The 54,427-nt window shown below is 68.9% G+C and carries 37 protein-coding genes and 2 rRNA genes; 14 read left to right on the top strand and 25 right to left on the bottom strand.

Annotation, left to right across the window (positions count from 1 at the left end):
• Positions 1-22 precede the first annotated feature (22 nt).
• The 5 genes from B9S57_RS17895 to thyX form a co-directional block, all read right to left on the bottom strand.
• Positions 23-3,148: ribosomal RNA gene (locus B9S57_RS17895) — 23S ribosomal RNA — on the bottom strand.
• 303 nt (positions 3,149-3,451) lie between these two features.
• Positions 3,452-4,977 (bottom strand): 16S ribosomal RNA (locus B9S57_RS17890).
• The 16S and 23S rRNA genes sit together here, the layout of an rRNA operon.
• 634 nt (positions 4,978-5,611) lie before the next feature.
• A complete protein-coding gene (locus B9S57_RS17880) occupies positions 5,612-7,297 on the bottom strand; it encodes a ribonuclease J (protein ID WP_103516571.1) in 1,686 nt (561 codons plus the stop codon).
• A 130-nt stretch (positions 7,298-7,427) separates the two neighbouring features.
• Complete coding sequence (dapA, locus tag B9S57_RS17875; protein WP_103516570.1) at positions 7,428-8,327, bottom strand: 4-hydroxy-tetrahydrodipicolinate synthase; 900 nt, start codon at positions 8,325-8,327, stop codon at positions 7,428-7,430.
• A gap of 152 nt (positions 8,328-8,479) precedes the next feature.
• A complete protein-coding gene (gene thyX / locus B9S57_RS17870; protein ID WP_103516569.1) occupies positions 8,480-9,217 on the bottom strand; it encodes an FAD-dependent thymidylate synthase in 738 nt (245 codons plus the stop codon).
• 174 nt (positions 9,218-9,391) lie between these two features.
• Here thyX and B9S57_RS17865 point away from each other — a divergent pair, with 174 nt between their 5' ends.
• A complete protein-coding gene (locus B9S57_RS17865; RefSeq protein WP_065847239.1) occupies positions 9,392-9,631 on the top strand; it encodes a hypothetical protein in 240 nt (79 codons plus the stop codon).
• A gap of 93 nt (positions 9,632-9,724) precedes the next feature.
• The gene (locus B9S57_RS17860; RefSeq protein ID WP_103516568.1) at positions 9,725-10,276 is read left to right on the top strand and encodes a hypothetical protein; all 552 of its coding nucleotides are present in this window, start codon (positions 9,725-9,727) and stop codon (positions 10,274-10,276) included.
• A gap of 54 nt (positions 10,277-10,330) precedes the next feature.
• Here the strand turns inward: B9S57_RS17860 and B9S57_RS17855 are convergent, their stop codons facing one another.
• The 6 genes from B9S57_RS17855 to eccD form a co-directional block, all read right to left on the bottom strand.
• Positions 10,331-10,783: a tetratricopeptide repeat protein gene (locus B9S57_RS17855; protein WP_103516567.1), complete on the bottom strand. Its 453-nt coding sequence runs from the start codon at positions 10,781-10,783 to the stop codon at positions 10,331-10,333.
• Positions 10,784-10,796: 13 nt separating this feature from the next.
• The gene (gene dapB, locus B9S57_RS17850; RefSeq protein ID WP_103516566.1) at positions 10,797-11,549 is read right to left on the bottom strand and encodes a 4-hydroxy-tetrahydrodipicolinate reductase; all 753 of its coding nucleotides are present in this window, start codon (positions 11,547-11,549) and stop codon (positions 10,797-10,799) included.
• A 22-nt stretch (positions 11,550-11,571) separates the two neighbouring features.
• Positions 11,572-12,951: a pitrilysin family protein gene (locus tag B9S57_RS17845; protein WP_103516565.1), complete on the bottom strand. Its 1,380-nt coding sequence runs from the start codon at positions 12,949-12,951 to the stop codon at positions 11,572-11,574.
• On the bottom strand, positions 12,948-15,161 hold the full coding sequence (locus tag B9S57_RS17840; RefSeq protein WP_103516564.1) for a polyribonucleotide nucleotidyltransferase: 2,214 nt from the start codon (positions 15,159-15,161) through the stop codon (positions 12,948-12,950). Before B9S57_RS17840 ends, B9S57_RS17845 begins: the two co-directional genes overlap by 4 nt.
• A gap of 269 nt (positions 15,162-15,430) precedes the next feature.
• The gene (gene rpsO, locus B9S57_RS17835; protein ID WP_003965855.1) at positions 15,431-15,721 is read right to left on the bottom strand and encodes a 30S ribosomal protein S15; all 291 of its coding nucleotides are present in this window, start codon (positions 15,719-15,721) and stop codon (positions 15,431-15,433) included.
• Between the two features lie 188 nt (positions 15,722-15,909).
• Positions 15,910-17,412: a type VII secretion integral membrane protein EccD gene (gene eccD / locus B9S57_RS17830; protein WP_103516563.1), complete on the bottom strand. Its 1,503-nt coding sequence runs from the start codon at positions 17,410-17,412 to the stop codon at positions 15,910-15,912.
• 243 nt (positions 17,413-17,655) lie between these two features.
• Here eccD and eccCa point away from each other — a divergent pair, with 243 nt between their 5' ends.
• The gene (eccCa, locus tag B9S57_RS17825) at positions 17,656-21,624 is read left to right on the top strand and encodes a type VII secretion protein EccCa (protein ID WP_103516562.1); all 3,969 of its coding nucleotides are present in this window, start codon (positions 17,656-17,658) and stop codon (positions 21,622-21,624) included.
• A 983-nt stretch (positions 21,625-22,607) separates the two neighbouring features.
• Positions 22,608-23,687, top strand: coding sequence for a (+)-(1(10)E,4E,6S,7R)-germacradien-6-ol synthase (locus tag B9S57_RS17820; RefSeq protein ID WP_103516561.1), 1,080 nt, complete (start codon positions 22,608-22,610; stop codon positions 23,685-23,687).
• A gap of 829 nt (positions 23,688-24,516) precedes the next feature.
• On the opposite strand, the gene B9S57_RS17815 is transcribed toward B9S57_RS17820, so the two are convergent.
• The 4 genes from B9S57_RS17815 to B9S57_RS17800 all read right to left on the bottom strand — a co-directional run bounded on the left by B9S57_RS17815 (position 24,517) and on the right by B9S57_RS17800 (position 27,260).
• Positions 24,517-24,891: a hypothetical protein gene (locus tag B9S57_RS17815; protein ID WP_146057766.1), complete on the bottom strand. Its 375-nt coding sequence runs from the start codon at positions 24,889-24,891 to the stop codon at positions 24,517-24,519.
• A 298-nt stretch (positions 24,892-25,189) separates the two neighbouring features.
• Complete coding sequence (locus B9S57_RS17810) at positions 25,190-25,489, bottom strand: WXG100 family type VII secretion target (protein ID WP_103516559.1); 300 nt, start codon at positions 25,487-25,489, stop codon at positions 25,190-25,192.
• A 63-nt stretch (positions 25,490-25,552) separates the two neighbouring features.
• The gene (locus B9S57_RS17805) at positions 25,553-25,927 is read right to left on the bottom strand and encodes a WXG100 family type VII secretion target (protein WP_103516558.1); all 375 of its coding nucleotides are present in this window, start codon (positions 25,925-25,927) and stop codon (positions 25,553-25,555) included.
• 76 nt (positions 25,928-26,003) lie between these two features.
• Positions 26,004-27,260 carry a S8 family serine peptidase gene (locus B9S57_RS17800; RefSeq protein WP_103516557.1) on the bottom strand — a complete coding sequence of 419 codons (1,257 nt, stop codon included), beginning with the start codon at positions 27,258-27,260 and terminating at the stop codon, positions 26,004-26,006.
• Between the two features lie 1,553 nt (positions 27,261-28,813).
• Between B9S57_RS17800 and B9S57_RS36250 the strand changes: the two genes are divergently transcribed.
• A complete protein-coding gene (locus B9S57_RS36250) occupies positions 28,814-28,960 on the top strand; it encodes a hypothetical protein (protein ID WP_181011382.1) in 147 nt (48 codons plus the stop codon).
• A gap of 85 nt (positions 28,961-29,045) precedes the next feature.
• Here the strand turns inward: B9S57_RS36250 and B9S57_RS17790 are convergent, their stop codons facing one another.
• The 3 genes from B9S57_RS17790 to eccB form a co-directional block, all read right to left on the bottom strand.
• Positions 29,046-29,486, bottom strand: coding sequence for a hypothetical protein (locus B9S57_RS17790; RefSeq protein WP_103516556.1), 441 nt, complete (start codon positions 29,484-29,486; stop codon positions 29,046-29,048).
• A gap of 161 nt (positions 29,487-29,647) precedes the next feature.
• A complete protein-coding gene (gene mycP / locus B9S57_RS17785) occupies positions 29,648-30,898 on the bottom strand; it encodes a type VII secretion-associated serine protease mycosin (protein ID WP_103516555.1) in 1,251 nt (416 codons plus the stop codon).
• An 11-nt stretch (positions 30,899-30,909) separates the two neighbouring features.
• A complete protein-coding gene (gene eccB / locus B9S57_RS17780) occupies positions 30,910-32,439 on the bottom strand; it encodes a type VII secretion protein EccB (protein ID WP_103516554.1) in 1,530 nt (509 codons plus the stop codon).
• A 183-nt stretch (positions 32,440-32,622) separates the two neighbouring features.
• On the opposite strand from eccB, the gene eccE reads away from it, so the two are divergent.
• The 9 genes from eccE to B9S57_RS17735 all read left to right on the top strand — a co-directional run bounded on the left by eccE (position 32,623) and on the right by B9S57_RS17735 (position 44,420).
• A complete protein-coding gene (eccE, locus tag B9S57_RS17775) occupies positions 32,623-33,963 on the top strand; it encodes a type VII secretion protein EccE (RefSeq protein WP_103516553.1) in 1,341 nt (446 codons plus the stop codon).
• A complete protein-coding gene (locus tag B9S57_RS17770; protein WP_103516552.1) occupies positions 33,960-34,670 on the top strand; it encodes a hypothetical protein in 711 nt (236 codons plus the stop codon). Before eccE ends, B9S57_RS17770 begins: the two co-directional genes overlap by 4 nt.
• Positions 34,671-34,754: 84 nt before the next feature.
• The gene (locus B9S57_RS17765) at positions 34,755-34,988 is read left to right on the top strand and encodes a DUF397 domain-containing protein (RefSeq protein WP_103516551.1); all 234 of its coding nucleotides are present in this window, start codon (positions 34,755-34,757) and stop codon (positions 34,986-34,988) included.
• A gap of 328 nt (positions 34,989-35,316) precedes the next feature.
• Positions 35,317-38,268: an SCO5717 family growth-regulating ATPase gene (locus tag B9S57_RS17760; protein ID WP_103516550.1), complete on the top strand. Its 2,952-nt coding sequence runs from the start codon at positions 35,317-35,319 to the stop codon at positions 38,266-38,268.
• Between the two features lie 197 nt (positions 38,269-38,465).
• Positions 38,466-40,337, top strand: coding sequence for an ABC transporter substrate-binding protein (locus B9S57_RS17755; RefSeq protein ID WP_103516549.1), 1,872 nt, complete (start codon positions 38,466-38,468; stop codon positions 40,335-40,337).
• Positions 40,338-40,340: 3 nt separating this feature from the next.
• Positions 40,341-41,432 carry an ABC transporter permease gene (locus B9S57_RS17750; RefSeq protein WP_103516548.1) on the top strand — a complete coding sequence of 364 codons (1,092 nt, stop codon included), beginning with the start codon at positions 40,341-40,343 and terminating at the stop codon, positions 41,430-41,432.
• Positions 41,429-42,349 (top strand): ABC transporter permease, encoded by a 921-nt coding sequence (locus B9S57_RS17745; RefSeq protein ID WP_103516547.1) that lies wholly within the window; start codon positions 41,429-41,431, stop codon positions 42,347-42,349. Before B9S57_RS17750 ends, B9S57_RS17745 begins: the two co-directional genes overlap by 4 nt.
• Complete coding sequence (locus tag B9S57_RS17740) at positions 42,346-43,407, top strand: ABC transporter ATP-binding protein (protein WP_103516546.1); 1,062 nt, start codon at positions 42,346-42,348, stop codon at positions 43,405-43,407. Before B9S57_RS17745 ends, B9S57_RS17740 begins: the two co-directional genes overlap by 4 nt.
• The gene (locus B9S57_RS17735) at positions 43,404-44,420 is read left to right on the top strand and encodes an ABC transporter ATP-binding protein (protein WP_103516545.1); all 1,017 of its coding nucleotides are present in this window, start codon (positions 43,404-43,406) and stop codon (positions 44,418-44,420) included. The genes B9S57_RS17740 and B9S57_RS17735 overlap by 4 nt, the downstream gene beginning before the upstream one ends.
• Positions 44,421-44,502: 82 nt before the next feature.
• Here the strand turns inward: B9S57_RS17735 and B9S57_RS17730 are convergent, their stop codons facing one another.
• From B9S57_RS17730 to infB, 7 genes are all read right to left on the bottom strand, one after another.
• Positions 44,503-45,657 (bottom strand): XdhC family protein, encoded by a 1,155-nt coding sequence (locus B9S57_RS17730; protein ID WP_103516544.1) that lies wholly within the window; start codon positions 45,655-45,657, stop codon positions 44,503-44,505.
• Positions 45,658-45,734: 77 nt separating this feature from the next.
• Positions 45,735-46,688 carry a bifunctional riboflavin kinase/FAD synthetase gene (locus tag B9S57_RS17725; protein WP_103516543.1) on the bottom strand — a complete coding sequence of 318 codons (954 nt, stop codon included), beginning with the start codon at positions 46,686-46,688 and terminating at the stop codon, positions 45,735-45,737.
• Positions 46,689-46,731: 43 nt separating this feature from the next.
• Positions 46,732-50,280, bottom strand: a complete 3,549-nt coding sequence (locus B9S57_RS17720) for a serine protease (RefSeq protein ID WP_103516542.1) — start codon at positions 50,278-50,280, stop codon at positions 46,732-46,734.
• A 211-nt stretch (positions 50,281-50,491) separates the two neighbouring features.
• Positions 50,492-51,397, bottom strand: a complete 906-nt coding sequence (gene truB, locus B9S57_RS17715; protein WP_103516541.1) for a tRNA pseudouridine(55) synthase TruB — start codon at positions 51,395-51,397, stop codon at positions 50,492-50,494.
• On the bottom strand, positions 51,394-51,858 hold the full coding sequence (gene rbfA / locus B9S57_RS17710; RefSeq protein WP_103516540.1) for a 30S ribosome-binding factor RbfA: 465 nt from the start codon (positions 51,856-51,858) through the stop codon (positions 51,394-51,396). The genes truB and rbfA overlap by 4 nt, the downstream gene beginning before the upstream one ends.
• 26 nt (positions 51,859-51,884) lie before the next feature.
• On the bottom strand, positions 51,885-52,181 hold the full coding sequence (locus B9S57_RS17705) for a DUF503 domain-containing protein (RefSeq protein WP_103516539.1): 297 nt from the start codon (positions 52,179-52,181) through the stop codon (positions 51,885-51,887).
• A gap of 167 nt (positions 52,182-52,348) precedes the next feature.
• Positions 52,349-54,427 (bottom strand): translation initiation factor IF-2 (gene infB, locus B9S57_RS17700; RefSeq protein ID WP_103516572.1); only part of this gene is annotated, 2,079 nt, incomplete at its 5' end.

The raw sequence follows: 54,427 nt of genomic DNA, 5'->3' as shown, positions 1-54,427 counted from the left end.
AACACAGTGGACGCGAGCAACTGAGGACAAGCCCTCGGCCTATTAGTACCAGTCAGCTCCACCCGTTACCGGGCTTCCACATCTGGCCTATCAACCCAGTCGTCTACTGGGAGCCTTAACCACTCAAGGTGGTGGGAATACTCATCTCGAAGCAGGCTTCCCGCTTAGATGCTTTCAGCGGTTATCCTTTCCGAACGTAGCCAACCAGCCATGCCCTTGGCAGGACAACTGGCACACCAGAGGTTCGTCCGTCCCGGTCCTCTCGTACTAGGGACAGCCCTTCTCAATATTCCTACGCGCACAGCGGATAGGGACCGAACTGTCTCACGACGTTCTAAACCCAGCTCGCGTACCGCTTTAATGGGCGAACAGCCCAACCCTTGGGACCGACTCCAGCCCCAGGATGCGACGAGCCGACATCGAGGTGCCAAACCATCCCGTCGATATGGACTCTTGGGGAAGATCAGCCTGTTATCCCCGGGGTACCTTTTATCCGTTGAGCGACAGCGCTTCCACAAGCCACTGCCGGATCACTAGTCCCGACTTTCGTCCCTGCTCGACCCGTCGGTCTCACAGTCAAGCTCCCTTGTGCACTTACACTCAACACCTGATTGCCAACCAGGCTGAGGGAACCTTTGGGCGCCTCCGTTACTCTTTAGGAGGCAACCGCCCCAGTTAAACTACCCATCAGACACTGTCCCTGATCCGGATCACGGACCCAGGTTAGACATCCAGCACGACCAGAGTGGTATTTCAACGACGACTCCACAACCACTGGCGTGGCCGCTTCAAAGTCTCCCACCTATCCTACACAAGCCGAACCGAACACCAATATCAAACTATAGTAAAGGTCCCGGGGTCTTTCCGTCCTGCTGCGCGAAACGAGCATCTTTACTCGTAGTGCAATTTCACCGGGCCTATGGTTGAGACAGTCGAGAAGTCGTTACGCCATTCGTGCAGGTCGGAACTTACCCGACAAGGAATTTCGCTACCTTAGGATGGTTATAGTTACCACCGCCGTTTACTGGCGCTTAAGTTCTCAGCTTCGCACACCCGAAAGTGCACTAACCGGTCCCCTTAACGTTCCAGCACCGGGCAGGCGTCAGTCCGTATACATCGCCTTACGGCTTCGCACGGACCTGTGTTTTTAGTAAACAGTCGCTTCTCGCTGGTCTCTGCGGCCACCCCCAGCTCACCGAGTAAATCGGATCACCAGTGATGGCCCCCCTTCTCCCGAAGTTACGGGGGCATTTTGCCGAGTTCCTTAACCATAGTTCACCCGAACGCCTCGGTATTCTCTACCTGACTACCTGAGTCGGTTTAGGGTACGGGCCGCCATGAAACTCGCTAGAGGCTTTTCTCGACAGCATAGGATCATCCACTTCACCACAATCGGCTCGGCATCAGGTCTCAGCCTTAATGTGTGACGGATTTACCTACCACACGGCCTACACCCTTACCCCGGGAACAACCATCGCCCGGGTTGGACTACCTTCCTGCGTCACCCCATCGCTTACCTAGTACAAGTCTGGTTCGTCGGCTCCACCACTACCCTCAACTCCGAAGAGATCGGGCCGGCTTCACGGACTTAGCATCGCCTGATTCAGTATTGGGCGTTTCAAAGCGGGTACCGGAATATCAACCGGTTGTCCATCGACTACGCCTGTCGGCCTCGCCTTAGGTCCCGACTTACCCTGGGCAGATCAGCTTGACCCAGGAACCCTTAGTCAATCGGCGCACACGTTTCTCACGTGTGTATCGCTACTCATGCCTGCATTCTCACTCGTGAACCGTCCACAACTCGCTTCCGCGGCTGCTTCACCCGGCACACGACGCTCCCCTACCCATCCATACTCCCGTTGAGGATATGTGTATGAATGACACGACTTCGGCGGTACGCTTGAGCCCCGCTACATTGTCGGCGCGGAATCACTTGACCAGTGAGCTATTACGCACTCTTTCAAGGGTGGCTGCTTCTAAGCCAACCTCCTGGTTGTCTCTGCGACTCCACATCCTTTCCCACTTAGCGTACGCTTAGGGGCCTTAGTCGATGCTCTGGGCTGTTTCCCTCTCGACCATGGAGCTTATCCCCCACAGTCTCACTGCCGTGCTCTCACTTACCGGCATTCGGAGTTTGGCTAAGGTCAGTAACCCGGTAGGGCCCATCGCCTATCCAGTGCTCTACCTCCGGCAAGAAACACACGACGCTGCACCTAAATGCATTTCGGGGAGAACCAGCTATCACGGAGTTTGATTGGCCTTTCACCCCTAACCACAGGTCATCCCCCAGGTTTTCAACCCTGGTGGGTTCGGTCCTCCACGAAGTCTTACCTCCGCTTCAACCTGCCCATGGCTAGATCACTCCGCTTCGGGTCTAGAGCGTGCAACTCAATCGCCCTATTCGGACTCGCTTTCGCTACGGCTTCCCCACACGGGTTAACCTCGCTACACACCGCTAACTCGCAGGCTCATTCTTCAAAAGGCACGCAGTCACGACTGCATGTGCAAGCACATACAGCGACGCTCCCACGGCTTGTAGGCACACGGTTTCAGGTACTATTTCACTCCGCTCCCGCGGTACTTTTCACCATTCCCTCACGGTACTATCCGCTATCGGTCACCAGGGAATATTTAGGCTTAGCGGGTGGTCCCGCCAGATTCACACGGGATTTCTCGGGCCCCGTGCTACTTGGGTGGTTCTCAAGCAAGCCGTTGATGTTTCAGCTACGGGGGTCTTACCCTCTACGCCGGACCTTTCGCATGTCCTTCGCCTACACCAACGGTTTCTGACTTGCCGACCAATCGGCAGATTGATCAAGAGAACTCCCACAACCCCGCATGCGCAACCCCTGCCGGGTATCACACGCATACGGTTTGGCCTCATCCAGTTTCGCTCGCCACTACTCCCGGAATCACGGTTGTTTTCTCTTCCTGCGGGTACTGAGATGTTTCACTTCCCCGCGTTCCCTCCACACTGCCTATGTGTTCAGCAGCGGGTGACAGCCCATGACGACTGCCGGGTTTCCCCATTCGGAAACCCCCGGATCAAAGCTTGGTTGACAGCTCCCCGGGGACTATCGTGGCCTCCCACGTCCTTCATCGGTTCCTGGTGCCAAGGCATCCACCGTGCGCCCTTAAAAACTTGGCCACAGATGCTCGCGTCCACTGTGCAGTTCTCAAACAACGACCAGCCACCCATCACCCCACCCTTACAGGCGAGTTCACTGGGGCCGGCAACCAAAGGGACAGACTCAAACGAGCCCGTACCTTCAGATACCCAACAGCGTGCCCGACCCGACCGATCCATTCTCACTTTCCACGCCGAAGCAGTACTCGCAAAAACAACCTGTCGTGCCGAATAGTCAACGTTCCACCCATGAGCAACCACCGTCGAACATTTGCCGACGAAATGGCCTCTGGATTCCCCGAAGAGAATCTAGATGCTCCTTAGAAAGGAGGTGATCCAGCCGCACCTTCCGGTACGGCTACCTTGTTACGACTTCGTCCCAATCGCCAGTCCCACCTTCGACAGCTCCCTCCCACAAGGGGTTGGGCCACCGGCTTCGGGTGTTACCGACTTTCGTGACGTGACGGGCGGTGTGTACAAGGCCCGGGAACGTATTCACCGCAGCAATGCTGATCTGCGATTACTAGCAACTCCGACTTCATGGGGTCGAGTTGCAGACCCCAATCCGAACTGAGACCGGCTTTTTGAGATTCGCTCCGCCTCGCGGCATCGCAGCTCATTGTACCGGCCATTGTAGCACGTGTGCAGCCCAAGACATAAGGGGCATGATGACTTGACGTCGTCCCCACCTTCCTCCGAGTTGACCCCGGCAGTCTCCTGTGAGTCCCCATCACCCCGAAGGGCATGCTGGCAACACAGAACAAGGGTTGCGCTCGTTGCGGGACTTAACCCAACATCTCACGACACGAGCTGACGACAGCCATGCACCACCTGTATACCGACCACAAGGGGGGCACCATCTCTGATGCTTTCCGGTATATGTCAAGCCTTGGTAAGGTTCTTCGCGTTGCGTCGAATTAAGCCACATGCTCCGCTGCTTGTGCGGGCCCCCGTCAATTCCTTTGAGTTTTAGCCTTGCGGCCGTACTCCCCAGGCGGGGAACTTAATGCGTTAGCTGCGGCACCGACGACGTGGAATGTCGCCAACACCTAGTTCCCAACGTTTACGGCGTGGACTACCAGGGTATCTAATCCTGTTCGCTCCCCACGCTTTCGCTCCTCAGCGTCAGTAATGGCCCAGAGATCCGCCTTCGCCACCGGTGTTCCTCCTGATATCTGCGCATTTCACCGCTACACCAGGAATTCCGATCTCCCCTACCACACTCTAGCTAGCCCGTATCGAATGCAGACTCGGGGTTAAGCCCCGAGCTTTCACATCCGACGTGACAAGCCGCCTACGAGCTCTTTACGCCCAATAATTCCGGACAACGCTTGCGCCCTACGTATTACCGCGGCTGCTGGCACGTAGTTAGCCGGCGCTTCTTCTGCAGGTACCGTCACTTTCGCTTCTTCCCTGCTGAAAGAGGTTTACAACCCGAAGGCCGTCATCCCTCACGCGGCGTCGCTGCATCAGGCTTTCGCCCATTGTGCAATATTCCCCACTGCTGCCTCCCGTAGGAGTCTGGGCCGTGTCTCAGTCCCAGTGTGGCCGGTCGCCCTCTCAGGCCGGCTACCCGTCGTCGCCTTGGTAGGCCATTACCCCACCAACAAGCTGATAGGCCGCGGGCTCATCCTTCACCGCCGGAGCTTTTAACCCCGCCCCATGAGGGACAGAGTGTTATCCGGTATTAGACCCCGTTTCCAGGGCTTGTCCCAGAGTGAAGGGCAGATTGCCCACGTGTTACTCACCCGTTCGCCACTAATCCACCCCGAAGGGCTTCATCGTTCGACTTGCATGTGTTAAGCACGCCGCCAGCGTTCGTCCTGAGCCAGGATCAAACTCTCCGTGAATGTTTTCCCGTAATCGGGATCACAACACGAGAGCGGAACGACCAGGTCGGAATATGACCGGTCGTTCACAGCGTCCTCGCTGTTGTTGCCTACCGGACCGTGAAGGGCCGGCAGGACTTTTCAAAGGAACCACCAACCTGCCGAAGCAGGCCGGGGTATCAACATATCTGGCGTTGACTTTTGGCACGCTGTTGAGTTCTCAAGGAACGGACGCTTCCTTCGGTCCCGTTTCACCGGGCCCCTCCGGGCGCTTCCCTTCGTTCTTGCGTTTCCGACTCTATCAGACTCTTTCGTGTCCGATTCCCGGCCAAAGCGGGATCCTGCTGATTCGCTTTCCAGTTCTTCGCTTTCGCGTTTCCCTTTCCGGCGGCTCCAACTTTACCAGACTCTCTTCCGTTCCGTTTCCGATCCGAATTTGATTCCGGCGGCCTGTGGAGTGGCCTTTGCCTTTCGGCTGACCCGACTTTATCAGAGATTCTGAGCCGGATTTCCCGCCCCTTCCGAGGGCTCCCTGCGCACAGGTGCGCGGGCTGCTTCCCGTTCAGGCGGAATGGCAAACCTACTGGAGCGGGGCGCCCCGATGCAAATCGGGGCGCCCCGCTCCTGGTTGGCCGCCTGTCGGTGGCCGTCGGGGTCAGACCTCGACCACGACCGGAAGGATCATCGGGCGCCGACGGTAGGTGTCCGACACCCACTTGCCCACCGTGCGTCGGACCAGCTGCTGGAGCTGGTGGGGCTCCATCACGCCATCCTGGGCGGACTTGTTGAGGGCGTCCTCGACCTTCGGCACGACGGCGCTGAACGCGGAGTCGTCGATGCCGGAGCCGCGGGCCTGGATGTGCGGCCCGCCCACGATCTTCCCCGAGGAACTGTCGACCACGATGAAGACCGAGATGATCCCCTCGTCGCCGAGGATGCGACGGTCCTTGAGGGAGGTCTCCGTGACATCGCCGACCGAGAGGCCGTCGACGTACACATAGCCCGCCTGGACCTTGCCGACGATCTTCGCCTTGCCGTCGACGAGGTCGACGACGACGCCGTCCTCCGCGATGACGATGTGGTCCTTGGGCACACCCGTCAGCGCGCCCAGTTCGGCGTTGGCCCTGAGGTGGCGCCACTCGCCGTGCACGGGCATCAGGTTCTTCGGCTTGCAGATGTTGTAGAAGTACAGCAGCTCGCCGGCCGAGGCGTGGCCCGAGACGTGAACCTTGGCATTCCCCTTGTGGACGACGTTCGCGCCCCAGCGGGTCAGGCCGTTGATCACGCGGTAGACCGCGTTCTCGTTGCCCGGGATCAGGGACGACGCCAGGATCACGGTGTCGCCCGGGACGATCCGGATCTGGTGGTCGCGGTTGGCCATGCGGGACAGCGCCGCCATGGGCTCGCCCTGGGAGCCCGTGCAGACGAGCACGACCTCGTCGTCGGGCAGGTCGTCGAGGCTCTTGACGTCCACGACCAGGCCCGCGGGCACCTTGAGATAGCCCAGGTCACGGGCGATGCCCATGTTGCGGACCATGGAGCGTCCGACGAAGGCGACCCTGCGGCCGTACTCGTGGGCGGCGTCCAGGATCTGCTGGATGCGGTGCACGTGGCTCGCGAAGCTCGCCACGATGATGCGCTTCTGGGCGTTTGCGAACACCGTGCGCAGGACGTTGGAGATGTCCCGCTCCGGCGGAACGAATCCGGGGACCTCCGCGTTCGTCGAGTCGGAGAGAAGAAGGTCGATGCCTTCCTCGCTCAGCCTCGCGAAGGCGTGCAGGTCGGTGAGACGGCCGTCCAGCGGGAGCTGGTCCATCTTGAAGTCACCGGTCACGACGGCCATGCCCGCGGGGGTGCGGATGGCGACCGCGAGGGCGTCCGGGATGGAGTGGTTGACCGCGACGAACTCGCAGTCGAAGATCCCGATGCGCTCACGCTGTCCCTCGGTCACCTCGAGCGTGTAGGGACGGATCCGGTGCTCCTGAAGCTTGGCCTCGATGAGCGCGAGGGTCAGCTTGGAGCCGATGAGGGGGATGTCCGGCTTCAGCCGGAGCAGATACGGGACGGCACCGATGTGGTCCTCATGGCCGTGCGTGAGGACGATGCCCTCGACGTCGTCCAGGCGGTCCCGGATGGTGGTGAAGTCCGGAAGGATCAGGTCGATGCCGGGCTGCTCCTCCTCCGGGAAGAGCACGCCGCAGTCGACGATGAGCAGACGGCCGCCGTACTCGAAGACCGTCATGTTGCGGCCGATCTCGCCCAGGCCGCCCAGCGGGGTGACCCGAAGGCCACCCTTGGGGAGCTTCGGCGGGGTACCGAGTTCAGGATGCGGATGACTCAAAAGACTCTCCTTACCACGCGCGCCACGTCCCGCTGAGGGCACGTGGCGCGCATGTCATTCGTGCACTTGCTGTTGTCAGGTGGTGTTTCCGCCGCGAGTGTCCTCGCGTATTCAGTTGTGAAGTCCGTGGTTAGAGCTGTACCCCACCGGCAGCCAGATCGATCTTGAGCTGGGCCGTCTCCTGTGCGGTGAGTTCCACCAGAGGGAGGCGCAGCGGGCCGGCGGGCAGGCCCTGCAGGGTGAGCGCGGCCTTGGTGGTGATCACGCCCTGGGTGCGGAACATCCCGGTGAAGACCGGGAGCAGCTTCTGGTGGATCTCCGTGGCCTTCTGCACGTCACCGCCGAGGTGGGCCTCGATGAGGGCGCGCAGTTCGGGGGTGACGACATGGCCGACGACGGAGACGAAGCCGACGGCTCCGACCGAGAGCAGCGGGAGGTTGAGCATGTCGTCACCGGAGTACCAGGCGAGGCCGGACTGGGCGATGGCCCAGCTGGCACGGCCCAGGTCGCCCTTGGCGTCCTTGTTGGCGACGATCCTGGGGTGCTCGGCGAGCCGTACGAGCGTCTCTGTGTCGATCGGCACACCGCTGCGGCCGGGAATGTCGTACAGCATCACCGGGAGCTCCGTGGAGTCCGCGATGGCGCCGAAGTGCCGGAGGAGGCCCTCCTGCGGTGGCTTGTTGTAGTACGGCGTGACCGCGAGGAGGCCGTGGGCGCCGGTGCGCTCGGCGGTCCGGGCCAGCTCGATGCTGTGCCGTGTGTCGTTGGTGCCGACGCCCGCGATGACGTGGGCACGGTCTCCTACCGCTTCCAGCACAGCCCGCACGAGCTGGTCTTTCTCCGCGTTGCTGGTGGTCGGTGACTCGCCCGTGGTGCCGTTGACGATCAGGCCGTCATTGCCTGCGTCCACCAGGTGGACGGCGAGCCGCTGGGCGCCGTCGAGGTCGAGTGCGCCGTCCGCCGTGAACGGCGTGACCATAGCGGTGAGGACCCTCCCGAAGGGGGTCTGCGGAGTGGAGATCGGAGCCATGGGTAACACGCTACTCGTTGCTCGGAGCGCCGTGCCCCCTCGGGGGGACGAGGAAGAGGAGCCCGGCACTGCCTGCTCGGGGGTTCAAGCAGTGCCGGGTCCGTTTGATCAGCCTAGATGAACTTCTCGAAACGCCGCAATACGGACACCGCCTACGGGGCGACCCGTCCGTTTTTGTTGAAGGCAGCATGAGTGAGCGGCATCAGGCTCTGCCAGTGCTGTTCCATCTGCTCACCGACCATCTCGATCTCGCGCTGCGGGAACGAAGGCACCTTGGCCAGCTCGTGCTGGGTGCGCAGCCCGAGGAAGTGCATCAGCGACCGGGCGTTGCAGGTGGCGTACATCGTGGAGAAGAGACCGACGGGCAGCACTGCGCGGGCGACCTCACGGGCGACCCCGGCGGCGAGCATCTCCTGGTAGGCGTCGTACGCCTGGCGGTAGGAGTCCTCCATCGCGCGGCTGGTGAGCTCGTGCTGCTCCGGGGTCCCCTCGACGAATTCGTACTTTCCGGGGCGGCCCTGCTGGATGAGCTTGCGGGACTCCCCCGGGACGTAGAAGACCGGCTCGAGCTCCCTGTAGCGGCCCGATTCCTCGTTGTACGACCAGCCCACGCGGTGCCGCATGAACTCGCGGAACACGAAGATGGGGGCGCTGATGAAGAAGGTCATCGAGTTGTGCTCGAACGGGCTGCCGTGCCGGTCCCGCATCAGGTAGTTGATGAGCCCCTTGGAGCGCTCGGGGTCCTTCGTGACCTCTTCCAGGGACTGCTCCCCGGCCGTGGACACGCGGGCTGCGAACAGCACGTCGGAGTCACCGGCCGCTGATTTCACCAGGTCAACGGTGACGTCGCTGCGGAAATGGGCCTTCGTGGGCTCGGGGGTGTCGCTCACCGGCGGGGGTCCTTCCAATTGCGTCGCTCGGGCGGCGTCCACTCTACGGGCCGTGGGGAAGCGATCCGTCAGCAGGAAATTTGGACCGGTTCGGCGATTCGGGGCACCGATCGGGCCACTCGTACGTCTGACTCATTAGCAGCACCCGTCACAGAGTTCAAGGAGAGCTTCCTCATGTTCCGCCGGCGTGAATCCGTCCCGTTCTCGTTCGTTGCCGAGGCAGACCGGTTCCGCAGTAATGTCACTCCGCCTCCCCGCCAGCGCGCCAGCCGTTCCCAGCTGGCCGCTCGTTCCCTCGTAGGGCTCACGCTGATCGCCGGCTTCGCCGGATCGCTGCTCTTCGGCCTGCCCGCACTCGACACCGACCGGACTCCGTCGCACGGCCAGACGTCCGAGGCTTCCCAGCACCGCTGACCCGTACGGGCCCCCTGGGGTGGTCGGCCGGGGGGCTGCTCGGTAGCCTCACCGGGCACAGCAATCGAGCGTGCTTGTGAGTGAGGATCAGTCGTGCCCCTGCCCTTTCTGACGGCCGACCGCGTATTCGACGCGGACGCAGAGGACATCGCGCTGCCGTTCGACGACCACGACAGCTGGCGTCGGCCCTACCGCCCCGGCCCGTGGCGGGTCGCGGCGGCGGCCACCTCGCTACTGCTGGCGTCCTTCGTGCTGCTCGCCGCGATGATCATCACGTTCGCCGGATCGCTGTCCGGCGCCACCCTGTGCTTCGCACTCGCCGGCGCGGTGATCGTCTGCGCACTGCGGCTGCTGCGGGTCGGCGCCTGGGTCAGCCGGCACGGCGTGCGCCGGGTGGGCTTCCTCCGTACGACGACCGTGCGGTGGGAGGACACCGCGGCGGTCCGCACGGTGCAGCAGCCCGTGAAGTGGCTCGGTTTCCCGCGCACCGTCCAGGGACAGGCCCTGGTCGTGGTGCGCAAGGGGGGCCAGCCGTTGGCGCCGCTGGTCACCGACCACAACGCGGACTTCCTGGCCCGGGCCGAGGCGTTCGAGCGTGCCACGGACTCCGTCGAGGCCTGGGGCGACGAATACCGCACCCGCTGACGTCCGGGACCGCCCGGGGCCGCAGAGACACCACACAAGCCGGTACGGCGCCGCTCAGGCGCGTACCGGCTTGTCCATGTGCAGGGCGATGGCGCGCTGCATCGCCTTACGGGCACGGGGGGTGTCCCTGGCGTCCTGGTAGGCGACCGCGAGCCGGAACCAGCAGCGCCAGTCGTCCGGGCTGTCCTCGGTCTCCTCACGGCGCCGCGCGAACACGGCGTCGGCCGATTCGCGGTCGATGCGCCCCGACGGGGTGCGCACCAGTTCGTCGACGGGGAGACCGTCCTCCGCGTCCAGTTCGGAGGCCAGCGCGTTGGCCCTGCGGACGAACTGCGTGTTCTTCCAGAGGAACCAGACGCCGATCACCGGCAGGATCAGCACGGCCACGCCGAAGGTGACCGTGAGCAGTGTGCCGTGCCGGATGAGCAGCACGCCCCGGCTGCCGGCCAGGACGAAGTAGAAGACCAGGACGGCAGCGGTGACGACGTAGGTGAGCTTTGCGCGCATGGGGTGGGCCCAGTCAGTTCAGGTCGAGGAAGTGTTCCAGGCCGAAGGTGAGGCCGGGAGCGGTCACCACGCGGCGGGTGCCGAGCAGGATGCCCGGCATGAAGCTGCTGTGGTGCAGCGAGTCGTGGCGCAGGGTGAGCGTCTCGCCCTCGCTTCCCAGCAGGACCTCCTGGTGGGCGAGGAGGCCGCGGAGCCGTACCGAGTGGACGGGGACGCCGTCGACGTCGGCGCCGCGGGCCCCGTCCAGCGCGGTGGCGGTGGCGTCGGGCTGAGGTGCCGCCCCGGCCTTCTCCCGCGCCGCGGCGATCAGCTGGGCGGTGCGGGTGGCCGTGCCGGAGGGAGCGTCCGCCTTGTTCGGGTGGTGGAGCTCGATGACCTCGACGGATTCGAAGTAGCGGGCGGCCTGCTCCGCGAACTTCATCGTGAGGACCGCGCCGATGGAGAAGTTCGGCGCGATGAGCACACCGGTCCCCGGGGAGCCGGAGAGCCAGGTGTCGAGCTGCGCGAGCCGTTCGTCGGTCCAGCCCGTGGTGCCTACGACGGCGTGGATCCCGTGCCGGACGCAGAATTCGAGGTTGTCCATCACCGACGAGGGTGTGGTCAGCTCGACGACCGCCTGGGCCCCGCTGTCCGTGAGGACGTCCAGCTCGTCCCCGCGGCCGAGCGCGGCCACCAGCTCCATGTCGTCCGCGGCCTCCACGGCTCGTACCGCCTCGGACCCGATGCGTCCCCTGGCGCCGAGAACGGCCACGCGCAACTTGCTCATGTGCTCATTTCCTTACGGGTGGTTAGGAGACCGCTTCCTGGAGGCGGTCCGCCTGCTTGTCCTTCAGCGGGCCGATGACCGAGAGCGAGGGCCGCTGTCCGAGGACGTCGGCCGCGACGGCCCGGACCTCGTCGGGGGTGACCGCCGCGATCTTGGCCAGCATGTCATCCACGGACATCTGTTCGCCCCAGCAGAGCTCGCTCTTGCCGATGCGGTTCATGAGCGCGCCGGTGTCCTCCAGGCCGAGGACGGTGGAACCGGCGAGCTGGCCGACGGCCCGGCCGATCTCCTCGTCGCCGAGGCCGTCCGTCGCCACGCGGTCGAGCTCGTCGCGGCAGATCTTGAGGACGTCGTGCACCTGGCTGGGCCGGCATCCGGCGTAGACGCCGAAGAGCCCGCAGTCGGCGAAGCCGGAGGTGTACGAGTACACGCTGTAGGCGAGGCCTCGTTTCTCCCGGACCTCCTGGAAGAGGCGGGAGCTCATGCCGCCGCCGAGCGCGGTGTTCAGGACGCCGAGCGCCCAGCGGCGCTCGTCGGTCCTGGCCAGGCCGGGCATGCCGAGGACGACGTGCGCCTGCTCGGTCTTGCGGTTGAGGAGCTCGACCTTGCCGGCGGCGCGCAGGGTGCGGGCGCCGTCGCGCGGCACCGTGGGGACGGCGTCGGTACGGCTCAGCGCCCCGGCGCGCTCGAACGCCTTGCGGACCTGGCGTACGACCGTGGCGTGGTCGACGTTGCCCGCGGCGGCGACGACCAGGTGCGTGGGGTCGTAGTGCTTCTTGTAGAAGCGGGTGATCTGGCCTCGGTTCAGCGCGTTGATCGTGTCGACGGTCCCGAGGACCGGACGGCCGAGCGGGGTGTCGCCGAGCATGGTGTGCGCGAACAGGTCGTGCACGCAGTCGCCCGGGTCGTCCTCCGTCATGGCGATCTCCTCGAGGATGACGCCGCGCTCGGCGTCGACGTCCTCGGGGGCGATCAGGGAGCCGGTCAGCATGTCGCAGACGACATCGATGGCCAGCGGCAGGTCGGTGTCCAGGACCCGCGCGTAGTAGCAGGTGTACTCCTTCGCCGTGAAGGCGTTCATCTCGCCGCCGACCGCGTCGATCGCGGACGAGATGTCGAGAGCGCTGCGCTTGGCCGTGCCCTTGAAGAGAAGGTGCTCGAGGTAGTGCGTCGCGCCGTTCAGGGTGGGCGTCTCGTCGCGCGAACCGACGTTGGCCCAGATCCCGAAGGTCGCGGAGCGGACGGAGGGCAGCGTCTCGGTGACGACCCGGAGACCGCCCGGGAGGACGGTGCGGCGGACGGTGCCGATCCCGTTGCTGCCCTTGAGAAGGGTTTGGGTACGGGCGACGGCCCGCCCCTCGGAGGAGGGGCGGGCCGTCGTCACGGAACTACGGGACGTCACTTGTCGGTGTCGTCCTTCTTCTCGTCCTCTTCGCCCTCGATGACGGGGATGAGGGAGAGCTTGCCGCGGGAGTCGATCTCCGCGATCTCGACCTGGACCTTGGCGCCGACGCCGAGCACGTCCTCGACGTTCTCCACGCGCTTGCCACCGGCGAGCTTGCGGATCTGCGAGATGTGCAGCAGACCGTCCTTGCCGGGCATCAGGGAGACGAAGGCACCGAAGGTGGTGGTCTTGACGACCGTACCCAGGTAGCGCTCGCCGACCTCCGGCATGGTCGGGTTGGCGATGGCGTTGATCGTGGCGCGGGCGGCCTCGGCCTGCGAGCCCTGCTGGGCACCGATGTAGATGGTGCCGTCGTCCTCGATCGTGATGTCGGCGCCGGTGTCCTCCTGGATCTGGTTGATCATCTTGCCCTTGGGGCCGATGACCTCACCGATCTTGTCCACCGGGATCTTGACGGTGATGATCCGCGGGGCGTTCGGGGACATCTCGTCCGGGACGTCGATGGCCTCGTTCATGACGTCCAGGATGTGCAGACGCGCGTCACGGGCCTGCTTCAGCGCGGCGGCCAGGACCGAGGCGGGGATGCCGTCGAGCTTGGTGTCGAGCTGGAGCGCGGTCACGAACTGCTTCGTGCCGGCGACCTTGAAGTCCATGTCGCCGAAGGCGTCCTCCGCACCGAGGATGTCGGTGAGGGCGACGTAGTGGGTCTTGCCGTCGATCTCCTGCGAGATCAGACCCATGGCGATACCGGCGACGGCGGCCTTGAGGGGCACACCGGCGTTCAGCAGGGACATGGTGGAGGCGCAGACCGAGCCCATGGACGTCGAGCCGTTGGAGCCCAGCGCCTCGGAGACCTGGCGGATCGCGTAGGGGAACTCCTCGCGCGACGGCAGCACCGGCACGATGGCGCGCTCGGCGAGCGCGCCGTGGCCGATCTCGCGGCGCTTGGGCGAGCCCACGCGGCCGGTCTCACCGACGGAGTACGGCGGGAAGTTGTAGTTGTGCATGTAGCGCTTGCGGGTCACCGGGGAGAGGGTGTCCAGCTGCTGCTCCATGCGGAGCATGTTGAGGGTGGTGACGCCCAGGATCTGGGTCTCGCCACGCTCGAACAGTGCCGAGCCGTGCACGCGCGGGATGGCCTCGACCTCGGCGGCGAGCGTACGGATGTCCGTGACGCCACGGCCGTCGATGCGGACCTTGTCCTTGATGACGCGCTCGCGGACCAGCTTCTTGGTCAGCGCGCGGTAGGCACCGGAGATCTCCTTCTCGCGGCCCTCGAAGGCCGGGAGGAGCTTCTCGCCCGCGATCTCCTTGATGCGGTCCAGCTCGGCCTCGCGCTCCTGCTTGCCGGCGATGGTGAGCGCCTTGGCGAGCTCGGTGCTGACGGCCTTGCTGAGCGCCTCCAGGACGTCGTCCTGGTAGTCGAGGAAGACCGGGAACTCGCCGGTGGGCTTGGCGGCCTTGGCGGCGAGGTCGGACTGGGCCTTGCAGAGCGCCTTGATGAAGGGCTTCGCGGCCTCGAGGCCCGCGGCGACGACCTCTTCGGTCGGGGCCTCGGCGCCGTCCTTCACGAGCTGGATGGTCTTCTCGGTGGCCTCGGCCTCGACCATCATGATCGCGACGTCGCCGTCCTCGAGGACGCGACCGGCGACGACCATGTCGAAGACGGCGTCCTCGAGCTCGGTGTGCGTCGGGAAGGCGACCCACTGGCCCTTGATCAGGGCGACGCGGGTGGCGCCGATCGGGCCCGAGAAGGGCAGGCCCGCCAGGATCGTGGAGGCGGAGGCGGCGTTGATCGCGACCACGTCGTACAGGTGGTCGGGGTTGAGCGCCATGATCGTCTCGACGATCTGGATCTCGTTGCGCAGGCCCTTCTTGAAGGAGGGGCGCAGCGGGCGGTCGATCAGGCGGCAGGTGAGGATCGCGTCCTCGGAGGGCCGGCCCTCACGGCGGAAGAAGGAGCCGGGGATCTTCCCGGCCGCGTACTGCCGCTCCTCGACGTCCACCGTGAGGGGGAAGAAGTCGAGCTGGTCCTTGGGCCGCTTGGAGGCGGTGGTGGCCGACAGCACCATGGTGTCGTCGTCCAGGTACGCGACGGCGGAGCCGGCGGCCTGCTTGGCCAGGCGGCCCGTCTCGAAGCGGATGGTGCGGGTGCCGAAGGTGCCGTTGTCGATCACGGCTTCGGCGTAGTGGGTCTCGTTCTCCACTAGTGATTTCTCCATACTCGTCGTCTTTCGTCCTGCCGCCCGTGTGGCGGAGGACGGTACGGAGGGGCGCGCCCTTGTGCGGGGCCGGTCTTCGATCGAAGCTCCCGGGCGTTGTCCCGGGGGCCACTACCGAGGACCGGCGGCGGCCTTGGCGCGCCTCTCCTCGTCTGGTGTCGTACGTCCAGGTTACTGAGCTTGACCCCGGTCCCGCACGTACGGCAAAGGGAGCGGCCCCCTAGAAGTGGGAACCGCTCCCTTTCACAGCGTCCTTACTTGGCGCCGCCGGCCGCGCCACGGCGGATGCCGAGGCGGTCGACGAGCGCACGGAAGCGCTGGATGTCCTTCTTGGCCAGGTACTGAAGGAGGCGGCGACGCTGGCCGACCAGGATCAGCAGACCACGACGGGAGTGGTGGTCGTGCTTGTGCGTCTTGAGGTGCTCCGTCAGGTCCGAGATCCGGCGGGAGAGCATGGCGACCTGGACCTCGGGGGATCCGGTGTCACCCTCCTTCTGGGCGAACTCGGACATGATCTGCTTCTTCGTAGCGGCGTCGAGCGGCACGCGTACTCCTCTTGATGTTCGATGCGCCCACGAGTGCCCCTGGTCTTGATCTCAGGAGAGCTTCCGTGACTCGGAGGCGAAGGTCCGATGAGCGCAGCCCCCAGGATGGTTCCCGGAGGCGCGTACACAAACGGCCGTCACACAGCGTACCAGCCGCGGTGGGCCCGGTTGCCCTCGCGCCGGAGCGGTCAGCTGGTGAGCGCCCGGATCGAGTGGTAGACGTCGAAGACAGCGAGGCAGAGGGGCAGGAGCGTCAGGAGCACGCAGGCCTCCGCGACCTCCAGGAAGCGCCCCCAGAAGGGGGTGACGCCCTTGCGCGGGACGATCAGCCCTATGGCGGTGATCACGGCGGCGACGCCGGCGACCGCGGCGGTGAGCCAGATCGTACGGATGTCGAGTCCCGCGCTGTCCCCCTTGAGCGCCTGGCGGAACAGCTCGACCGGCGGGTTCAGCGACAGTCCCAGGCCGAGGAGCACGAGTGCGGCGAGGCCTGCTCCCAGGGCGCAGCCGACCTGGGCGGTGTAGCGGAACAGGTGGGCACGCATCAGCATCGCGGCACCGGTGGCGAGTGCCAGGAGCTGGCCCCAGACGCTGTCCGAGAAGCCGAGCACCCCGGCGGCCCCCGCGGCCACCAGGGCGCAGCCGCCGACCAGGCCGAGGAGCAGTTCGTGGCCGCGCCGCGCCTGGGCGGCGATGCGGGCGGCGTCGACCGGGCCCTGCGGTGCGGGGTCGGACGTCCCGTAGTCGCCGGTGGTGGTGCGGGGCGGCTCGAAGCCGATCGGGAGGCGGGCGAAGCGGGTGGAGAGCCCGGGCAGGAACGCGAGGAGTCCGACGGAGAGCGGGGCGCACACGGCCGCCGTCTCGGCCGGCTCCATGCCGGTCAGGATCGCGACGAAGGTGACCAGTACGCCGATGGCGGAGGCGAACACGAAGGCGACGAACGTGCCGTCGCCCTCCGGTGCGGCGATCATGAGGATCACGGACGCCACGAGCACGGCGGCGCAGGCGAGCAGGAACTGGAGCCTGCCGACGCCCTGGCCCGCGCTGAGCGGCAGGAGGCCGCTGCCGGCGACCGCGGCACTGGCGAGCACGCCGATCCCGAGCGCGATGGACGAACCGCGGTCCGCGTAGACACGCGCGCGTACGCAGGCCAGCGCGAGCAGGAGTACGGCGGCGACCGCGGCCAGGATGCCCGGCAGGCCGTGCATGTCGTGCCGGATGTCGGAGGTCCACAGCGCGAAGCCGAGCAGGACGAGCAGGACCGACCCGCCGAAGAGCCCGGCCGAGCGCATGAGGGCGTCACCCCAGAGGGTGCGGTCCCGGGCGACGGCGGTGGCGACGGCGTCGGAGACGTCGTCGAAGACCGCGGGGGGCAGCGACTCGGAGAAGGGCCGCAGGGACAGCAGCTCGCCGTCGAGGATGCGCTGGCCGGCCAGCGTGCGTCCGCTGTCCAGGACGGTACCGTCACGGCGCACCAGGTGGTAGCCGACCGGGGCGCCCTGGGTGGGGCTCTGCCCCGACAGGCGGAGGATCTCCGGGTAGAGGTCGGCGACGGGGATGTCCTCGGGCAGCGCCACGTCGACACGGCTGTCGGGCGCGACGACCGTGACCCGGCAGAATCCGGTTCCGTTGCCGGCCGGAACTCCGGGACCCGGCCGACCGGATCCGGTAGCCGCCGTTTGGGCCGTCATAGTCACGTGCTGCTCCCCCTCATACTTTTCCTGGACGTCTGGAACGCACCCCTGGATCGCGGGTTCCGACTCCGTCCCGAATGACCCATTTTTTTGCGGTAGTTAGCGGATGCGTACACGCGTCGCGACACCCTACCGCCCTCGCACAGCGGGGTACGCCAGTAGGATCCTCCCGCGGACGGAACCCGTCGCCACGGGGGCGCCGATAGGAACAGTTCCGTCCGGCAAGGGAATTGGTGAGCTGTGAGCCAGATCGTCGTCAAGCGCCCACCGCGGGCCCTCCCCTCCGAAGTTCCGGGTGAGCAGGTGCAGTTGCAACCTCCGCCCGAGTTGCCTCGCGGGCAGCAGGAGGGGGTGATGATGCAGCTGCTGCCGATGCTCGGCATGGGTGGTTCCGTCGTCTTCTTCTTCATGACGCCGAACCCGATCATGCGGATCATGGGCATGATCATGATTGCGTCGACGGTCGCCATGGCCGTGGCGATGATCATCCGCTTCCGGCGGGGCACCCAGGGGCAGCTCGCGGACATGCGGCGCGACTATCTGAAGTATCTGACGCAGACCCGGCGCGCGGTGCTCAGGACGGCGCGGTCGCAACGCGACGCGCAGTTCTATCTCCACCCGTCGCCGGAGCAGCTCTGGGCGCTGGTCGCCGAGGGCAGCCGGGTGTGGGAACGCCGTGTCGGTGACGCGGACTTCGCACACGTGCGCATCGGCCTGGGCAGCCAGGAGCTCGCCACGCCGCTCATCGCGCCCGACACGGCGCCGGTCGACGAGCTGGAGCCGCTGACCGCCGGGGCGATGCAGCAGTTCCTGACGACCCACGGCACGCTGGACGGGCTGCCGATGGCGGTCTCGCTCCGCGCCTTCTACCACCTGACGATCAGCGGTGAGGCGGAGTCCGCGCGCGCCACGGCCCGCGCGATGATCGGATCGCTCGCATCGCTCCACTCCCCCGAGGACCTGATCATCGCCGTCGCGACCGGCCAGGACGCGACTCCCCGTTGGGACTGGACGAAGTGGCTCCCGCACGTCCAGGTGCAGGGATCGACCGACGGCGCCGGCAGCCGCCGTCTGATCAGCACCAGCGTCGTGGAGCTGGAGGAGATGCTGGCGGGCCGCCTCGACGGCCGGCCCCGCTTCCAGCCCGGCGGTCAGCCGCTCATGGACCAGCCCCACGTCGTCGTGGTGCTCGACGGCGAGTCCGTACCCGCGACCTCGGCGCTCGCGTCGGCCGAGGGCCTCCAGGGCGTGACGGTCGTCGAGATCGTCACGGGCCAGGTCAACGGAGCGCGCGGCGGTCTCTCTATCGTGGTGGACCCCCACTCGCTGCGGCTGGAGTCGGGGCACGGACTGGTCTACGACGGCGTTCCCGACCTGCTGAGCCACGAGGCCGCGGAGGCGCTGGCCCGCCAGCTGGCCCCGCTGCACGTGGCGTCGGGCGGCGACGACGACGAACCGCTGCTCGCCAACCTGGAGTTCACCGATCTGCTGAATCTCGGCGACGCGGCCTCGGTCGACGTCAGCCGGACCTGGCGGGCCCGCTCGCAGGCGGAGCGGCTCCGGGTGCCGATCGGCGTCGGCGAGGACGGCGGCCCGGTGATGCTCGACCTCAAGGAGGCCGCGCAGGAGGGCATGGGGCCGCACGGTCTCTGTGTCGGCGCCACCGGTTCCGGCAAGTCCGAACTGCTCCGTACGCTCGTCCTGGGTCTGGCCGTCACCCACACCTCGGAGACGCTCAACTTCGTCCTCGCGGACTTCAAGGGTGGTGCCACCTTCGCCGGCATGGCGCAGATGCCCCACGTCGCAGCGGTGATCACCAACCTCGCGGACGACCTGACCCTGGTGGACCGCATGGGCGACTCCATCAGCGGTGAGCTCAACCGCCGCCAGGAGATGCTGCGCGACGCGGGCAACTACGCCAACATCCACGACTACGAGAAGGCGCGGGCCGCCGGCGCCCCGCTGCAGCCCATCCCCTCCCTCGTCCTGGTCATCGACGAGTTCAGCGAACTGCTGACGGCCAAGCCCGACTTCATCGAGATGTTCGTGCAGATCGGCCGCATCGGCCGTTCGCTGGGCGTCCATCTGCTGCTGGCCTCGCAGCGCCTCGAGGAGGGGCGGCTGCGCGGTCTGGAGACCTATCTGTCGTACCGGATCGGTCTGCGGACGTTCTCCGCGGGCGAGTCCCGGGCCGCACTGGGCGTTCCCGACGCCTACCACCTGCCGAACGTCCCCGGTTCGGGCTATCTGAAGTACGGCACGGACGAGATGGTGCGCTTCAAGGCGGCGTACGTCTCCGGGGTGTACCGCTCGGGCTCGCAGCCCGTCGCGTCCTCCGGTCCTCTGCCGGTGGACCGCAGGCCCGTGGTCTTCACCGCGGCTCCGGTGCCGGTGCGCTACGTCCAGCCGACGGCGCAGGCCGGAGTGCCCGAGGCCCGCAAGGCCGAGGACGACGCCCTGGCCGACACGGTCCTCGATGTGATCGTCCGCCGGCTGGAGGGACGGGGCGCCTCGGCGCACCAGGTGTGGCTGCCCCCGCTGGACAATCCGCCGTCGCTGGACGAGCTCCTGCCGGGCCTCTCACCGGTCGAGGGCCGTGGGCTGACCCAGCCCGGCTTCGAGGGCTCGGGGCGCCTCGTCGTACCACTGGGCGTGGTCGACAAGCCGTACGAACAGCGCCGGGACACGCTCTACCGGGACTTCTCCGGCGCGGCGGGCCACATGCAGATCACCGGCGGTCCGCAGTCGGGCAAGTCCACGCTGCTGCGCACGCTCATCGCGGGCTTCGCCCTCACGCACACGCCCCAGGAGGTCCAGATCTACGGCCTCGACTTCGGTGGCGGCGGCATGGCCTCGGTCTCCGGTCTGCCCCACGTGGGTGGGATCGCGTCGCGGCTCGACCCGGAGCGGGTGCGCCGTACGGTCTCCGAGGTCTACGGGATCATGGCGCGCCGCGAGGAGTACTTCCGCAGCGCCGGCATCGACTCCATCGCCACCTTCCGCCGGCTGCGGGCGCGGGGCGAGATCTCGGTGACGGACCAGCCGTGGGGTGACGTCTTCCTGCTCATCGACGGCTGGGGGAACTTCCGCACGGACTACGAGGGGCTGGAATCAGCGGCCGTGGACATCGCGCAGCGCGGTCTCGGCTACGGCATCCACCTGATCGTCACGGCGTCGCGCTCCATGGAGGTCCGGGCGAATCTGAAGGACCACCTGATGAACCGGCTCGAACTGCGGCTCGGCGACGTCATGGACTCCGAACTGGACCGCAAGGCCGCGGTCAACGTGCCCCCCGGCGTGCCCGGCCGCGGTCTGACTCCGGAGAAGCTGCACTTCATGGCGGCGGTCCCCCGGATCGACGGCATCAACTCCGACAGTGACCTCTCCGAGGCCACGGCGGCCATGAACCAGGAGGTCGCCCGGCACTGGACGGCGGCTCCCGCCCCGGCGGTCCGGCTGCTCCCCCGCGAACTCCCGGTGCACGACCTGCCCGCGGGCTACGCGCAGCCGGAGCGGGGCATCGCGTTCGGTATCGACGAGAACAACCTGGAGCCGGTCTTCCTCGACTTCGAGCGGGACCCGTTCTTCCTCGTGTTCGGCGAGAGCGAGTCCGGCAAGTCCAACATGCTGCGCCTGCTCATCAAGCAGCTGACGGAGAGGTACACGGGGAACGAGGCCAAGTTCTTCGTCATCGACAACCGGCGCGCGCTCCTGGACGTGACCCCGGCGACGCACCTGGCCGAGTACGTGCCCATGTCCAACAACATGGAGCACCACGCGGACGCGCTGTACGACCTGATGAAGCGCCGTACGCCCTCCCCTGACGTCACGGCCCAGGAGCTGCGCGAACGCAGCTGGTGGAGCGGCCCGACGGTCTTCGTGGTCGTGGACGACTACGACCTCGTCTCCACGTCCAGCGGGAACCCGCTGGCCAAGCTCGCGGAGATGCTGCCGTTCTCCCGGGACGTCGGCGTCCGGTTCATCATCGCCCGCAGCTCCGCGGGGGCGGGCCGTGCGCTGTACGAGCCCTTCATGCAGCGCATCCTGGAGCTGGGTGCGCAGGGCCTGATGCTCTCCGGCGACCCGATCGAGGGCGACATCCTCGGCAACGTACGGCCGCGCCCGATGCCTCCGGGGCGTGGAATCTTCGTCACCCGACGCCGCGGGAACCCGCTGGTGCAGTCGGGGCTCATGGACGGGGAGCGGTAGGGGCTCTCGCCGTGACAGGGCGGGCGGGCGCGGCGATCGACGGACTCGCCGGCCCGCCCGCCTTGGTGTGTGCGCGGGGCCGGCCGCCCGAGGAAGGGATTCCGCCCATCCGGTCCTCCCGGCGGACCGGCGTACCGCTCGTCCTGCAACCTGGCATTCCGGCACAGAGTGAAAGGGTGCGCGCATGTGATGGGCCGAGTGGGAACAGCTGATGTCCGACGCCGCCGACACGAGCAGCACACAGATGCGGCTCAATACGGCGGGGTCCGGGGGTGGTGGCGGCAAGAAGGGTGACCTCGCCGTCGATCAGACCGACCTGTCAGGCGTACGTGCCGAGGCCCACAAGCTGAGCACTCGCCTGTGGAGAGAAGCCCGCGTCGGTCGTTGTCCCACAGAACGGCACCCTCCGGCGCGGTATCGGCGTTCGGCCCGCAGCGTGCGACCAAGCGGCGGGTGGCGTCGTCGAATTCTTGGGGGTCCGAGAACGGCCGCCCGTCGAGCACGGCCTGCTGCTGGCGGGCGATGGTGGTCGATGCCGGCCTCGGCGAGGTCGGCATGGAGTCACGATGCGATTGCCTGCCCAGGCTCGCGCGGCGAGCGCTCGGCCTACGGCACACCGTCATGAACGAACGGATCGTCGCACTCGATCACGATCACGCTCACCAGCAACCATGAGCAAGACCGTGTTACGAGATCTCAGCGGAATAGCGGCGTCCTGGCCAGAATAGATGAATCCTGAACTGACAAGAGCTACTTTCGGGCCACCTCTGGCAGCAAGGACGATCAACCCCAAACGAGACGTGATCAACCTCTTTCACGCCTCTCACGGGCGTTGGTGACGTATGTGGCGGCCTGATCACATGACGGAAGGGCTACCGGGCCGTAGGCCCAACCAGGCTTGAAACGGCTGTACCCGTTCCCCGTACACCTTGCTAACTTCCGGGTCTCAGAGGTGTTGAAAAGCACATGCGAAAGGGCGGTACATGACCTCCCCAGCTCCAGCCCCGAAGATCCCTCAGCTGTGGGTTCCGCTCCCCTCGGGGATCCACCCGAGTTGGCATGAGATCGACGAACGTTCCGCCGCCTGGCTCGATCGATTCGGCCTCTACTCCGACCGGGCCCAGCGCGAACGGCTGACGCGTATCGCCGTGGGCGAGATAACCAGCCGCGGCGCCCCCTCCGGGCGTCTCGCGGGCCTGCAGTGGACCTCGGACTTCCTCATGTGGCTGTTCGCCTTCGACGACGCGTTCTGCGACGAGGGACCGTCGGCCGCCTCCCCCGACGCCACCCTGCTCATCATCACCAAACTCCAACGCATCGTCGAAGTGCCCTGGGCCGCTCCCACCGACGACCCGTACAGCGCTGCGCTCAGCGAGCTTCGCTTACGGCTCGACAGCCTCACCACACCCGTACAGACCGCCCGTTGGGCCGCCAGCTTCCGTGCCTATCTCCAGGGCCAGATCTGGATGGCCGCCAACAGCGCGCACGGGCGCATACCCAGCCTCTCCGACCACCTGGCGGTCCGGCTCGACTCCTCCGGCGTCAAGATCTTCTCGACCCTGAGCGAGATCATCCACGGCTACGACCTCCCTGCGGCCGACTACGAGCGTCACGACGTCCGCGGCTTCGTCGAGGTCTTCGCCTCGATCATCGGCTGGTCCAACGACCTGGTCTCGTACCACAAGGAGCGCCAGCGCAGCCAGGAGGGATACGGCAACATCGTCGACCTGATCGCCTACGAACGGGGGTGTTCCCTCGCCGAAGCAGTGAACGAGACCGCCATGATGCACACGCGCGCCATGGCTCTGTACCTGCGGCTCCGCGACCAGATCCTGCGAGACGCGGGCCCCGAACTCCGCCGATGGGCCACGGACTGCGACTCCTGGATCCGCGCGGACTACGACTGGTCCCTCACCACCAATCGCTACGTCAATCCCGAGAATCCTGCCGACCTGCCCGCAGGCAGTGCCGCTTTACCCTTGCAGGAACGCGAGGCGGACCAGCCTCTGCCCATCGCCAGCATCGCGTGGTGGTGGACCCTGCTGAACGATCAAGCGGCCTGAGACGTGGACACCCGCTGCTGAGCGCACCTTGCAGCGTCGGACGCTCCGGCCTCGCTGGTGGGTCGAAGGCGGTGGGTCGGAGTCGGGCGGGCCGACGGCAGTGGGGCGGAGGTGTGGTCGTCAGAACGCTCAGGTGACGTGGCATCGGCTCGGCGACCACGACTCGTCGGACACTCCGAGGGGTTGCTGCCTCCTGGCTGGAAGCAGCAACCCTCGTGTGCACCGGCCTGAGCCGGGAGGACGGTGGTGAACCTCGTTCCCAGGATTCGACGACGGTCACCGTGGTCCTGCGGGGGTCCGGAAACGACGGCGTGTTCCGCATGCTCTGCTCTGCCCCGTCAGGGGGACGTGTGGAACGGGGTGAGCGGAACCAGGGCGGCAGAGACTCAATGCCTCACAGCGGTCCTCGCGGCAGATCGCCGTGTCAGACGCCAACTGCTGCGTGCACGTACTGGTGGCGCCTGTGTCGGGCTCGTACGCACCGCCTTCACGGAGGTGTTGTTCACTGCTGTCGGCGGCGCCCGGTGAGGGCTGTTGGTCCGCGGGCCGTTCGGGCCTGGGTGGCCCCGGTCCTCGTGGTTGTCGTCCTCGGCGGCGCCGGTGGACTGCGGCCGGACGTGTGTACCTCATTGCCTTCAGCCAGGGCCTGATGTGACCGAGGCGAGTGGCCGTGCCCGTCTCTGCGGCACCTGTGGCGTGCCGGCGGCCGGCAGATCGCGTGAGGCCGGCATGGACCTCCCGACCTCCCGACCTCCCACGTGACCGGCCCGGCTCGGCGGCCAGGCTTCCCAGCCACCGGAATCCGCCGCTCAGCCTCCGTCGGCGTTACCTAGCTTTGGGGCGCCCAGGGGGGCTCCGAGGGCTCGGGGCCGTCCAAGGCGTGCCGGACCTTCTCCTTGAAGGTCTTCGGCGGGGCCTTTCTCTCCTCCTGCGTGTGAATGAGGCGGGCTGCGGTCACGCGCATGTGGCACTCGCGGTGGTCCTGCTTGAGCCGGACCAGCCAAGCGCCGTCGGAGGTGAGGAATGCGCTGCGGGCCGGAGTGTCACCCGACCGGGCATGGCGTGCGAGGACAGCCGGCATGTAGTGCAGCGCCGCGTCCTCGGCAACGGCAAGCGCCTGCGCCTCCGTGCCCTTGACGGGGTGGCTCGCCACCAGTTCCCAGCGGTGCAGTTTCAGATCGACGCCGTCTGCTCGTCGCGTCACACGGGTGTCCTCCTCTATGAGGACATACCACTGAGCGGCCATGCCCGGAGCCTAGCGACCTGGAGCCTGCTGCGGAGGCGTCGGCGGCATCCGCATCGCAGAGCCGACCAGGCTCAATCTCGCTGTCGTCCTGACTCCAGAACCCTGTGGTGCAATTCCACGCCTGCCATTCGTCCTTCGAGCCCCGCCCCGATTCGGTCCCGAAGCCATGCTTCCTTGGAACATCCAGCACCACGACAAAGGTCAGGGTGGGCACCTCCCGTGCGTGCCCACCCTGACCTTTGGCTACTGCCGAGTTCTACTCGAAGTTGGCTCGCGCCCGCTTGTCGCCGCCGTGGTAGGCAGCGCCTGCGTCGCGCACCTTGCGGGAGATCTCGGCCAAGGCCCTCTCGATATCCGCGGCGTCACGGTCCCAACCGACCCGCGACTGGTCGTACGCCGTCTTGGCCTCGCCCACCCAGAGCTCGGACGCACTGGCAACCACTTGCTTGATCGCCGCAAGGTCCTCTTGAAGCTGCCTGCCCTGCCGGTCGATGTCACCAGCGGCCTGCTCCAGGCTCGAATAAGTGACAACCATCGTGCCGTCGTTGGTCGGCATACGGTCCTCCAGTTCAATCTAGTTCGATGTCATGGTCCGTACGTGGTACGGATGCCGCAAGGCTCAGAGGGAGTTGAGCGCCGAGGGCGGAGGGGTGATGGCCGCGGTCTTGGCCTCCGCGCCGGCCGAGTAACCGTCGACGACGTCGACACCCTGGAGGGCCGCCTTGATCTCGTCTTCGGTGTTGCCCGAGATGACGCGGGCCGCCTTGATCGCTTCCTGGTAGTTAGCCAGTCGGACGGCGATGTTTCCCATCTTTTTGTTGATTTCATCCTGCTTCTTGTTGAAGGCGGCGGCGCCAATGCCCTTCCAAGCGCCTTCCAGGCTGTCGATCGTCCCCTGCAGGGTCTTGATCTGGCCCTTCACGGAGTCGAATCGCCTACTGAGCTCATTCTCGAGCTTGATGAGCGCGTCATCTGAAAGCTTCTGATCTGGCATGGTGCTGGCTTCCTTCCTGGTGCTCTTGTTCGGTCCGGCGTTGGCGCCGGGGGTGCATGTGAGGAATTGCGGTCAGTCAGGCGGTGCGGCGCTTGCGCGAGAGCGCGAAGGCCCCGCCGCCGAGCACGAGTACCACTGCCACTCCACCGAGGATCAGGCCCAGTTGACTGTCGTCGTCCTTCTTCGTGCTGGAGCCTGCCATGGCCGCGTCATCGGCCTCATCCTTCTTGGCGGGCTGTGACGAAGCTGATGCGGAAGGGGCGGCCGAGCCGGCGGAGCCGGACGTCTTCTCCTTGGTAAGAGGGCTGATGTCAGGGGCGCCGGGCTCGCCCTTCCCCTTCAGGATGTTCATGGAAGGGCGGATCAGACCGTGACCGAGGTACTTGCTGAGCGTGTCCTTCTCCCAGTCACGGCTGGCAGTGTCGAAGAGGACATTGAGAACTTGGTTCGCCGTCCACTCCGGGTGGGCGGACCACACAAGAGCTGCCGAGGCGGATGCGATGGCGGTTGCGGCGCTCGTTCCGCCGTCACCTTCGCAGTATTCCTGAAAGGTCTCGTCACACCAGTTGGGGATGTCGTTACCGGGAGCTGCGATATCGACGGTATCCCCATTTTGGGAGTACTCGGCCACCTTTCCGTCACGGTCGGCCGAAGAGACGCCAACGACTTCGGGGTAGGCAGCTGGATAGCTTACAGGATTGCCCTGTTTCGCCTCATTGCCTACAGCAGCGAAGAACAGCTTGCCCTTACGTTGGGCATATTTCACCGCTTCAAGTTCTTCATCAAGTTTGAAGTCGTTACCGAACGACATGCTGATGATATTGGCGTCGCTGTCAGCAGCGGCCCGAATCGCATCCGTCGTGTCAAGGGAATTCACGGACTCCTTCGGCTGCCAATCAGAGTCAGCAACTCTCATCGGGATAATTTTCGCCCCGGGAGCAAGCCCCTTCAGGCCGCCACCCTTGCCCGTGCCGGCAATCAACTCGGCCATAGTGGTTCCGTGACCGTCGTAGTCATCCACCTCGCTACCCTCTGCACCGGTAGCGTCGAGCCCCTTGAGTACCTGCCCGTTCAGGGATGGCGTCGAAGAATTGACCCCGGTGTCGATGACAGCGACCTTGATGCCTGTCCCCGTCGTCGTCTTCCACATCTCTTCGGCCTGCATGGCGTCGAGATACCACTGCTTCGACTGCACATCCGCCGCGAAGGCGGAAGGGGTCGCCACTCCAAAGACCACGCCCCAGGCAGCAGCCACAGCCGTTGCCCCGAGCAGCCGCCGTCTCAGTCCGAGCTTCGTGCGGCGTTTCCGAGTCTGGCTCACTACTACTGTCATCCCGAAGTCCGACCCTTCCCTGTGCCTACTCGATGACCGGCGGTGCCGCATCACGTCGGCCGACCTCCCACGTTTCGCGGTCTTCTGTCAGGTAGTCCGGACGCGGCGTGCCGTCGTCCTGCTCTTCGTCGTCGGAGCCCTGGCGACCTGCAGGGCCTCGCACGAGACCCGTTCCTCCGACGGTAAAACCCTTCGAGCCAGCGCCTGGACGGACAGGTCCACCGCGAGGTGTGCCGAGAACCCCCTTGGTGCTGGTAGTTCCCCGCCCGGCAGAACGAGAGGCGCTGTTCGCTCCAGTAGCCCCGACCACACCTCGCTGACCGATACCGCCAGTAGCGCTCCCCGCTCTGGTCGTCCCCTCAGCCCCGACAGCCGTACCTCGGGAAATGTTCCGGCCCCCTCCGACGGCGCCGGGAGTGACGCGCTGGGGAGTCCCGCCCACGATGCCGCTTGCTCGGCCCGCACGCGGGGCTGAAGCTCCGGGTGTACCTGCACGGCCCGTGGCCGTAGGCCTGCCCCCTGTGATCCCGGACCGGCTGGCGTTGGGGGATTGTGTCCCGCCGCCCGCACGTCCGGCGCTTCCCGAAGCCGAGCCCCCATTCATGGGTGAGGGTCGTCCTACCGGAGATCCGCCCCGACCGGTGGCCGTAGAACCACCGGCTCCGGAACCGTTGCCCATGGCTGCGCTGTTTCCCGCCTGCCCCAAAGCTCTGGGCGCACCGACTGCCCCTGGAAGGCCCCTGGAGCTACTCGCTACCGGGTACACAATGCCGGGTGCCATGGGAGGAGTCGGGCTTCCCCCGGACGCTGCAGAATTCGCGGGAGGGAGCGGCGTTGACACGCCTGAGGCGGATACCGGAGTTGGCGGCGCTGCGACGCTGTTGATCTCTGTGGATGTACTCCTGTCCGGGACAGACCCCACCACCGTGTCCTGGAGGCCGTGGTCGGTGCCCGAGGAGCTCGGGCCGCCGATCACTGTTTGCCGGGTTACCCCTCCAGAGTCTGCGCTGCCTGACGCCTGGGAGCCACTGGACGGCGAGGAACCCTGCTCGCCGTCCAGCCGACGTCCGTCACCTTGCGGCCGAGGCATCGCCACATCAAGCTTCTTGTCGAACCGCGGCGGTTCCTGCGCCGCCAGCGTCTCCTCCGAGACCGCGTAGTACGACGCCAGCCGGTTCGCCTGGTTGATGGCCTCCTGCCGGTCCTTCTCGACCTTCACCGCTGCGGCGTACTCAGGGTTGCCCTCGATGCGCGCCGGGCTCTCGATGTCGTCGGGGGACTTGCGGATCAGGCGACTGTCCCGGGGCGGCAGGGAGCTGCGTACCGAGGCGAGGCCCGTGCCCGCGACCGTGATCTGCGTGCCTGCCGTCTGCGCGAACTCGCCCAGCTTGTAGGCGTGCGAGACCAGACCGTTGCCCCACTCCCGGAATGCCGTTCCGGAGTCGCCTTCCCAGTCGACCTGCCCGATGAAGTCGCCCAGCTCCTTGGCCGCGTCGTTGAGGGAGCTCCGGGCCTTCAGGAGCGCCGTGCCCGCCTCTTCGAGGTGCTCCGGATTGGAGTTCTCGATCAGGTCGATCATCGCGTTGAGCTCATGGCCCTCGAAGGACGTCCGCCCCGAGGAGCCGGAGCCCCCGAAGCCGAACACCTCCATCACGCCCTGCATCTGCCGGGTGACGTCGGTGACGACCAACTGCCCCTGAACGCGATCCGTGTCCTGCTGCGCCTGCTCCTTCGGAGACAGATCCGGGGGAACCTCGGAACCTTGCTCCGGCTTCTTCGGTTCACTCATTCGGCTGCCCACCCCGCGTCACTCTGCTTGTCGGCGTTCTGCTCCGGCGCAGGCCTCTTCTCCGCCTGCGCCCTCTTGCGCTCCTCGTCCATGTCCGCCTGGATCTCGTAGAACCGGCGCCGTGTGTCGTCGTCCACGTTGTCGAAGCCGACCGCCGCAGCGTGCACGCCGAGGCTCAGGTACTCGATCTGGTCGCCCAGCGACTTCGAGAGCGTGACGAGCGACTCGTGGACGCGGTTGTACTGGGTGTAGAGCCCGTCGGCTTCCGCGAAGCAGGCGTTCTGGCCACTGAAGGAGGTACGCGACACCGTCTGCGCCGCGACCTTCGACTTCCCGGCCGGTGAACTCTCGAGCTCCGCCAGCAGCGCGTTCACGCTCTTCTGGAACTTCTCCAGAGCGCCTACGCCCTTACGGAGATCTCCTTTGCCCTTGGTCACGTCGCTGCCCTTCCCCGTTTCCCCGTTTGCACAGTCCGTTTCGCGTTGCTATCGCACCCGCGCGAACATCACTGGCCCCAACACATCACTCTAGCCAATGGCACTGACAGGACCAACTGTCTTGTCCATCACGTCACTTCCCTGCGCCACCGGTAGGCGGGTCACGCTCCGCCCGGACGTCCCTGCCTGCGCCGTCGGTCGCGTACGGCCACGGCCGCGCCGGCGATGGAGGCGACCAGGACGCCGCCACCCACCACGACGTAGGTGGCGAGCCGCGCGTTGCGCTCGTCTGCGGTCTCTCCCAGGTGGAACGCGGCGGGGACCGGGGCCTCTCCCTTACTCACGCCCTCGTGTGCCACCGGCTTCTCGATGGGCTTGTCGTCCTCGGTCAGCGCGCGCACCGGGTCGATGACGCCCCAGCCGACCAGCCGGTCGTGGCCCGCGACCGAGCGTTCCGCCGTCTGCTCGATCTGGGCGACGATTTGCTCCTGCGTCCAGTCCTTGTGCTTGGCCCTGATGAGCGCTGCGACCCCCGCGACGTACGGGGCCGAGAAGCTGGTGCCGTTGTCGACACAGTGCCCGCCGCCGGGGACCGTGGAGATCATGTCCACGCCGGGGGCCGCGACGCCCACGAAGTCTCCGGACTGGGAGAAGGCCGCGCGTTCGTTGTTGCGGTCGGAGGCGGCGACGGCGAGGACACCGTCGTAGGAGGCCGGGTAGGTCTTCTTGACGTTCCCGCCCAGGCCGTCGTTGCCGGCCGAGGCGACGACCACGATCTCCTTGGCCAGGGCGGCGTTCACCGCCTGCTCCAGGAGCGGTGTGGGCTCCACCGCGTTGGCCGTGTCCTGGGAGATGTTGATGACGTCGGCGTCCACGTCCTCGACGGCGTACCGGATGGCAGCGGCCAGCGACTCCGCCGTCCCGTGCCCCTCGGCGTCGTTCTGCTGGATCGGGATGATCGTCGCGTCCGGTGCGAGGCCGGTGAAGCCGGTGCCCTCCGCCTCGCGGGCGGCGATGATGCCGGCGACCTTGGTGCCGTGCCCCACCCTGTCGGTGGTGCCGTTCTCCTTGCCGCGCTCGAGCTTGTTGCCGTTCTCGTCCTTGAGGTTCCTGTCCAGGAAATTGTGGCCGCTCCTGGCGTCCACGGCCTTCGTGAGCTGCGGGTTCTTGACGTCGACACCGGTGTCGATGACCGCCACCCGCACGCCCTTGCCCGTGGACTGCTCCCACAGCTCGTCCAAGAGGACGCGTTGCAGGGCCCAGGGACGGCCCGCGTACTTCTTCGAGGGGAAGGTGCACTGGGTGGAGTCCTCGGCGGCCGCGGGCAGCACCGGCAGTGTGACGAGGAGGACGGCGGTGGCGGCGGCTGCGGTGAGCAGGCGCCGGCGGAGGGGGGAGGGATGCGTCGTCACGTGGTTGCTCCTCACGAACCCTGCGGCTGGCGTGCGGCGCCGGTGGAGAGGCGCGGTCCCGTCGGCAGGAAGGCGGACCATGCGGCCGGCACGGGCGCGGGGTCGACGTCCTTGTAGCCGAGCTGACTCTGCGCCTGCTGTGCCTCCTGCTGCCGCTGCTCCCTCTCCTCCTTCGTACCGGACTCACCGATGCCGGAGTCGTCCTGCCCCGCGTCGCCGTTGGACTGCATGGCATAGCGCAGGCCGGTGTCGGTCACCAGGAAGAGTGGACCGGATTCCGGGCTGGCTCCCTTGAACTGCCGGAAGAGCTGGCCGGACCCGGGGGTGACGTAGGCACTGCTGGAGCCGGTGGGGAGCGTGGCGGGGAAGCTCGTGCCCGTCCAGGTGCTGAGCGTGGCGGCGCCGTCCTTGTCCGAGACGCCGCGCAGGACGTTGCACACGGTGTTGCGGCTTCCGCTCGTCGTGCTCGCGGAGTTGACGGGCACCGGCTCGCTCTCAGGCCAGTCGAACTCCTGCCCGAACGCCTCACCCGGCTCGAAGGATCCGGCGCTGACGTGCTTCACCTTGCCGTCCGGGTTCAGGTTGACCAGGGCGCGGCTGTTGAGCAGGAGCTTGGCGACGAGGTCGGACACCGGAGCGACCCTGCCCCGCAGGACCACGTACTGCTGGGTCCTGGTGCCGGCGGTCGCCGCGAGCACCATGCCCACCTTGTTGTCCGCGGACGTCAGCCGGCCCGGAACACCGGCGTCCGTACCGGGAGTTCCCTCGATGGTGGGGAAGGAAACGGCGTCCCCCCTGTGCAGCGTGGCGAGCCAGTCGTCGGACACGCGCTGAGGGGCGTTCTGGGCGACCAGGGTGCGCAGCAGCAGTTCGTCGTTCTTCACCGGGTACGCCTTGCCCGAGGCGTCCACGAGATAGCGGGTCCGCTCCGGTCCCGGCCCCTCGACGTACATCACCTCGCCGCCCCGCAGCTTGCCGGCGCCGTCGGTCTTCTTCTGCTCGCGCTCCGCGAAGACGAAGGCCGCCTTCTGGATGGCCCTGCCGCCCTCGCCGGGGCGTTCGCAGACCGCCCAGCGCTTCGCCGCCCCCGCCTCGGTCCTGTCGGGCAGACGGTCCGGAGCGTACGGGATGCCGATCGTCGCCCCGCGCGGGATCTTTCCGCTGTCGAGGACCGAGTCGTCGACGTTGACGACCGTCCCCTTGCCGGGGGCGAGGAGGAGCTTGGCGCTCGACATGTTCAGCACCGGGTGGAGCTGCGTCTTGCCGTCGGTCTTCAGCACCACGTACCGCGTGGTGGATTTGCTGGCGACGATGACGTTCTCGTAGGGGGTGTCCCACTTCTGCGGGGCCACGGGCTTGAACATCCCCCAGGCTCCGAACACCGCCAGGGCGACGGCGCCGACGATCACTCCGGGTACCACCGCGCGAAGAGGACGCGGAGCCCCCTCTTCCGAACCGGACGGGTGGGGCTGCAGGAACTGTGCGACCAACCTCCGCTTCGCGAAGGTGTAGGCATTGAGTTCGTCCCGCCGTGATGCCATGTGCGCGCTGCCCCTTCTCCCCAGTGGGCGACCAGGTTCCCACACCCGCGGTGGGCCGCCGCCGCCGACCGGGCCCCCTACTATGCCTGTTGGCACTTGGCTCTCACCGCTCAGGTAGGCTGATCGCCCGGTCAACGCCCGTGTAAAAAACGGTGAATACGGACACGAGGGGGCAACGCGGCGATGGGTGCAGCGACGGGGGAGCGCACGAGGCGGTCTGCCCACCGAACGCCCGGCCCTTCCCGACGGCAACGCAGCAACGAGTCGGGCGGCACCGCTCCCCACACGTCGGCGGACGCCCCCGCGGCGGCCACCCTCCACTCGATCTCCAGGACCGGCCGCGTCGGCCCCGCTCTGCGCCGGATGGTGCTGGTCGAGGCCGCGCTGGCGGTCGCCGTGGTGGGTGCGGCGCTCGGCGGTGCCTGGGTGATCCCCGCCGGCGTGATCGCCTGTCTGCTGATCCTTCTCGCGGTGGTACGCCGACGGGGCCGGGCGGTGCAGGACTGGCTGTCGACGGTGTCGTCCCTCCGCCGTCGCAGGCGCACCGCCGCTGCCGCGTCCGCGGAGACGGAGCCGCAACTGGCCCCGGTCGCGGAGAACGTGCCGGGATTCGGTCCCTACATCTATGTCGACGGTGCCCGCCGCACGGTGGGCATGGTCGGGGACGGAACCTTCCTGACCGCGGTCGTACGGGTCGAGGCGAGCGGTGAGTCGCTCCGTCAGGCCATGGGCGCCCGGGCCCTTCCGCTGGCTCTCCTGGGTGACGCCCTCACGGTTGACGACATCGTGGTGGAGTCCGCGCAGCTCGTGCAGCAGGTACGGCCGGCTCCGGCGCCGCATCTCCCGGAGCGTTCGGTGGCCCGGCTCTCGTACGGCCCGCTCCAGGACCGGACCGGGGCGCCCGCGCTGCGGATGACCTGGGTGGCGGTGAAGCTGGATCCGGAGCTGTGCCGCGAGGCCGTGGAGGCGCGCGGGGGCGGCATCGGAGGGGCTCAGCGCTGTCTGGTGCGGATCGCCGACCATCTGGCGAGCCGGATCACCGGTGCGGGGTTCAAGGCCGCGGTCCTGGACCAGGACGAGCTGAACTCCGCCGTGGCGACGTCCGCGTGTGCCAATCCCATCCTCTCGGCGCGTGCCGGACGCTCCGATGCCGCGCCGCAGCAGCGGACGGCGGAGACCGCCCGGGTCTGGCGCTGCGACGACCGCTGGCACACCACGTACGCGGTGGACCGCTGGCCGGAGCTGGGCCGGGGGGCGACTCCGCTCCCGCGCCTCGTCGCGCTGCTGACCTCGGTGCCGGCGTACGCGACGACGTTCAGCCTGACGGTGCGGCGCGGCACGCACCAGGGCCATGTGTCCGTGCGGGGCCATGTGCGGATCACCGGCGGTTCGGACACCGAACTGGTCGGCGTACGAAGGACATTGGAGCAAGCCGCACGGCACGCGGAGGTCGGCCTCGTCCGGCTGGACCGCGAACAGCTGCCCGGCGTCCTGGCCACGCTCCCGCTGGGAGGCGCACAGTGACACAGCGATTCTCCCCGAGGCGGGGCCTGCTCGGTCCCCGTCACGCGGGCCACACCCTGGCCGCGGATCACCTGGGCGCGCTGTCACTCCCCGTGGGGGACGACGGTGTGATCATCGGTGACGACGCCGAGGGCCGCCCCCAGATGATCGGCTTCCACCGGCCGGCGCCGTACGACGTCCTGCTGATCGGCGGACTGTGGACCGCGCAGGTGCTGGCGCTGCGGGCGGCCGGTACCGGTGCACGGGTGGCGGTCGAAACGGGCCGCACCCAGGCGTGGACGACGCTGGCGCAGGCCGCGGGCGCCGGTCTGGAGTGCGTCTCGCTGCATGACGTGGGCCGGGTTCCGCCGACCGGAGCGACCGTCGGCAGCCCCGTGGTGGTGGTGCGAGACTGCGGCATGCGTCCGCCCCGCGGCCGGGTGGTGTCCTCGCCGTGGCAGTCGGTGCTGACACTCCTGCCCTACCTGAGCCCGGTGGCGCCCCGGTTGATGCGGTCGGCCACCCTCGTGGGCATCCAGCGGGTCTCTCCGGCCGAGGCGGAGCAGATCGGCCGGATCCTGGGGCTCGCACGGACCGAGAGCGAGGCCCTGCCGACGCTGGCGGACGGTGTCACGCTCTGGGTCGCCGGCCGCGACCGCCACTGGGTGATGACCGGTGCGACGGACGTCGAGACCGGATTGCTGGGCACAGCCCGCAGGATGGACTGAACCTCTCCGGTTCGCACCCCGGACCCGCCCTCTTTTCAGGATCATGTCCGGGGAACGACACGGTTCGACCGAAGGGACGTGCGCATGGGCACCCAGCAGGAAAAGGACGAGCTCTACGCTCTCGACATCTCGGATGTGGAGTGGCTGAGCGCACCCGGTACCGAGAACGTCGAGGAGCGGGTCGAGATCGCCCACCTCCCGGGGGGCGCGGTCGCGATGCGCTCGTCGCTGGACCCGGGAACCGTGCTGCGCTACACGGAGGCGGAGTGGCGCGCGTTCGTCCTGGGCGCGCGCGACGGTGAGTTCGACCTCACGTAGGGGCCGGACGTGGCGGGGCGGCTGTCCTGGACGGCCGCCCTCCCGCTGTGTCCGGGGCGCCCCGTTACATGACAAACAGTCCGTTCCCTCACGTACGGGTACGCCCGATTCACCCCGGGGTCCTACGTGACCCACGGGACAGCTGCCGCTGAGCGATACGGCCTGCCGCAGTGCGCCCCATGGCGATTAGGGTGGGTGGGGGCGCGGCAGAGGAACCTGCGGGCAGGCACTGCGCGTCGCAAGGGGGAGAGCCGGGCGGACCGGACAAAGGGAACGGTCGCCCCCACCCACCACGGCACAAGGGTGCTCGACCACACCAGGAGGCAAAGTGAACGGCGATCGGGACGAGATCAGCGGGGGATGGAACATGCCCGTCGACGAGTCGTCCGACGCGGATCCCGCCGAGATGACGGGTGAGTTCACCATCGACTACACCCCTCCCGCCTGGTACACGCAGAACGCGCCGGGCGACTCGTCGGGAGGAGCGGGGTCCCATCTCGCGCCGCCTCCGCCGCAGGGGGCCCCGGTGTCCGTACCGGGCCCCGGCGCCTCCGGCGGATTCGAGCCCGGCTGGACACCGGCACCGGCAGCGCCGTCCGAATCCGCGTCGGGCGCCTCGTCCGGGCCGCCCTCACCCTCCTACGAGCCCGCGCCTCCCGCGCCGGCCCCCACCCCGGCCCCGGCGCGCTCCGCCGAACCGGACGCGGAGAGCGGCGACTCCGACCCGTTCGGCGGGGGCGACATCGAGAGCGGCGCCACCATGCGGTTCTCCCCCGCCGCGCTGAAGCAGGAGATCGCCGAGCGCGAGGCGGCCAGGGCGGAGGCCGGTGCGTCAGCTTCCGGTGACTCCGCCGAGCCCGCGTCACGGGCCGGGTCGTCCGAGGGCGACGGCGAGGGCCCTGAAACCCCCGTGGACGGGACGGACTCCGCGATGGCCGACGCCCCGGAGACCGGCGCCGCTCAGGACGACGCGCGGAACGACGACGTGCCGGCCGACGACGTGCCGGCCGGCGACGACGCCCCGGAGAGCGGCGACGGGCACGCCGACGCGCAGTCCGGTGAGCCCGAGGACTCCGTGCCCGGTGCGGAGCCCCCGAAGGCGCCGCGGGCAGCCGCCGCATCCGCCGACGAAGCGCCCCGGGCCGACGTCCCGTCGAACGCTCCGGTGCCCTGGTCCCCCGCGCCGCCCGCGCAGGGCGCCCTTCCTCCGCTGCCGCCCGCCTTCCAGCCGGCCGCCCAGCAGCCGAGCGCGCCTCAGCCCGCACCGCAGTGGCCCGCGCAGCAGCCCGCTCCCGCCCCGGCGGCCGAGGCACAGGGCGGTTACGGCTTCCCGCAGCCGCCCCAGCAGGGTGGCTACGGCTTCCCGCAGGGAGCCACGCCGCCGCCCGCGCAGCCGTCCCCTCCGATGCCTCAGCAGCCGGTCCAGCCGCAGGTGCAGCCACCGCAGCAGTCGGTGCACCCCGACGCGCAGGCACCGCAGGGCGGTTACGGTTTCCCGCGGGCGCCCCAGCAGGCCGGCTACGGTTTCCCCCAGGCTCCCCAGCAGCGCCCCGCCCAGGGCGCGCCCCCGCTGCCCCCGGCCCCGCAGCCCCAGGGGGGGTACGGGTTCCCGGCTCCGGGAGCGCAGCCGCAGCCGCCCGCGCAGGGTGCGCCGCTCCCTCCGCAGATCCCTCAGCAGCCGGTCCAGGGCACGCCGAACCTGCCCGCCCAGCAACAGCACCCGCGGCAGCAGCCCGAGACCTACGAGCCCCAGCCGACCGCGCCCCACGCCCCACCCGTCGACCCGCGCACCGGGGCCGCCTGGCCGACGCCGGTCACCCATGACCAGCGTGAGCGCTCCGTCCCCGGCGCCCCGCTCGGCTACACGGCCGCGGTGGAGCTGTCGTCGGACCGGCTGGTCCGGGGCAAGCAGAAGGCCAAGAGCAGCCGCACGCCCTCCGGCGCCTCCCGCTTCAAGCTGGGCGGCAAGAAGGAGGAGATCGAGCGGCAGCGCAAGCTGGACCTGATCCGCACTCCGGTGCTCTCCTGCTACCGGATCGCGGTCATCAGCCTCAAGGGTGGCGTCGGGAAGACCACGACGACCACCGCGCTCGGCTCGACCCTGGCGACCGAGCGGCAGGACAAGATCCTCGCCATCGACGCCAACCCGGACGCGGGCACACTCGGCCGGCGGGTACGCCGCGAGACCGGGGCCACCATCCGCGACCTGGTGGGGGCGATCCCGTACCTCAACTCGTACATGGACATCCGCCGGTTCACCTCGCAGGCGCCCTCCGGTCTGGAGATCCTCGCCAACGACGTGGACCCGGCGGTCTCCACGACCTTCAACGACGAGGACTACCGGCGGGCGATCGAGGTCCTGGGCAAGCAGTACCCGATCATCCTCACCGACTCGGGCACCGGTCTGCTCTACAGCGCGATGCGCGGTGTACTGGACCTGGCCGACCAGCTGATCATCATCTCGACGCCGTCCGTCGACGGCGCCTCGAGTGCGTCGACCACGCTGGACTGGCTGTCGGCCCACGGCTACGCGGAGCTGGTACAGCGGTCCCTGACCGTCATCTCCGGTGTCCGCGAGACCGGAAAGATGATCAAGGTCGACGACATCGTGCAGCATTTCGAGACACGGTGCCGCGGTGTGGTGGTCGTGCCGTTCGACGAGCACCTGTCGGCGGGCGCCGAGGTCGACCTCGACATGATGCGGCCGAAGACCCGCGAGGCCTACTTCAACCTCTCCGCCCTCGTCGCGGAGGACTTCCAGCGGGCCCAGCAGCAGCAGGGGCTGTGGACGGCGGACGGCAGCGCTCCGCCTCCGCAGTTCGCGCCCCCGATGCCGGGTCAGCAGACGCCCGGTCAGCAGCTTCCCGGACAGCAGCAGTACGCGCCCCAGCCTCAGCAGGGACAGCCGTACCCCGGACAGCCGCAGCCGGGCCGGCCCTACCCCGGACAGCCGTACCCGGGGCAGCCGCAGCAGCCGTATCCGCCCCAGCAGCCCTACGGCGGGCAGCAGCCGTACGGGGGTCAGCAGCCCCCGGCCCAGCAGGCCGCACCGCAGCAGCCGTATCCGCCGTACGCCGGCCCGGGCGCGCAGAACAACGGCTGGCAGCAGGCGCCGCCCGCTCCGGCGCAGCCCGGCGGGAATCCGGCCGGGCCGCCTCCGCCGCCCGCGCAACACGGTGGCCAGGCACATCAGTCGGGGCAGCCCGAACCGCAAGGCCCCGTTCCGCCGGGAGGGCGGCAGCAGCACCCTCCGCAGCCGCCGCCGGCGCCTCAGCAGTAAGGCAGTAGAGGTCTAAACCAATGAGGGCTCGCACCGTTCACCCGGTGCGGGCCCTCATCGCATTCCCGCAGACCACACGCGGTTTGGCCGACCGTTGACGCGACTCGACCGGCGCTGATAGACCTTCGCTTCACCAGCTGGCGAACCAGAGATCTGCCCGCCTTCACCATGCGAGTCATGACGCGAGGTCCACGTCCATGGTCACAAGATTCCCTCCACGCCCGGCCCGCCCACGCGGTCGCCTGCGTATCCTTCTCGCCTCCGGAGCCGCCGCCCTGGCGCTGGCCGCCGGATCGGTCGTCCCCGGAAACCCGTTCGGCCCTGCCCCGCAGGAGGCACAGGCAGCTGACGGAACGTCGACCCTCACGGTCGCGGTCGCGCAGAGCGTCGACTCCCTGAGCCCCTTCCTTGCACAGCGGCTTGTCTCCACGAGCATCCACCGGCTGATGTATGACTACCTCACCAACTACGACGCCAAGGACAACCACACGATCCCCGGCCTCGCCACCAAGTGGGAGGCCTCGGCGGACAAGCTGACCTGGACGTACACCATCCGTGACGACTCGAAGTGGTCGGACGGGGAGAAGGCGACCGCCGAGGACGCGGCCTGGACCTTCAACACGATGATGACCGACGAGGGCGCGGCCACGTCGAACGGCAGCTTCACCTCCAACTTCAAGAAGGTGACCGCCCCCGGTCCGGACAAGCTGGTCATAGAGCTGAAGAAGCCTCAGGCCACGATGACGGCGCTGGACGTTCCGATCGTGCCCAAGCACGTCTGGGACAAGGTCGGCGACTTCTCCAAGTTCAACAACGACACGAAGTTCCCGATCGTCGGCAACGGGCCCTTCATCCTGACGGACTACAAGGTCGACAGCTACGTGAAGCTGAAGGCCAACAAGGACTTCTGGCGCGGCGCGCCCAAGTTCGACGAGATCGTGTTCCGGTACTACAAGGACCAGGACGCCGCGGTCGCCGCCCTCCGAAAGGGTGAAGTTTCCTTCGTCGCCGGCAGCCCGAGCCTGACGCCCGCTCAGTCCGCTTCGCTGAAGAGCGCCGACAACATCAAGGTGAACGACGCCCCCGGCCGCCGCTTCTACGCGCTGGCCACCAACCCGGGCGCGCGGACCAAGGACGGCGAGAAGTTCGGCGACGGGCACGCGGCACTGCTGGACCAGAAGGTCCGTCAGGCACTGTTCATGGCCGTGGACCGCACCACCATCATCGACAAGGTCTTCCAGGGCCACGCCATAGAGGGCGAGGGATACATCCCGCCCCGCTACGGCTCGTACTTCTGGAAGCCGTCGGCCGAGCAGAAGCTCGCCTACGACCCCGCGAAGGCCGGCGCGCTCCTCGACGAGGCGGGCTACAGGAAGAACAGCGCCGGCAAGCGGACCGGCAAGGACGGCAAGCCGCTCGACTTCCGGATCCTGTGCCACGCCACGGACCCCAACGACAAGGCGATCGGCAAGTACCTCCAGGAGTGGTGGGGCGACCTCGGCGTCGGCCTGAAGGTCGACTGTCTCGACAACGTCTCCGACCCCTGGTATGCCGGTGAGTACGACCTCGCCTTCGACGGCTGGTCCGTCAACCCGGACCCCGACTTCGTGATGTCGATCCACACCTGCGCGGCGCTCCCGTCCAAGCCGAAGGAGTCGGCGGCCACCGACAACTTCATCTGCGACAAGCAGTACGACGAGCTCTACGCCCAGCAGCTGGCGGAATACGACCCCGCCAAACGGGCCGACCTCGTGAAGCAGATGGAGTCGCGGCTGTACGACACGGGATACATGAATGTCATGGCGTACCCGAATGCCGTCGAGGCCTACCGCACCGACCAGATCAAGTCCATCACGACGATGCCATCGGACGCGGGCAACATCTACGGTCAGGATGGTTACTGGAGCTGGTGGTCGGCGGTTCCGGCCGCCGCGTCGGGCGACTCGTCCGGCGACGGCGGCAGCTCCACCGGAGTCCTCATCGGTGTCGGTGTCGCCGTAGTCGTCCTCGCCGGTGGCGGGCTGCTGTTCGCCATGCGTCGTCGTTCCACCGCGGAAGACCGTGAATAGTCCATGAGCACAGAAAGCACTCCCGCGCTCCTGAAGGGCGCGGCGGGCGTGGACGCTGTGCAGACCGACGGCCCGGCTCCGGCCGGGCCGTCGGCCCGCAGTCCACGCGCACGCAGCACGACCGCCTACCTCCGCTACGCGGCGGGCAAGCTGGCCGGCGCGGCCGTCTCGCTGTTCGCCGTGCTCGTCACCAGCTTCTTCCTGTTCCGCCTGATCCCCGGCGACCCGGTCAAGCAGATGACCGGCGGACGGCAGGTCTCGACCGAGCAGATCGCGGCGATGCGCAAGGAATTCGGCCTGGACCTGCCGGTGTGGCAGCAGTTCGTCGAATACTGCGGCAAGGCCCTGACCGGCGACTTCGGTACCTCGTACCAGTTCCGGGCGCCCGTGATGGACAAGATCTCCGAGGCGCTGCCCGCGACGCTGCTGCTCACCGGCACCGCGTTCGTGATCTACACCGCGATCGGCATCTGGCTCGGCGCCAGGTCCGCCTGGCGCAACGGCTCGGCCGGCGACCGCTTCCACACCGCCTTCGCCCTGACGCTGTACTCGGTGCCCTCCTTCTGGCTGGGCCTGCTCCTGATCATCACGCTGTCGGTGGGCATCGGGCCCATCCCGGGCATGTTCCCGACCGGCGGCATGGAGTCCGGCAACTCCAGCGGCTTCGGCTACGTCCTGGACGTGGCCCATCACCTGGTCCTTCCGGTCATCACGCTCGTCGCGGTCGAGTACGCGCGCACCCTGCTCGTGATGCGCTCCTCGCTGCTCGACGAGATGGGCAGCGACTACCTGACGACGGCCCGGGCGAAGGGCCTGCGTGACGACCTCGTACGCCGCCGTCACGCCGTTCCGAACGCGATGCTGCCGACGGTGACGCTGCTCTTCGTCAACCTGGGCAACACGGTGGCGGGTGCCATCCTCGTGGAGACGGTGTTCTCCTGGCCCGGCCTGGGCGGACTGTTCTACCAGGCGCTGAGCGTGCCCGACCTGCCACTCGTACAGGCGCTGTTCTTCGTCTTCGCCGCCGCGGTGATCCTGATGAACACGCTCGCCGATGTGATCTATCCGCTCCTCGATCCCCGGGTGGGCCGATGACGACCACGACCGACGCCGCGAAGGCCACCGGCCCGCGTGCGCTGACCTGGGCCCGCCGCCGCCACGCGGCCGCCCGATTCTGGCAGCAGTACCGCACCCACCGGGCCGGCCTGGCGGGCCTGGCCGTACTCGCGCTGATCGCCCTGGTCGCGCTGGCCGCCCCGCTGCTGGTGGGCGCGGACTCCCGGAGCGTCACCGAGGCGCCCGGCGGGCCGCTGGAGTCCCCGAGCATGGAGTTCCCCCTCGGTACCGACCAGTTCGGCCGCAGTCTGCTCGCCCTCCTCGTGTGGGGGACACGGGTGTCCCTGACCGTCGGCCTGCTCGCCGCGTTCCTCTCGGTGGCGATCGGGACCCTGGTGGGCATCACGGCCGGGCACTTCAAGGGCTGGTACGGCAACGTCGTCATGCGGATCACCGACTGGTTCCTGGTGATGCCGACGCTGGTGCTCGCCATCGCCCTGGCCACCGTGCTCTCACGGTCGCTCTGGACGACGGTCCTCGCCATCGGGGTGACCACCTGGCCGACGACCGCGCGGCTCGTGCGGGCGCAGACGCTGTCCGTGGAGTCCCGTCCGTACATCGAGCGCTCCAAGGCGCTCGGCGGCGGGCACGGCCACATCATGTCCCGCCACGTGCTGCCGAACGTGATGCCGCTGGTGCTCGCACAGACCACGCTGGTGATCTCCAGCGCCATCCTCACGGAGGCGACCCTCGCCTTCCTCGGGCTCGGCGATCCCACGATCGTCTCCTGGGGCGGACTGCTCCAGGACGCCCGTGAGGCCGGAGCGGTCAGCTCCGGCAACTGGTGGTACCTCGCTCCGCCCGGACTCGCCATCGCGGTCGTCGCCCTCGCGTTCACGCTCTGCGGCCGCACCATCGAGTCCGTGCTCAACCCCAAGCTGGGGGTGTCCCGTTGACCGCCGTGAAGACCGAGAGCGTTCCGAGGCCGGAGACCGGGCAGCCGTTGCTCGAAGTGCGGAACCTGCATGTCACCTACGGCTCGGGGGCCTCCGCGGTCCCCGCCGTCAGGGGTGTCGACCTGAGGGTCGAGGCGGGCCAGAAGCTCGGCATCGCCGGGGAGTCCGGCTGCGGGAAGTCGACGCTGGCGCTCGCGCTGCTGCGCCTGCTGCCCGCGTCCGCGACGCTGAGCGGCGAGATCCTGCTCGACGGCGAGGACATCCTCGCCATGAAGTGGGGGCGGCTGAGGGCCGTGCGCTGGGCGGGGGCGTCGATCGTCTTCCAGGGCGCGATGCACTCGCTGAACGCCGTGCACCGCATCGGGGACCAGATCGCCGAACCGATCCTGCTGCACGGCAAGGCCGCTCCGGCGGCCGCGCGCAGGCGCGCCGGTGAGCTGCTGGAACAGGTGGGGCTCCCGGCCGCGCGGGCCGACGCCTATCCGCACGAGCTGTCCGGCGGGCAGCGCCAGCGCGTGATGATCGCCATGGCGCTGGCCTGCGACCCGCGGCTGATCATCGCCGACGAACCCACCACCGCGCTCGACGTCATGATCCAGGCTCAGATCCTGCGGCTGATCGAGCAGCTCGTCTCCGACCAGGACCTCGGTCTGATCATGATCAGCCACGACCTGGCAGTACTCTCCGACACCTGCGACCGCCTGTCGGTGATGTACGCGGGCCGGGTGGTCGAGGAGGGCCCGGCCAAGCAGGTCCACGAGAACGCCAGACACCCCTACGCCGCCGCCCTGTCGGCCGCTTTCCCGCGGATCGGTGACCTCGCGTCCCGGCACGCGCCGCGCGGCCTGCCGGGTGATCCGCCGGACCCGTCGGCACTGCCCTCGGGCTGTACGTTCCATCCGCGCTGTCCGGCGGCACTGGACTCCTGCGCCACCGAGGACCAGGAGCTGCGGATCGCCGGTCCGTCCCGGCGCGCGGCCTGTGTGCTGGTGGAGCCGGGCGCCGCTGCGGCGCCCGGTCCGCTCGGCGGTGCCGAGGAAGCAAGGAGCACGTCATGACCACCACTCCCCCGGCCCCCCTGCTCAGCGCCCAGGCGCTGAAGGTCGCCTTCCCCGGCCGTCGCGGGGCCGCGACCGCGCGCGCGGTCGACGGGGTCGACCTCGACATCCGCCCCGGCGAGATCGTGGCCCTGGTCGGCGAATCGGGCTGCGGCAAGACGACGCTGGCCCGGTCGCTGCTGGGCCTGGTGGAGCCGACGGCCGGCCGGGTCACCTTCGGCGGCGAGCCCCTCGACTACGCGGGCCGGGCGCTCAAGGCGTACCGCAAGCGGGTGCAGCTGGTGCTGCAGGACCCGAGCGGCTCGCTCAATCCGCGCCACACGGTGTACGACGCGGTCGCCGAGGGCCTGCGCATCCACGGGTACGCGGGCGACGAGCACGCTGCGGTCTCCGAGGCGCTGTCGCGCGCGGGGCTGCGGCCTCCGGAGCGGTTCTTCCTGCGATATCCGCACGAGCTGTCGGGCGGTCAGCGTCAGCGCGTGGTGATCGCGGGCGCCCTGGTCCTGGAGCCGGAACTCATCGTCGCGGACGAGCCCGTGGCCTCGCTGGACGCCTCCGTACGCGGCGAGATCCTGGCGCTGCTGCTGCGGCTGCGCGACGAACTGGGCCTGTCCGCACTGGTGGTGACGCACGACCTGGGGCTGGCGTGGAACATCGCGGACCGGGTGGCCGTGATGTACCTCGGCCGGATCGTGGAGACGGGAGACGTCGAGCAGATCCTCACGGCTCCCCGGCACCCGTACACGCAGGCGCTGCTGTCCGTGCTGCCGGAAGCCGACGGCGAGCCGGTGATCCTCACGGGGGAGCCGCCGGACCCCTCGAAGGTGCCGTCCGGGTGCCGCTTCCACGCCCGCTGCCAGATCCTGGCGTCCGGCGAGGCGGAGCTGGCGGGCGTCGCCGACGCGTGCCGCACGAAGGACCTGCCGGTGCTGGACGGGGGCGGCCGGACGCAGGTCGCCTGCCACTGGGCCGCGGCGGGGGTGGAGGCGGTCTCCGGACAGAACAACACCTAGGCCCAATGCCGTTCGACCACCGTCCACATCGAGATCAGTACGTTGCCAAACGCGCCAGACGGCTAACCGAACGGCATTGCTACTAGGCCCCCTCTCCGGGGCGGCCTCCGCCGTCCGGGGGCCCGTCCCCGGGCCCCGGGCCGTGGTGGATCGGGCCGGTGATCTCCTTCAGCGGGCGGCCCGTTCCGCCCCACCGGTGCTGGATGATCTCGGCGGCGATCGAGACGGCCGTCTCCTCCGGTGTTCGGGCGCCGAGATCGAGGCCCACGGGTGAGGCGAGGCGCGCCAGTCCCGCCTCGTCCACCCCGGCCGCCCGCAGCCGGGCGATCCGGTCGGCGTGGGTGCGCCGGCTGCCCATCACCCCGATATACGCGGCTGGCGTCCGCAGCGCGGCGGCGATCAGGGGCACATCGAACTTCGGGTCGTGGGTCAGGACGCAGACGACCGTGCGCGCGTCCACCTCGGTCGATTCCAGATAGGTGTGCGGCCAGGCCCGGACGACCTCGTCGGCCGTGGGAAAGCGCTCCCGGGTGGCGAAGGCCGGACGGGCGTCGCAGACCGTCACCCGGTAGCCGAGGAAGGAGCCGATCCGCGCGGTCGCCGCCGCGTGGTCGATGGCTCCGAAGACGAGCATGCGGGGCGCGGGGGCGTACGTCTGGACGAAGACGGTGACATCCTGCATCCGGCGCTCTCCGTGCGTGCCGTAGCGGCCGCTGCCGGTGGCTCCCTGCGCGAGCAGCCCGCGCGCGTCGTCGGTGACGGCCGCGTCGAGCCCCTCGTCGCCGAGGGAACCGCTGGTGCGGCCGGCGAGAACCACCCGGCGGGCGCCCAGGGGCACGGCTCCGGACACCACGGTGGCGAGCGCGACGGGCTCCCCCGCGGCGATGGTGGCGGCCAGGTCCCGCAGCATGTCCCGGTCGGCCTCCGCGACGTAGGGCTGGACGAGGACGTCGATCGTGCCGCCGCAGGTCAGCCCGGCGCCGAAGGCCTCGTCGTCACTGATGCCGTAGGTCCGCAGGCGCGTCTCGCCCGTGGTGAGCGTCTCGGTGGCGGCCTCGTACACATCGCTCTCCACGCACCCGCCGGAGACACTGCCCGCCACCACCCCCGTGGCGGTCACCGCCATCACGGCGCCGGGGTCCCTCGGCGCGCTGCCCCGCACCGCGACAACCGTGGCCAGGGCGAAGGGCGTACCGGTGGCGTGCCACTCACGCAGCTTGGGCAGCAGTTCACGCACGTGCGCACGTCCTCCCGGATCGACGGCTCCTGCCACCGACCATGCCCCGGTGCGGACGTGCGCACCACAGGAAGGCGTCAGGCGCGTTCGTACGCCGCGATCAGCTCGCTGGACCGCTTCACGTCGGCGGCCATCGCCACGAGCAGGTCGTCGATCGAGTCGAACTTCAGCATGCCGCGCACGTAGGAGAGGAAGTCGACCGCCACGTGCAGTCCGTACAGGTCGAGGCCGACGCGGTCGATCGCGTACGCCTCGACGGTCCGCTCGGTGCCGTCGAACTGCGGGTTGGTGCCCACGGAGATCGCGGCGGGCATCGCCTCGCCGTCCACCGTCAGCCAGCCGGCGTAGACACCGTCGGCGGGGATCGCCGTGTGCGGCAGGGTCTCCACGTTCGCCGTGGGGAAGCCGAGCTCGCGGCCGCGCTGGGCACCGCGCACGACGACACCCTCGACCCGGTGCGGGCGGCCGAGGATCTCCGCGGCGCCCTCGATGTCGCCCTCCGCGATCAGGCGGCGCGTGAGCGTGGAGGAGAACGGATCGCCGCCACCGGCGTCGCCGCTGACGTAGAGGTCGATGACCTCGACCTCGTAGTCGTACGTCTCGCCGAGCTCGGCGAGATAGGTGACGTTGCCCGCCGCCCGGTGGCCGAAGCGGAAGTTGGGGCCCTCGATGACCAGCTTCGCGTGCAGCTTGTCGACCAGCACCTTCACGATGAAGTCCGCGGGCGAGAGCTGCGAGAACGCGGCGGTGAACGGCAGGATCAGCACCGCGTCCACGCCCAGGCCGGCCATGAGCTCGGCACGCCGGTGGTGCGGTGCGAGCAGCGGCGGGTGGGTGCCGGGGCGGACGACCTCGCTGGGGTGCGGGTCGAAGGTGACGACGACGCAGGGAACGCCCAGCTCCCTCGCCCGCTCCACGGCCCGGCCGATGATCAGCTGGTGCCCGCGGTGCACCCCGTCGTAGGAGCCGATGGTGACGACGCTGCGTCCCCAGCCCTCGGGGATGTCCTCCAAGCCACGCCAGCAGTGCACTGTGACCGCTCCTCGCCCGAACCTGTGTACGTGTGTATGTCCATTACGCAGGTCTAAGACTGCCATGCTCACGTCCCGCGGCCTGCATCGGCATCGGGATCCCGTGGGGCGGTCCGTCCAGGGCCTCCATCGTCCGCCGGGTTCCGGGGCCCACCACGGCGGCCCACTCCTGCGGGGCGTCGGTCACCCACCGGATGACGAGGGCCGCGAATCCGGGAACGTCCCGGGCGATTTCGGCCAGCCCCCGGTCGAAGCGGGCCGCTCCCTCGGGCGTGCGCACCAGGAGCATGCCGGTGCGGTGCACCAGCGCCCGGGTGCGGGCCTCGGGGCGGAGCCCGGAACCGGCCGCGGCAGCCCGCAGCAGGGCGTCGAGGACCTCGGGGTCCCTGCCTGTGCCCTGCTCGAACTCCAGCAGCACCTCCAGCAGCTCGGCCCGCAACGGCCCGGACGCGCTGGTGCCGGGCACGGCGAGCACCCGGGCCAGCGCCGCGCGTACGGGCGGCGGGGCCGGGCGGTCGCGCAGCAGCCCGGTCATCAGGGGCAGCAGCAGCGCCCGGGCGGCCGGGCTGTGCTCCAGCCTGAGATCCACGTACGCGGCGGTCTGCGCCGCCGCCGCCGCCCCGGGCCGGCTGTCGATGTACCGGCGCACGAGACCGGGGGCGTGCAGCGCCAGGGCGGGGGTGTCCAGGGCGGCCAGTTCCCGCAGGACACCGTCCGCTCCCTGCCCGGGCAGCGACAGGCGGGCGCGCAGCGCGGCGAGGACCGGCTCCGGGTACGTGGGGAACACCTCGGTCAGCAGGGCCAACGGCAGCCGGGGATCACCTGCGGCGAAGAGCCGCAGGGCCTGCGGCAGGAAGCGGCCCCCCGCCTTCGGGTCCCGCACGAGGACGGTCAGTGCCTGGGCGTGCAGGGCGGTGTCGTCCGGCCGGGCCAGGAGGGTGAGCGCCGCACCGCGCAGCAGGGCGCGGTCGGTGCAGGTGAGCGCGGGTACGGCGATGAGCGCGGCGTGGAAGGCCGCGGCGGCGCGCCGCGCGGGCCGCTCCTCGTCGCGGGCCCACCGGTCGACGGCCCGGCAGAGCGCGGCCGGCTCGTCCTCGGTCAGGGCGGCGAGCAGTTCCGCGGCCCGCGGGTGGGCGGTGTCGACGAGCGCCTCCGTCAGGTCGTCGACGGCGAGGCCCCGGCGGGCGTGGAGGAGGGCCTGCGCGGCGGAGCCCACGGTGAGCCGCATCGGCACGCCCTCCTCGGCGGGCAGGGGGCTCTCGTCGCCGAACCAGTGGCACAGCAGGGCCTGGACGGTGGCGGGACGGGCGGCCAGGCGCCGGGACACGGCATCCAGATAGCGTTCGCCGCCGTCGGCGCGGGGGGCCGCGTCGGCGGGCAGGAGCCTGCGCAGGAGGTCGATCCGGTCGCCCTCGGGCAACCGGATCCGGCGCCAGAACCACGGCCCGAACGCGGCGTAGGGGCCGAGGGCCGACGGGCCCGGGAGGGACCGCCGGGTGATCCGTCCGGCGAGCACCCGCAGCACCCCGAGGCAGGGGCGGGCGTCGGCCACCCTGAGCAGGCTCTCCCGCAGCAGGTGGGCCGCCCACCACGCGGCGTCGGGGAGCCGCTCCCGGGCGCCGGGCCCGGGGTCCAGCCGGTCCATCGCCTCGATCAGGTCGGCCATGCGGTGTGCCAGCGCCGCGTGCCCCTGCCGTCGCTCCAGCAGGAGCATCGCCTGGAGCACCGGGCCGATGCGGTGGCGCGGGACCGGGAGGTTGGCGGGTTCCGCGGGGTCCTGCGGGCCGGGTGCGGGCACCGGCGGCGGGTCGTCCGCGTGCCAGCGGTGGACCAGCGAGTGCAGTGCCGCGTCCAGGTCCAGGTGTGCGCCCTGCACCCAGTCGCCCAGCTCCTCGTGGGCGAAGCGGTATCCCGCGCCCGCGGGGACCAGCAGCCCCTCGGTGAGGACCGCCGAGGCCCACCCCGTACGCCAGGGGAAGAGCTCCTCGAACGCCGCCCGGTCCAGCTCGCCCTGCCCGGGCCCGAGGCAGCGCCTGGCCGCCTCGTGGACCTGGCCCGCCACCTTGGCCGCCAGCCGGCGGACCGCCGTGCCCCTGAGCCGCGGTTCCGCCTGGGCACCGATCCGCACGGCGATCCGGAGGCAGGCGAGGTCCAGGTGGGCGGCGAAGACCTCCTCCGTACCGGGCCTGCCGGGCACGTCGGGAGGGAGCGCCGCCCGCACCTCGGCGAGGAGGCGGAGCGTGAGCGGATGCCGGTCGTGGCCCGGCGCGATCGTGCCGGGCGGGATGCCGTAGCGCTCCGCGGCCCGCTCGGACTGTTCGGCCGTGAGGTCGCCGAGCCGGACGGCGGAGGGGAGCCCTACGGCCGGCCGCTCCGGCCGGTGCAGGGCGCCCGGCGGATACTGCGCTCCCGCGGTCTCCCAGTGCTCGGGGCGGCAGGCGACGACCATGCGCGCCTCGTGGGCCAGGAGCCACGCGGCCGTCGCGCCGGCCCACCCGGCGAGCCTGTGGGCCAGCAGGGGCGGCATCTCCTCGGGCCCGTCGACGACGACGAGGAGCGGATTCCCGGAGGCAGTGGCGAGGGCGGCCACCCGCTCGGGGGTGGCCGCTTCCATGTCGCCCCGGGCCCCGGCGGCGCTGATGATCCTCCCGGAGCGCTGGAGCGCCCGGGCCATCGCGTCGGTGACCGAGGTGTCGTCGGCCAGCAGATCGGCTCCGCGCAGCCAGAGGGTCAGGGCCGGCACGGGGCCGCGGGCCCGGCGGTCGGCGAGCGCGGCGAGCTCCGTGGTGCGGCCGGTGCCCGGCGCTCCGACCAGGCCGAGGACAGGCCCCGTGCCGTTCTCGAAGGCGGTGAACTCGGCGCTGATGTGCGGGCGTTCGACGGCCTCCGTCCCACAGGGGCGGCCGTCGGCATGGCCGAGCGAGGTCGCGGTGAGCTGCAGCGCCCCGGCGAGGTTGAGGTGGCTGCCGTATCCCGGGACGCCGCTCGCGTTGCGCCGGAGCACCTCGGCCAACGGCCCGGGGGCGTCCCGCGGTGTCAGCGGCACCGCGAGCCCGGCGGTCTCGCGCCCGGCGCTCAGAGCGGTCGAGAGCACGCCCAGGACGGCCCCGGTGCGTGGGTCGGTGACGGGCCCGCCGACGGCGGCACCGCCGGAGCGCAGCGCGTCGCGCCCGTCCGTGCCGAGGGCGAGCTCCAGCGCCTCCTCCACCGGGTGGGCGCGACCGCCCTCGGCGTACGTCGCGGGGGTCGTCCCGAGGACCCGTGCCTCGCGCCAGCCGTGGGCGGCGATCCGCACGTAGGCGCCGGGCTCGATCTCTTCGCCTGCGGCGATCGGGAGCGGCTCCGCGTCCAGGGTCCCGGGGCCGCCGGTGCGCAGGAGGGCGAGCCCCAGGGAGGGCATCGCGACGATGTCGTCGGGGCCGACGGAGCAGCTGCGGCCGTCGGCCGCGTGCAGCGTCAGGGCCTCGGAGCGTGCGACGGCCTGGTGGCTGGTGACGACCGTGCCCCGGTCGTCCGCGACGAATCCCGTCCCCCGCGGCCGGCCCGCCTCGTCGCAGATCCTCACAAGTGTCGACCGGTCCCCGCTGCCCATGGACCGACCGTAGGTCCCGGGTGATCGCCCGGAGAAATTCAGGGCGCGAAAGCGCCCCCCTCACACCCCTCGGTCACTCCGAGCGCCCCTCCATCGGGGTGAATCGGTGGGTCCGGGTGGACAGGAATGGTCGCGGGAGGGGGGATCGTGGAGCGGGCACGCACCGGGGGACTGCCCGCTCCACGAGGGGCCGAACCCCGTGGAGCGCCGGTCAGGCGAAGACGGCGAGGCTCTTGGCCTTGCCCTTCTGCTCCTCGACGAGCACCAGGAACCGCCCGTCGGGTCCGAAGACACCGACCGGCCCCGGCGGATACGACGGCATGTCCAGCCGCACGCCGTTGAGCAGCAGTCCGGCGCGCTTCTCGTCCACGTCCCAGCGAGGGAAGGCCGACGCGGCCGCCTCGGCCACCGGCATCACGGTCAGCTCCTGCTGGTGCTGGTCGAGCGTGCGCGCCGCGTCGAGGCCGTACGGGCCCACCCGGGTGCGGCGCAGCGCCGTCAGGTGTCCGCCGACGCCGAGCCCGCCGCCGAGGTCGCGGGCGAGGGCGCGGATGTAGGTGCCCGAGGAGCACACGACGGAGACGACCAGGTCGATGACGGGGGTGCCGTCCTCCGCGACCGCCTCACGCACGTCGTAGACGCGGAAGGACGAGATGGTCACCGGGCGGGCCGGGATCTCGAACTCCTCGCCGCCCCGCACCCGGGCGTAGGAGCGCTTGCCGTCGATCTTGATGGCACTGACCTTGGACGGCACCTGCATGATCGCACCGGTCAGCGCGGCCACCCCGGCGTCGATGCCCTCACGGGTCACCCCCGAGGCATCGGTGGACGAGGTGATCTCGCCCTCCGCGTCATCGGTGACGGTGTCCTGGCCGAGCCTGATGGTCCCCAGGTACTCCTTCTCGGTCAGTGCGAGATGACCGAGCAGTTTGGTCGCCCGCTCGACGCCGAGGACGAGGACGCCGGTCGCCATCGGGTCCAGCGTGCCGGCGTGGCCGACCCGCCGGGTCCGGGCGATGCCGCGCATCTTGGCCACGACGTCGTGCGAGGTGAAGCCGGACGGCTTGTCGACGATGACGAGGCCGTCCGGCGTCTTGTCCTGCTTGTTCTGCGTCATGCGGAAGGCGAGTCCTCGTCGTTCTCGGCGGACTCGTCGTCCTCCGGCTTGCGGTACGGGTCCGCCCCACCGGCGTAGGTGGCACCGGAGGACGCCTCGCGGACCTTGGCGTCCGAGGCACGTGCCCGGTCGAGCAGGTCCTCGATCGCCTTGGCGTTGTCCGGCAGGGCGTCCGCCACGAAAGCCAGGGTGGGGGTGAACTTCGTCCCCGCGGCGGCACCGACCGCAGAGCGCAGGATGCCCTTGGCGCTCTCCAGGCCGGCGGCCGCGCTGGCCCGCTCCTCGTCGTCGCCGTACACCGTGTAGAAGACCGTGGCCTCCCGCAGGTCGCCGGTGACACGGGTGTCCGTGATGGTCACATGCGTGCCCAGACGCGGGTCCTTGATACCGCGCTGCAGTTTCTCGGCGACCACCACCTGGATGAGGTCCGCCAGCTTCTTTGCCCGCGCGTTGTCGGCCACTGGTCCTTCTCCTTCTTAAGCCTTGCTCAATCGTCTTCGTCGCTGTGCAGCCGCCGCCGTACGGACAGCAGCTCCACCTCCGGCCGGCCCGCGATCATGCGTTCGCACCGGTCGAGTACGTCTGTGAGGTGTCCGGTGTCCCCGGAGACCATGGCAAGACCGATCTCGGCCCTGCGGTGGAGGTCCTGGCCGCCCGTCTCCGCGACGCTCACCGCGAACTTGCGGTGGAGCTCGGCGACGATCGGGCGGACGATGGAACGCTTCTCCTTCAACGACCGTACGTCGCCGAGGAGCAGATCGAAGGACAGAGTCCCCACATACATGTAAGTCCGGATGTCCCGCCGGTTCGGGTTCGCGCCCCGCCATCGCTTGGCGGGGACACCCGAACCGTACACGCAACGGCCGGGGCCGACCGACGGAAATACGACCCGTCGACCGGCCCCGACCGTGGAAGGAAGCCCGGGGGTCACCCCCCGGGAATCCCCGTGGATCAGCCTCGCGGCTTCTCGCGCATCTCGTACGTCGCGATGACGTCCTCGATCTTGATGTCGTTGAAGTTTCCGAGGTTGATACCGCCCTCGAAGCCTTCGCGGATCTCGGTGACGTCGTCCTTGAAGCGGCGCAGACCGGAGATGTTGAGGTTCTCCGCGATGACCTTGCCATCGCGCAGCAGGCGCGCCTTGGTGTTGCGCTTGACCTCGCCGGACCGGACCAGCACACCGGCGATGTTGCCCAGCTTGGACGAGCGGAAGATCTCGCGGATCTCCGCCGTGCCGAGCTCGACCTCTTCGTACTCCGGCTTGAGCAGGCCCTTGAGGGCCGCTTCGATCTCTTCGATCGCCTGGTAGATGACCGAGTAGTACCGGACGTCCACGCCCTCGCGCTCGGCCATCTGCTCGGCACGCCCTGCGGCGCGCACGTTGAAGCCGATCACGATGGCGTCGGAGCCGGTCGCCAGGTTGATGTCCGACTCGGTGACCGCACCCACACCGCGGTGCAGGATCCGGATGTCGACCTCTTCACCGACGTCGAGCTGGAGCAGCGAGGACTCGAGAGCCTCCACCGAACCGGACGCGTCGCCCTTGATGATGAGGTTGAGTTCCTGGACCAGACCGGCCTTGAGCGCCTCGTCCAGGTTCTCCAGGGAGAACCGGACACCCTTGCGGGCGAAGTTGGCGTTGCGCTCGCGGGCGGCACGCTTCTCGGCGATCTGACGGGCCGTACGGTCCTCGTCGACCACCAGGAGGTTGTCGCCGGCGCCCGGGACGTTGGTGAGACCGAGCACCAGGACGGGGGTCGAGGGACCCGCTTCCTGGACGTTCTGACCGCTGTCGTCGAGCATCGCCCGGACACGGCCGTACGCGTCGCCCACGACCACCGTGTCACCGATGCGCAGCGTTCCGCGCTGGACCAGGACGGTCGAGACGGCACCGCGGCCGCGGTCGAGGTGGGACTCGATCGCAATACCCTGCGCGTCCTGCTCCGGGTTGGCCCGCAGGTCGAGCGAGGCGTCGGCGGTGAGGACGACGGCCTCCAGGAGGGACTCGATGTTGAGGCCCTGCTTGGCGGAGATGTCGACGAACATCGTGTCGCCGCCGTACTCCTCGGCCACCAGACCGAACTCGGTGAGCTGACCGCGCACCTTGGTCGGGTCGGCACCCTCGACGTCGATCTTGTTGACCGCGACCACGATCGGCACCTCGGCCGCCTTGGCGTGGTTCAGCGCCTCGATCGTCTGGGGCATCACACCGTCGTTCGCCGCCACCACGAGGATCGCGATGTCGGTGGACTTCGCACCACGTGCACGCATGGCGGTGAACGCCTCGTGACCCGGGGTGTCGATGAAGGTGATCTTCCGGTCCTCGCCGTTGACCTCGGAGGAGACCTGGTAGGCACCGATGTGCTGCGTGATGCCGCCGGCCTCGCCCGCGACGACGTTCGTCTTGCGGATCGCGTCCAGCAGTCGGGTCTTACCGTGGTCGACGTGACCCATGACGGTCACGACCGGCGGACGGGAGACCAGGGCCTCTTCGCCGCCCTCGTCCTCGCCGAACTCGATGTCGAAGGACTCGAGCAGCTCGCGGTCCTCCTCCTCGGGGCTGACGATCTCGAGGACGTAGTTCATCTCGTCCGCGAGGAGCTTCAGCGTCTCGTCGGAGACGGACTGCGTGGCGGTGACCATCTCGCCGAGGTTCATCATCACGGCGACGAGCGACGCCGGGTTGGCGTTGATCTTCTCCGCGAAGTCGGTCAGGGACGCACCGCGCGACAGCCGGACAGCCTGCCCGTTGCCGCGAGGCAGCATGACGCCGCCCACCGACGGGGCCTGCATGGCCTCGTACTCCTGGCGCCTCTGACGCTTCGACTTGCGACCACGACGCGCGGGACCGCCGGGACGGCCGAACGCACCCTGCGTGCCACCACGGGCACCCGGGCCGCCGGGACGTCCACCGAAGCCGGGACGACCGCCGAAGCCGCCGCCACCACCGGGACGGCCTGCGCCGCCACCGCCGGGACCACCGGGACGGCCCGCGAAGCCGCCACCGCCGCCACCGGGACCGGCCGGACG

The sequence above is a fragment of the Streptomyces sp. SM10 genome (genome assembly GCF_002910915.1).
Lineage (GTDB): Bacteria > Actinomycetota > Actinomycetes > Streptomycetales > Streptomycetaceae > Streptomyces.
The sequence above is the reverse complement of the archived record's forward strand: the minus strand, read 5'-3'. Positions and strand labels throughout refer to the sequence as shown.

What these genes read in the sequence shown, in the direction of transcription:
- B9S57_RS17720 (WP_103516542.1), bottom strand. Translation starts at nt 50,280, where the DNA reads ATGGGCAGCGGGGACCGGTCGACACTTGTGAGGATCTGCGACGAGGCG.
- B9S57_RS17750 (WP_103516548.1), top strand. Translation starts at nt 40,341, where the DNA reads ATGAGCACAGAAAGCACTCCCGCGCTCCTGAAGGGCGCGGCGGGCGTG.
- B9S57_RS17865 (WP_065847239.1), top strand. Translation starts at nt 9,392, where the DNA reads ATGTTCCGCCGGCGTGAATCCGTCCCGTTCTCGTTCGTTGCCGAGGCA.
- dapA (WP_103516570.1), bottom strand. Translation starts at nt 8,327, where the DNA reads ATGGCTCCGATCTCCACTCCGCAGACCCCCTTCGGGAGGGTCCTCACC.
- eccB (WP_103516554.1), bottom strand. Translation starts at nt 32,439, where the DNA reads ATGGCATCACGGCGGGACGAACTCAATGCCTACACCTTCGCGAAGCGG.
- eccE (WP_103516553.1), top strand. Translation starts at nt 32,623, where the DNA reads ATGGGTGCAGCGACGGGGGAGCGCACGAGGCGGTCTGCCCACCGAACG.
- B9S57_RS17855 (WP_103516567.1), bottom strand. Translation starts at nt 10,783, where the DNA reads ATGCGCGCAAAGCTCACCTACGTCGTCACCGCTGCCGTCCTGGTCTTC.
- B9S57_RS17735 (WP_103516545.1), top strand. Translation starts at nt 43,404, where the DNA reads ATGACCACCACTCCCCCGGCCCCCCTGCTCAGCGCCCAGGCGCTGAAG.
- B9S57_RS17820 (WP_103516561.1), top strand. Translation starts at nt 22,608, where the DNA reads ATGACCTCCCCAGCTCCAGCCCCGAAGATCCCTCAGCTGTGGGTTCCG.
- B9S57_RS17705 (WP_103516539.1), bottom strand. Translation starts at nt 52,181, where the DNA reads ATGTATGTGGGGACTCTGTCCTTCGATCTGCTCCTCGGCGACGTACGG.
- B9S57_RS17765 (WP_103516551.1), top strand. Translation starts at nt 34,755, where the DNA reads ATGGGCACCCAGCAGGAAAAGGACGAGCTCTACGCTCTCGACATCTCG.
- B9S57_RS17810 (WP_103516559.1), bottom strand. Translation starts at nt 25,489, where the DNA reads ATGCCGACCAACGACGGCACGATGGTTGTCACTTATTCGAGCCTGGAG.
- B9S57_RS17805 (WP_103516558.1), bottom strand. Translation starts at nt 25,927, where the DNA reads ATGCCAGATCAGAAGCTTTCAGATGACGCGCTCATCAAGCTCGAGAAT.
- B9S57_RS17745 (WP_103516547.1), top strand. Translation starts at nt 41,429, where the DNA reads ATGACGACCACGACCGACGCCGCGAAGGCCACCGGCCCGCGTGCGCTG.
- truB (WP_103516541.1), bottom strand. Translation starts at nt 51,397, where the DNA reads ATGACGCAGAACAAGCAGGACAAGACGCCGGACGGCCTCGTCATCGTC.
- eccD (WP_103516563.1), bottom strand. Translation starts at nt 17,412, where the DNA reads ATGACGGCCCAAACGGCGGCTACCGGATCCGGTCGGCCGGGTCCCGGA.
- B9S57_RS17755 (WP_103516549.1), top strand. Translation starts at nt 38,466, where the DNA reads ATGGTCACAAGATTCCCTCCACGCCCGGCCCGCCCACGCGGTCGCCTG.
- dapB (WP_103516566.1), bottom strand. Translation starts at nt 11,549, where the DNA reads ATGAGCAAGTTGCGCGTGGCCGTTCTCGGCGCCAGGGGACGCATCGGG.
- B9S57_RS17800 (WP_103516557.1), bottom strand. Translation starts at nt 27,260, where the DNA reads ATGACAGTAGTAGTGAGCCAGACTCGGAAACGCCGCACGAAGCTCGGA.